The 55,756-nt window shown below is 62.0% G+C and carries 55 protein-coding genes, 1 tRNA gene and 1 other RNA gene (2 of these 57 only partly in view); 30 read left to right on the top strand and 27 right to left on the bottom strand.

The window, feature by feature from the left end; translation table 11 throughout:
• Positions 1-644: the beginning of a transketolase gene (gene tkt / locus CO670_RS12640; RefSeq protein WP_097590549.1), read on the bottom strand. 1,330 nt of this gene lie to the left of the window's left edge; the window shows 644 of its 1,974 coding nt (coding positions 1-644); the start codon lies at positions 642-644; its stop codon lies off the left edge, out of view.
• Between the two features lie 331 nt (positions 645-975).
• Between tkt and CO670_RS12635 the strand changes: the two genes are divergently transcribed.
• The 3 genes from CO670_RS12635 to ssrS all read left to right on the top strand — a co-directional run bounded on the left by CO670_RS12635 (position 976) and on the right by ssrS (position 1,980).
• Complete coding sequence (locus CO670_RS12635) at positions 976-1,251, top strand: DUF4164 domain-containing protein (RefSeq protein WP_088677944.1); 276 nt, start codon at positions 976-978, stop codon at positions 1,249-1,251.
• Positions 1,252-1,379: 128 nt separating this feature from the next.
• On the top strand, positions 1,380-1,757 hold the full coding sequence (locus CO670_RS12630; RefSeq protein WP_088686446.1) for a cell division protein ZapA: 378 nt from the start codon (positions 1,380-1,382) through the stop codon (positions 1,755-1,757).
• 64 nt (positions 1,758-1,821) lie between these two features.
• Positions 1,822-1,980: non-coding RNA, 6S RNA (gene ssrS, locus CO670_RS12625), on the top strand.
• Between the two features lie 81 nt (positions 1,981-2,061).
• On the opposite strand, the gene CO670_RS12620 is transcribed toward ssrS, so the two are convergent.
• From CO670_RS12620 to CO670_RS12610, 3 genes are all read right to left on the bottom strand, one after another.
• On the bottom strand, positions 2,062-3,045 hold the full coding sequence (locus CO670_RS12620) for an NAD(P)-dependent oxidoreductase (RefSeq protein WP_097590548.1): 984 nt from the start codon (positions 3,043-3,045) through the stop codon (positions 2,062-2,064).
• A 98-nt stretch (positions 3,046-3,143) separates the two neighbouring features.
• Positions 3,144-3,680: a helix-turn-helix transcriptional regulator gene (locus CO670_RS12615; protein WP_097590547.1), complete on the bottom strand. Its 537-nt coding sequence runs from the start codon at positions 3,678-3,680 to the stop codon at positions 3,144-3,146.
• Positions 3,681-3,740: 60 nt separating this feature from the next.
• Entirely contained in the window at positions 3,741-4,073 is a 333-nt protein-coding gene (locus CO670_RS12610) for a metalloregulator ArsR/SmtB family transcription factor (RefSeq protein ID WP_097590546.1), read from the bottom strand.
• Between the two features lie 55 nt (positions 4,074-4,128).
• Between CO670_RS12610 and CO670_RS12605 the strand changes: the two genes are divergently transcribed.
• The 3 genes from CO670_RS12605 to CO670_RS12595 all read left to right on the top strand — a co-directional run bounded on the left by CO670_RS12605 (position 4,129) and on the right by CO670_RS12595 (position 8,068).
• A complete protein-coding gene (locus CO670_RS12605) occupies positions 4,129-4,611 on the top strand; it encodes an SRPBCC domain-containing protein (RefSeq protein ID WP_097590545.1) in 483 nt (160 codons plus the stop codon).
• 104 nt (positions 4,612-4,715) lie between these two features.
• Complete coding sequence (gnd, locus tag CO670_RS12600; protein ID WP_088677950.1) at positions 4,716-5,747, top strand: phosphogluconate dehydrogenase (NAD(+)-dependent, decarboxylating); 1,032 nt, start codon at positions 4,716-4,718, stop codon at positions 5,745-5,747.
• 209 nt (positions 5,748-5,956) lie between these two features.
• A complete protein-coding gene (locus CO670_RS12595) occupies positions 5,957-8,068 on the top strand; it encodes a mechanosensitive ion channel family protein (protein WP_097590544.1) in 2,112 nt (703 codons plus the stop codon).
• Positions 8,069-8,073: 5 nt separating this feature from the next.
• Here CO670_RS12595 and CO670_RS12590 read toward each other — a convergent pair whose 3' ends face one another.
• Positions 8,074-8,451 (bottom strand): DoxX family protein, encoded by a 378-nt coding sequence (locus CO670_RS12590; RefSeq protein ID WP_097590543.1) that lies wholly within the window; start codon positions 8,449-8,451, stop codon positions 8,074-8,076.
• A 238-nt stretch (positions 8,452-8,689) separates the two neighbouring features.
• Between CO670_RS12590 and mprF the strand changes: the two genes are divergently transcribed.
• Both mprF and CO670_RS12580 read left to right on the top strand, forming a co-directional pair.
• Positions 8,690-11,293, top strand: coding sequence for a bifunctional lysylphosphatidylglycerol flippase/synthetase MprF (gene mprF, locus CO670_RS12585; RefSeq protein ID WP_097590542.1), 2,604 nt, complete (start codon positions 8,690-8,692; stop codon positions 11,291-11,293).
• Entirely contained in the window at positions 11,290-12,672 is a 1,383-nt protein-coding gene (locus tag CO670_RS12580; RefSeq protein ID WP_097590541.1) for an AcvB/VirJ family lysyl-phosphatidylglycerol hydrolase, read from the top strand. Before mprF ends, CO670_RS12580 begins: the two co-directional genes overlap by 4 nt.
• A gap of 93 nt (positions 12,673-12,765) precedes the next feature.
• On the opposite strand, the gene CO670_RS12575 is transcribed toward CO670_RS12580, so the two are convergent.
• The 8 genes from CO670_RS12575 to ruvC form a co-directional block, all read right to left on the bottom strand.
• Positions 12,766-13,329 carry a DinB family protein gene (locus CO670_RS12575; RefSeq protein ID WP_097590540.1) on the bottom strand — a complete coding sequence of 188 codons (564 nt, stop codon included), beginning with the start codon at positions 13,327-13,329 and terminating at the stop codon, positions 12,766-12,768.
• Between the two features lie 39 nt (positions 13,330-13,368).
• Positions 13,369-13,875, bottom strand: coding sequence for an NUDIX hydrolase (locus CO670_RS12570; protein WP_097590539.1), 507 nt, complete (start codon positions 13,873-13,875; stop codon positions 13,369-13,371).
• Positions 13,876-13,881: 6 nt separating this feature from the next.
• The gene (locus tag CO670_RS12565; RefSeq protein ID WP_097590538.1) at positions 13,882-14,784 is read right to left on the bottom strand and encodes a metallophosphoesterase; all 903 of its coding nucleotides are present in this window, start codon (positions 14,782-14,784) and stop codon (positions 13,882-13,884) included.
• A complete protein-coding gene (gene ruvB, locus CO670_RS12560; protein WP_064708805.1) occupies positions 14,785-15,825 on the bottom strand; it encodes a Holliday junction branch migration DNA helicase RuvB in 1,041 nt (346 codons plus the stop codon).
• 82 nt (positions 15,826-15,907) lie between these two features.
• A complete protein-coding gene (gene ruvA, locus CO670_RS12555) occupies positions 15,908-16,522 on the bottom strand; it encodes a Holliday junction branch migration protein RuvA (RefSeq protein ID WP_088677958.1) in 615 nt (204 codons plus the stop codon).
• Between the two features lie 12 nt (positions 16,523-16,534).
• Complete coding sequence (locus CO670_RS12550) at positions 16,535-16,951, bottom strand: type II toxin-antitoxin system VapC family toxin (protein WP_097590537.1); 417 nt, start codon at positions 16,949-16,951, stop codon at positions 16,535-16,537.
• Entirely contained in the window at positions 16,932-17,195 is a 264-nt protein-coding gene (locus CO670_RS12545; RefSeq protein WP_088686462.1) for an AbrB/MazE/SpoVT family DNA-binding domain-containing protein, read from the bottom strand. Before CO670_RS12545 ends, CO670_RS12550 begins: the two co-directional genes overlap by 20 nt.
• Positions 17,196-17,249: 54 nt before the next feature.
• Entirely contained in the window at positions 17,250-17,759 is a 510-nt protein-coding gene (gene ruvC / locus CO670_RS12540; RefSeq protein WP_097590536.1) for a crossover junction endodeoxyribonuclease RuvC, read from the bottom strand.
• Between the two features lie 243 nt (positions 17,760-18,002).
• Here ruvC and CO670_RS12535 point away from each other — a divergent pair, with 243 nt between their 5' ends.
• Positions 18,003-20,318: a methyl-accepting chemotaxis protein gene (locus CO670_RS12535; RefSeq protein WP_097590535.1), complete on the top strand. Its 2,316-nt coding sequence runs from the start codon at positions 18,003-18,005 to the stop codon at positions 20,316-20,318.
• 125 nt (positions 20,319-20,443) lie between these two features.
• Entirely contained in the window at positions 20,444-21,445 is a 1,002-nt protein-coding gene (locus CO670_RS12530; RefSeq protein ID WP_097590534.1) for an LLM class flavin-dependent oxidoreductase, read from the top strand.
• A 66-nt stretch (positions 21,446-21,511) separates the two neighbouring features.
• On the opposite strand, the gene CO670_RS12525 is transcribed toward CO670_RS12530, so the two are convergent.
• Positions 21,512-22,258: a YebC/PmpR family DNA-binding transcriptional regulator gene (locus tag CO670_RS12525; protein WP_097590533.1), complete on the bottom strand. Its 747-nt coding sequence runs from the start codon at positions 22,256-22,258 to the stop codon at positions 21,512-21,514.
• 141 nt (positions 22,259-22,399) lie between these two features.
• Between CO670_RS12525 and CO670_RS12520 the strand changes: the two genes are divergently transcribed.
• Positions 22,400-22,903 (top strand): pyridoxamine 5'-phosphate oxidase family protein, encoded by a 504-nt coding sequence (locus CO670_RS12520; protein ID WP_097590532.1) that lies wholly within the window; start codon positions 22,400-22,402, stop codon positions 22,901-22,903.
• A 28-nt stretch (positions 22,904-22,931) separates the two neighbouring features.
• Here CO670_RS12520 and CO670_RS12515 read toward each other — a convergent pair whose 3' ends face one another.
• The 7 genes from CO670_RS12515 to CO670_RS12480 all read right to left on the bottom strand — a co-directional run bounded on the left by CO670_RS12515 (position 22,932) and on the right by CO670_RS12480 (position 29,425).
• Entirely contained in the window at positions 22,932-23,777 is an 846-nt protein-coding gene (locus CO670_RS12515; protein ID WP_097590531.1) for an MBL fold metallo-hydrolase, read from the bottom strand.
• Between the two features lie 230 nt (positions 23,778-24,007).
• Positions 24,008-24,832, bottom strand: coding sequence for a TIGR00282 family metallophosphoesterase (locus tag CO670_RS12510; protein ID WP_088677967.1), 825 nt, complete (start codon positions 24,830-24,832; stop codon positions 24,008-24,010).
• Positions 24,833-24,835: 3 nt separating this feature from the next.
• The gene (locus tag CO670_RS12505) at positions 24,836-25,423 is read right to left on the bottom strand and encodes a 5-formyltetrahydrofolate cyclo-ligase (protein ID WP_097590530.1); all 588 of its coding nucleotides are present in this window, start codon (positions 25,421-25,423) and stop codon (positions 24,836-24,838) included.
• 106 nt (positions 25,424-25,529) lie between these two features.
• The gene (locus tag CO670_RS12500) at positions 25,530-26,222 is read right to left on the bottom strand and encodes a hypothetical protein (RefSeq protein WP_097590529.1); all 693 of its coding nucleotides are present in this window, start codon (positions 26,220-26,222) and stop codon (positions 25,530-25,532) included.
• Positions 26,223-26,305: 83 nt separating this feature from the next.
• Positions 26,306-27,199 carry an NAD(P)-dependent oxidoreductase gene (locus CO670_RS12495; protein WP_097590528.1) on the bottom strand — a complete coding sequence of 298 codons (894 nt, stop codon included), beginning with the start codon at positions 27,197-27,199 and terminating at the stop codon, positions 26,306-26,308.
• Positions 27,196-28,020, bottom strand: a complete 825-nt coding sequence (locus CO670_RS12490; RefSeq protein ID WP_097590527.1) for a glycosyltransferase — start codon at positions 28,018-28,020, stop codon at positions 27,196-27,198. Before CO670_RS12490 ends, CO670_RS12495 begins: the two co-directional genes overlap by 4 nt.
• 184 nt (positions 28,021-28,204) lie before the next feature.
• Complete coding sequence (locus CO670_RS12480) at positions 28,205-29,425, bottom strand: NAD-dependent epimerase/dehydratase family protein (RefSeq protein WP_097590525.1); 1,221 nt, start codon at positions 29,423-29,425, stop codon at positions 28,205-28,207.
• 162 nt (positions 29,426-29,587) lie between these two features.
• Here CO670_RS12480 and ybgC point away from each other — a divergent pair, with 162 nt between their 5' ends.
• The 13 genes from ybgC (at position 29,588) to serA (ending at position 45,170) form a co-directional block, all read left to right on the top strand.
• Positions 29,588-30,043 (top strand): tol-pal system-associated acyl-CoA thioesterase, encoded by a 456-nt coding sequence (ybgC, locus tag CO670_RS12475; RefSeq protein WP_097590524.1) that lies wholly within the window; start codon positions 29,588-29,590, stop codon positions 30,041-30,043.
• 374 nt (positions 30,044-30,417) lie between these two features.
• Positions 30,418-31,137, top strand: coding sequence for a protein TolQ (tolQ, locus tag CO670_RS12470; protein ID WP_004671617.1), 720 nt, complete (start codon positions 30,418-30,420; stop codon positions 31,135-31,137).
• A gap of 18 nt (positions 31,138-31,155) precedes the next feature.
• On the top strand, positions 31,156-31,611 hold the full coding sequence (gene tolR, locus CO670_RS12465; RefSeq protein WP_003566333.1) for a protein TolR: 456 nt from the start codon (positions 31,156-31,158) through the stop codon (positions 31,609-31,611).
• A gap of 8 nt (positions 31,612-31,619) precedes the next feature.
• On the top strand, positions 31,620-32,756 hold the full coding sequence (locus tag CO670_RS12460) for a hypothetical protein (protein ID WP_097590523.1): 1,137 nt from the start codon (positions 31,620-31,622) through the stop codon (positions 32,754-32,756).
• A gap of 21 nt (positions 32,757-32,777) precedes the next feature.
• On the top strand, positions 32,778-34,088 hold the full coding sequence (tolB, locus tag CO670_RS12455) for a Tol-Pal system beta propeller repeat protein TolB (protein WP_097590591.1): 1,311 nt from the start codon (positions 32,778-32,780) through the stop codon (positions 34,086-34,088).
• 151 nt (positions 34,089-34,239) lie between these two features.
• Positions 34,240-34,776 carry a peptidoglycan-associated lipoprotein Pal gene (gene pal / locus CO670_RS12450; protein WP_088677978.1) on the top strand — a complete coding sequence of 179 codons (537 nt, stop codon included), beginning with the start codon at positions 34,240-34,242 and terminating at the stop codon, positions 34,774-34,776.
• A 159-nt stretch (positions 34,777-34,935) separates the two neighbouring features.
• The gene (gene ybgF, locus CO670_RS12445; RefSeq protein WP_097590522.1) at positions 34,936-35,925 is read left to right on the top strand and encodes a tol-pal system protein YbgF; all 990 of its coding nucleotides are present in this window, start codon (positions 34,936-34,938) and stop codon (positions 35,923-35,925) included.
• A gap of 11 nt (positions 35,926-35,936) precedes the next feature.
• A complete protein-coding gene (gene tilS / locus CO670_RS12440; RefSeq protein ID WP_097590521.1) occupies positions 35,937-37,400 on the top strand; it encodes a tRNA lysidine(34) synthetase TilS in 1,464 nt (487 codons plus the stop codon).
• Between the two features lie 97 nt (positions 37,401-37,497).
• Positions 37,498-39,429 carry an ATP-dependent zinc metalloprotease FtsH gene (gene ftsH, locus CO670_RS12435; RefSeq protein WP_097590520.1) on the top strand — a complete coding sequence of 644 codons (1,932 nt, stop codon included), beginning with the start codon at positions 37,498-37,500 and terminating at the stop codon, positions 39,427-39,429.
• A gap of 242 nt (positions 39,430-39,671) precedes the next feature.
• A complete protein-coding gene (gene glmM, locus CO670_RS12430) occupies positions 39,672-41,024 on the top strand; it encodes a phosphoglucosamine mutase (RefSeq protein ID WP_088678054.1) in 1,353 nt (450 codons plus the stop codon).
• Between the two features lie 268 nt (positions 41,025-41,292).
• A complete protein-coding gene (locus CO670_RS12425) occupies positions 41,293-42,129 on the top strand; it encodes an outer membrane protein (RefSeq protein ID WP_097590519.1) in 837 nt (278 codons plus the stop codon).
• A 183-nt stretch (positions 42,130-42,312) separates the two neighbouring features.
• Entirely contained in the window at positions 42,313-43,491 is a 1,179-nt protein-coding gene (locus tag CO670_RS12415; protein ID WP_097590517.1) for a phosphoserine transaminase, read from the top strand.
• Between the two features lie 83 nt (positions 43,492-43,574).
• Positions 43,575-45,170, top strand: a complete 1,596-nt coding sequence (gene serA / locus CO670_RS12410; protein ID WP_097590516.1) for a phosphoglycerate dehydrogenase — start codon at positions 43,575-43,577, stop codon at positions 45,168-45,170.
• Positions 45,171-45,248: 78 nt separating this feature from the next.
• Here serA and CO670_RS12405 read toward each other — a convergent pair whose 3' ends face one another.
• A complete protein-coding gene (locus CO670_RS12405; protein WP_088677985.1) occupies positions 45,249-45,515 on the bottom strand; it encodes a hypothetical protein in 267 nt (88 codons plus the stop codon).
• A gap of 146 nt (positions 45,516-45,661) precedes the next feature.
• Entirely contained in the window at positions 45,662-46,618 is a 957-nt protein-coding gene (locus tag CO670_RS12400; protein WP_097590515.1) for a DMT family transporter, read from the bottom strand.
• Between the two features lie 263 nt (positions 46,619-46,881).
• On the opposite strand from CO670_RS12400, the gene mnmA reads away from it, so the two are divergent.
• Both mnmA and CO670_RS12390 read left to right on the top strand, forming a co-directional pair.
• Entirely contained in the window at positions 46,882-48,081 is a 1,200-nt protein-coding gene (mnmA, locus tag CO670_RS12395; RefSeq protein ID WP_097590514.1) for a tRNA 2-thiouridine(34) synthase MnmA, read from the top strand.
• A 136-nt stretch (positions 48,082-48,217) separates the two neighbouring features.
• A tRNA-Met gene (locus CO670_RS12390) sits at positions 48,218-48,294 on the top strand.
• Positions 48,295-48,478: 184 nt separating this feature from the next.
• Here the strand turns inward: CO670_RS12390 and CO670_RS12385 are convergent.
• Both CO670_RS12385 and CO670_RS12380 read right to left on the bottom strand, forming a co-directional pair.
• Entirely contained in the window at positions 48,479-48,826 is a 348-nt protein-coding gene (locus tag CO670_RS12385; protein WP_097590513.1) for a hypothetical protein, read from the bottom strand.
• Between the two features lie 66 nt (positions 48,827-48,892).
• Positions 48,893-49,537, bottom strand: coding sequence for a helix-turn-helix domain-containing protein (locus tag CO670_RS12380; RefSeq protein ID WP_097590512.1), 645 nt, complete (start codon positions 49,535-49,537; stop codon positions 48,893-48,895).
• A 158-nt stretch (positions 49,538-49,695) separates the two neighbouring features.
• On the opposite strand from CO670_RS12380, the gene CO670_RS12375 reads away from it, so the two are divergent.
• A complete protein-coding gene (locus CO670_RS12375; RefSeq protein ID WP_097590511.1) occupies positions 49,696-50,655 on the top strand; it encodes a hypothetical protein in 960 nt (319 codons plus the stop codon).
• 6 nt (positions 50,656-50,661) lie between these two features.
• Here the strand turns inward: CO670_RS12375 and CO670_RS12370 are convergent, their stop codons facing one another.
• Both CO670_RS12370 and CO670_RS12365 read right to left on the bottom strand, forming a co-directional pair.
• Positions 50,662-51,294: a response regulator gene (locus CO670_RS12370; RefSeq protein WP_097590510.1), complete on the bottom strand. Its 633-nt coding sequence runs from the start codon at positions 51,292-51,294 to the stop codon at positions 50,662-50,664.
• Positions 51,260-52,507, bottom strand: a complete 1,248-nt coding sequence (locus tag CO670_RS12365; RefSeq protein ID WP_097590509.1) for an ATP-binding protein — start codon at positions 52,505-52,507, stop codon at positions 51,260-51,262. The genes CO670_RS12370 and CO670_RS12365 overlap by 35 nt, the downstream gene beginning before the upstream one ends.
• 646 nt (positions 52,508-53,153) lie before the next feature.
• Between CO670_RS12365 and arcA the strand changes: the two genes are divergently transcribed.
• The 3 genes in view from arcA to arcC are tightly spaced (at most 38 nt apart) and all read left to right on the top strand, a layout consistent with a single transcriptional unit that may run on beyond the window.
• On the top strand, positions 53,154-54,383 hold the full coding sequence (arcA, locus tag CO670_RS12355; RefSeq protein WP_097590508.1) for an arginine deiminase: 1,230 nt from the start codon (positions 53,154-53,156) through the stop codon (positions 54,381-54,383).
• 38 nt (positions 54,384-54,421) lie between these two features.
• Complete coding sequence (locus CO670_RS12350) at positions 54,422-55,426, top strand: ornithine carbamoyltransferase (protein ID WP_097590507.1); 1,005 nt, start codon at positions 54,422-54,424, stop codon at positions 55,424-55,426.
• A 1-nt stretch (position 55,427) separates the two neighbouring features.
• Positions 55,428-55,756 carry the 5' portion of a carbamate kinase gene (gene arcC, locus CO670_RS12345; protein WP_097590506.1) on the top strand. Its footprint extends 610 nt past the window's final position, so only the first 329 of its 939 coding nucleotides appear in the window; the start codon lies at positions 55,428-55,430; its stop codon lies beyond the right edge, outside the window.

Below are 55,756 nucleotides of genomic sequence, written 5' to 3'. Positions count from 1 at the left end.
TCGATCGTGTTCCAGTGGACAGCCTTGAAGCGGGCGATCTGGTCGGTCGAATCCGACAGCGAGACGGCGCCGTCGATGGTGATCGAGTTGTTGTCCCAGAAGAGGATCAGCTTGTTCAGCTTCAGGTGGCCGGCAAGCGCGATCGCCTCATGGCTGATGCCTTCCATCAGGCAGCCGTCGCCGTTGATGACGTAGGTATAGTGGTCCTGGAGGTCCGCGCCGAACTCCTCGCGCAGCTTGCGCTCGGCGATCGCCATGCCGACGGCATTGGCGATGCCCTGGCCGAGCGGGCCCGTCGTGGTTTCGATGCCTGTGGCATGGCCGTATTCCGGGTGGCCGGCGGTCTTGGAACCGATCTGGCGGAACTGCTTCAGATCCTCGACCGTCATGTCAGGATAGCCGGTCAAATAGAGCAGCGAATAGAGCAGCATCGAGCCGTGGCCGGCGGAGAGCACGAAGCGGTCACGGTTCGGCCAGTGCGGCTTCTTCGGATCGAACTTCAGATATTTGGTGAACAGGACCGTTGCCACATCGGCCATGCCCATCGGCATGCCCGGGTGGCCGGAATTCGCCTTTTCGACGGCGTCCATGGCGAGAAAACGGATCGCATTCGCCATCCGGTCGTGTTGTTCGGGAGAGGTCATGGCTTTTCCGCAAGCTCCGGGTGTCGGGGGATGGTCTCGAGCCTCCAAGACCATCGAGTGAAAGCGGGTGAGACATACCAGTTAAGACGGGCGAGTCAATAAATGGCGGGCCAAATCCAGGCAGGCTGCGGCATTTTTTGACATTTGATCGCGCCGTTGAACAAATGACAAATCTCCTATGGCGGCCATTGCGAAATCGCTCATCCACAAGTAGGCCGGCCGGCAGATGACGGGATTTATTGACGGGCCATCGGCTAGCTGCATATCCTCTTTGAAATCACAGGGTCGGCGCCGAGGGTCGATTCGCGGGTCCTGCACGGAAGCGGAAGGCATGACGCCCACAGGCAAAACCATGGAAGCAGCGCTCAACGAGCTGAAGCAGGCGATTTCCAGCCTCGAAAACGCCGTCGATATGCGCGTCGAGCGGGAGCGGGATCAGGGCGAGATCGAAGGCGAGGTTCGCCGCGTGCATGCCGACCGTTCCAGGCTGGCGCAGGAGCTCGACCAGGCCGAATTCCGCGCCAACCGGCTGGAAGAGGTCAATCGCGAGGTGTCGCGGCGGCTGGTGACGGCCATGGAAACGATCCGCGCGGTTCTGGATCGCTAGAACAGGATGATCTTAGGCCAAGTTGGCCTAAGATCTGAATCCTGTTCTAAATTGAAGAGTTAGAGCATGATGTCGTCCGAAAACCGCTCACACTTTTCGGCATCATGCTCTGATAGAAAGAATTTAGCATGGCGCAGGTGACGGTAACGATCGACGGCAAGGCCTATCGCATGGCCTGCGAGGAAGGGCAGGAAGACCACCTGACCGATCTCGCTACCCGCTTCGACAGCTATGTCGGCCATCTCAAGGGCCAGTTCGGCGAAATCGGCGATCTCAGGATCACCGTCATGGCCGGCATCATGATCATGGACGAGATCTCCGAGCTGACGCGGCGCATCGCCGGGCTGGAATCCGAGCTGGAGTCACTGCGCAGCAACCGCGACACCGTGCTTGCCGCGACCGCCCGCACCGAGGAAAACCTCGCGGCGGCGCTGAGCGAAGTTTCGAGCCGCATCCGCGGCATCACCGACAAGCTGAACGGCCGCCCGGCGCCGGAACTCAATTGAATTAAATAAAAACGGCCCGCCGTCGCCACTGGCGCGCCGTCGCAAACGACCTTATATATCGCAGTGCGGTCTGCGCCTCTCGACAGGAACCACAATCCCTGGGGCCATACTCGATCCAAAGGGAGCTGTCCCTGTCCGGGCTCGTGGGCCTGGACACACGGTGCCCACCTACGTTTGTAGGCGCCCAGGATCGTAAACATCCATCGGTCGTCGTGGATCGCACTTTCCCTTTCATGTTGGCGAAGAGACGCGGCGATCCGCTTTCGGCAGGATCGTCACGATGCGCTGAAGCCGAAATCCAATGCTAATTCACCGGGTAAGGCCCTTCCGCGAAGACCTCGTTGTGGTAGCCCTTGGAGCCGACATCGCGCGCCAAGGGGCTGCGCCATTCCCTGCCGTCGCGCAGGCAATCGAGCACGAAGGGAAAATCATATCGCGGCTGCCAGCCGAGTTCGCGCCTTGCCCGTTCGTTGACATAGACGCGGTCGAGCGCCGGGAACATCTTCCAGCCGCGTTCGGCATAAAGGGCGCCCGCACCGGGAAAGAGCCGCTCGACGACGGCAGGCGCGTCTTTCCTGAGTTCGGCGAGGTCGCCGTATGAAAACGGTGTCGTGGCGGAGATGATGTAGCGGCCGAAGCCGATTGCCGGCGCCTTCTCGAGCGCCAGCAGATGGGCGCCGACCACGTCGCTGATATCGACGCGGCGATGAAGCAGTTCGTTGGCCTGGGCATTTTCCGCCGAATATCGGTTGCGAATATCGGGATCGTCGTCGTTTTCGGGGAAGAAGCGCGAGGTCCTGAGGATGACGACAGGCAGGCGGGACTTACGGGCGAAGAGCTCCGAGAGGCCTTCGGCGGCGAGCTTCGTCACGCCGTAGATGTTCCTTGCAACGGGAAGCACATCCTCAGTCACCCATGCCGCAGGTTCGCCGGCTGCCGGCGTCAATGCGGCGCCGAAGGCGCTGGTGGTGCTGGTGAAGACGAAGCTTGCAACACCCGCAGCGGCCGCCTCTTCGAGCAGGTTCAGCGTGCCGGCGACATTGGTGTCGAGGAAATCGTGGTTGCCGTGCGTCGCCACATGCGGCTTGTGCAGGGTTGCAGCGTGGATGACGTGGCTGACGCCAGACATGGCCTGCCTGACGAAAGCGCGGTCGCCGATCGAGCCGACCATATCGGTGAAAGCCGAGGGCTTGATGTCGATGCCGCGCGCCCACCGGCTTTGCGCCCTCAGGGTGCGCATCAGCGCCTCGCCTAGATGGCCGGCACTTCCCGTCACCAATATCGTCATCGCCTCGCCTCCTGACCGGTTTTACGGCGGACGCTATAAAGACCGGCGTTTTCGGACAACGCATAAATTATGCATGGGAGTACAGGAAAGCTGCAGGCTCAGCCGATGGCGGTCACGAGCCGGCCGGCGCTGCCGTCGGAAAGCATGATCCGCTCCCAGGTCACGCGGCCGGCGGCGATCGGCAGCAGCTCATTGTCGTTGGCGCCGGTTTCGAGCGTCAGCGACAGGAGCCTGCCGTCATGCCAGCCGCGCTCCTCCAGCGACTGCTCGGCGGCGGTGATTTCGGCAGAGGCGTAGGAGAAAAGCGAGCGGCCGAGAAAGGCGGCGAGCGGTGCGCGCCATTCGGCCTGGCGCGGACGGGAGGCCGACAGCAGCCGGTGGGTGACGTCGCAGATCAGATGCACGGGCCGGACGGAATCCTCGACTAGCCGCTTCAGCGCCGCATCGGCCGCGGCATGTCGCGGCGAGGCGAAAATCCGCTCCAGCTTGAGAGCCTGTTCGGGCGAGAGGGCGAGCTGATCGCGCTCCCAGCGTGAAACGGTCGCCTGGTTTACGCCGAGGAGTTCGCCGAGATGCTGCTGCTTCATGTTGCGCAGCAGCCGCATGCGGCGTATGCCTGTCCCCGATATCGTCATCCCACACTCCAGCTTTTTGCCAGCATAGGGTTGCAGCGGGCCGGGAGGCAAGCCGGTCCGTTACTCCGGCTGGCCTTCGAGGTTGCCTTTCAGCCGGTCGAGAATCGACAGCGCATGGTCGGCATAGGCGCTGATCCAGCGGTCGTAGATGTGCTTGATCGGCAGGCTGTTCAGGTGGTTCCAGCGTTCGCGGCCTTCCTTCCTGGCGATGACCAGATCGGCTTCCTCCAGCACCTTCAAGTGCTGCATCACCGTGCAGCGGTCCATTCCGGGAAACATTTCGCAAAGCGCCCCTGTCGTGCGCGGGCCATCCTTGAGCAGGTCGAGGATCTCGCGGCGGCGATGATGCGCCAGCGCCTTGAAAACCGGGTCGTCGTTCGATTCGCTTGACATGTTATATTTTTATAACATAATGGCGCAAGGAGCAATGGAGAAGAGGAGAAGTACCATGTCTCTCGGAATCCGCGTTTCCGGCCGCATCGGCCGCCCCGTCGCCGACGTGTTCGACGCCGTCGTCAATCCGAAGAAGCTCAGCAGCTATTTCACGACCATCGGCGGGGCGAGCGCGCCGCTCGTCCAGGGCGCCACGGTGACCTGGTGGAAGGATGCGCCGGTGGAGGTCGTCGAGCTCGTGCCCGACAGCCGCATCGTGCTGCGCTGGGACGGCGGCACCGGCGAGGACAAGACGAGCTACAAGACCCTGGTGGAGATGAACTTCAAGCCGCTCGAGGATGGCGGCACGCTGGTGACGATCGCCGAGAACGGCTGGCGCGAGGACGAGGCCGGCCGGCGCGGCACCTATCTCAACTGCGAAGGCTGGACGCAGATGCTCTGCTGCATGAAGGCCTTCGTCGAATACGGCATCAATCTGCGCGAGGGCATGTTCCTCAGCGAGATGAAGGGCGAACCGGCCAGCGCGCCGGACGTCTGACGGACAGGCAGGCGTGGAGGGCGCGCCAGACTTCGCTTGCCTGTCACACTGCGGGTGCTAATTTCCGGAGTCGATACTTCATCTCGGTTTCCAGGAGATTCATTATGCAGCTTGGTATGGTTGGTTTGGGCCGCATGGGCAATTACATGGTCCAGCGGCTGATGCGGGGCGGTCACGAATGCGTCGTCTATGACGCCAGGCCCGAAAGCGTTGCCGAGCTTGCCGGCATGGGCGCGACCGGCAGCGCCTCGCTGGAGGAGTTCGTCTCGAAGCTGAGCCATCCGCGCGCCATCTGGCTGATGCTGCCGGCGGCGATCGTCGACAAGGTGCTGGCGAGCCTGGTGCCGCTGCTGCAGAACGGCGATATCGTCATCGATGGCGGCAACTCCTATTACCACGACGATATCCGCCGCGGCGCCGAGCTCATCACCAAGGGGATCCATTATGTCGACGTCGGCACCAGCGGCGGCGTCTTCGGCCTCGAACGCGGCTATTGCCTGATGATCGGCGGCGAGAAGGGCATCGTCCAGCACCTTTCGCCGATCTTCGCGACGCTCGCGCCCGGCGCCGGCAAGACGGAAGCCTCACCGAACCGCAGCGCCGAAGCGGCTGCGGCGAGCACCGCGGAGCAGGGCTACCTGCATTGCGGCCCGCACGGGGCCGGCCATTTCGTCAAGATGGTGCATAACGGCATCGAATACGGCCTGATGGCGGCCTATGCCGAAGGCCTCAATATCCTGAAACATGCCAATATCGGTGCTGCCTCGCATGAGGCCGATGCGGAAACTGCGCCGCTCGCGCACCCCGAACATTTCCAATACGACTTCAATCTGCAGGACGTTGCCGAAGTCTGGCGCCGCGGCAGCGTCATCACCTCCTGGCTGCTCGATCTCACCGCCGATGCGCTGCATGCCGATCCGGCGCTGGCGAAATACGCGGGCCGGGTCTCCGACAGCGGCGAAGGCCGCTGGACGATCATGGCGGCAATCGACGAAAGCGTGCCGACGCCGGTGCTGAGTGCCGCGCTCTACGGCCGCTTCTCCTCGCGCGACAACGACGAATTCGCCAACAAGGTGCTGTCGGCGATGCGTGCGGGCTTCGGCGGCCACGTGGAGAAGCCGGCTCCGAAATCCTGACTGCCCGGTTTTCACCGCCCGACGAAGCCGTCATCCTGAAACAGCGGGCGCACGCCTGGTTTCAGGGTGGCGGCGACATCGGCCTTTCCTAGCCATCGGTATGGTTTTCCTACCGCTTGCTGGCGGCCACGCCTGCGAGTATCCATTGCTGCAAGGAGAAATGTCGGAACTGCTTCATCCGGGCGGACGGCACTCCATTGAGGGCGGATATGGAACGTGACAGGGCAGGGGTCTTGAAGGCCGCCATATCGGGCGTGCTGGCATTCATGGTGCTTTTGGGTGTGGTTTCATCGGGCTTCGCCCAGACGGCGCAAACGCCGGCCGCATCCGCCCCGCCGCCGGCTCAAGTGCGTGAGATGATGCAGCTCATGCAGACGCCCGAGGTCAAGCAGTGGATGTCGACGCAGATGGCGGCAACGCCTGCGGCCGACACAACGGCCGAGAACCAGATGTCGGTTCTATCCGGCTTGCTGCAGCATTCCCGCCGGCATGTCTCGATGGTCTCCGATGCCGCAATGACGCTGCCCTCGCAGATCGGCAATGCGTCCTCCCTGCTTTTCGGCGAAATCGCCGCCGCCGGCCGAGCGCGCATGACGGCGCAATTCCTGGCGATCTTCCTGCTCGGCGCGATCGTCGAGAGCATCGCCCGCTATGTCTTCCGACGCCGCCGTCGCCGGCTGGCCGCGATGGCGGGCATGCATCTGGCGCCGCGCGTCATCCCGGCGCTGATCTTCGCGGGCGCAACGGTGCTCACGCTTCTCAGCCTCAATTGGCCGCCGCTCAGCCAGAGTATCGCGATCGTCTGCGTCGTCGCGCTCATCGTCCAGCGTTTCACCATCTGCCTCGGCGGCGTGCTGGTCGATCTCATCGGGCTGGCGCGGGCCGATGAAGAGCGGCAGGGCATCGCTGCGCCGACCATGCCGGGGCGGGCCGTCGCACTCTTCTGGTATCGCCGCTGTGCGACCTTCGTCATCTATTTCGCTTTCGGCTGGGCCGTGATCCAGTCGATGATGCCGCTCGGCTATACGCCGAGCGCCCGGCTCGTCGTCGGCTACATCCTCGGCATCGGGTTGCTGTTGATCGCGATCGAGGCGGTCTGGTCACGACCGGACAAGGACGAGAAGCGCGGCCAGGGAATCTCCTGGGCGCTCACCGTCTATTTCCTGCTGCTCTGGGGACTCTGGGTCGCAGGTTTCAACGGGCTGCTCTGGCTCGGCATCTATGTGCTGCTGCTGCCGCGCGTGCTCGCCGTCTCGACGCTTGCGGTGAAATCGCTGCAGCAGACCGAAGCGAGCTTCCTGGCCACGCGCCGCATTGCGACCGTGCTGCTCGACCGCGGCGTGCGTGCGCTGATCATCGCACTGGCGGCCATCTGGCTCGGGCGGATGCTCGGCGTCGGGGCCGACACGATGGCCGCCGGCGACAGGATGCTGGACAAGATCGCGCGTGGGCTCATCGGCGGCATCGTCATCCTGCTGGCGGCCGATCTGCTCTGGCACGTCGTCAAAGCCTATATCGACGGCAAGCTGCTCGATTCACCGCTGGACGGCAGCGAGACGGACGAGGAGAAGGCCAAGCGCGCGCGGATACAGACGCTGCTGCCGATCTTCCGCAATATCCTTGCCGTCGTGATCGCCGTCATCGCCGTGCTGATGGTTCTGTCGGGCCTCGGCATCGAAATCGGGCCGCTGATCGCCGGCGCCGGTGTCGTCGGCGTCGCGGTCGGTTTCGGCGCGCAGACGATCGTCAAGGACGTCATCAGCGGCATGTTCTATCTCTGGGACGATGCCTTCCGCGTCGGCGAATATATCGAAAGCGGCAGCCACAGGGGCGTGGTCGAGGCTTTCAGCCTGCGCTCGGTGAAGCTCAGGCATCATCGCGGACCGCTGACGACCGTGCCCTTCGGCGAACTCGGTGCGGTGAAGAACCTCAACCGCGACTGGACGATCGACAAGATCAGCCTCAACGTCAAATACGACACCGATCTCGTCAAGGCGAAGAAGGTGATCAAGCAGATCGGCCAGACGCTGCTCGAAAATCCGGAATACGGCCCGCATATCATCGAGACGCTGAAGATGAAGGGCGTCGAGCAATTCGGCGAATTCGCGATCGAGATCCGGCTGTCGATGATGACGAAACCCGGCGAGCAATTCGTCATCCGCCGCAACGCGCTGGCGATGATCCGCAATGCCTTCAGGGAAAACGGCATCGAATTCGCGGTGCCGACGGTGCAGGTGGCCGGCGACCGCGACGCGGAGGTGGATGCTGCCGTAGCGCGTTATGCCGCGCAGGCGCGGGCAGGCGGCGAGCCTGCCGCATAAATCGCTCACATTGCGCTGGCGGCTGCGACCAGCAGGCCGCCGATGATCGCCATGTTGCTTTTCCAGCTGTTGATGGCGCTGTCACGCGCCGTTTCCTGCATGTCCCAGAAATTCAGCAGCATCACGGAAGCGGCAAGCGTGAAGATGATGAGGCCGAAGGCGGCCGGGACGACGCAGAGGCCGAGCATCAGCAGCAGACCGGCGGCGATCTGAAAGAGGCTGCCAGCTATCAGCACCCATTTCGCAAAAGGGACGCCGCGGGCTTCGATGGCGTCGGTTATCGGCACGATGACGAAAAAATGATGAATGCCGCCTGCGACGAAAAGACCGCCGAGCAGCAGTCTGCCGACGACGAGCATCGTGAAGGCCAGCCCATCTTGCATGTCTAATCCTTCTCTCGCTTCTCAAACCCGCATCATCGTTCGCAACGCTCTGCGCAAGCTTACGAAAATGCAATGTGCCCGCCAGGCTCGCCTGCGCAAATTCGCCCCAATTGAGGATGATGGAGGCGCTGGCGGCGGGGCCGGGTAGCGACGGCATTTGCTTCATGCAGCTTATATGCCTCCCATGCTACGTCTTTGAAAATGATTCCCGCAGGGCTGGAAATTGCGCAGGTAAGAGATGTCGGGGCACGGCAATTTGGAAGAGATGGAAGAGGCGGAGGGGTTTTCCTTTCGCGGGCTTTTCAGGCGTTACAGGACGCCGCTGACGGCAGCCGCGACACTCGTGGTCTTCTGCCTGGTCGGTTACGCGATCATGCAGCTCACCAACGAGGTGCGCTATGACGACGTCGTCGCCGCGCTGGCGGCGACCAGGCCGAGCGCGATCCTGCTGGCGCTGTTCTTCACGGCACTTAGTTTCCTCGCACTGATCTTCTACGACCTCAACGCCATCGATTACATCGGCAAGAGGCTGCCCTTCCCGCATGTGGCGCTGACGGCGTTCAGTGCCTATGCGGTCGGCAACACCGCCGGCTTCGGCGCGCTTTCGGGCGGCGCAATCCGCTATCGCGCCTATACCCGCCTCGGGCTCTCGCCGGAGGATATCGGCCGGATCATCGCCTTCGTCACGCTCTCCTTCGGCCTGGGGCTTGCCGGCGTCGCGGCAATCGCCCTCATCATCATCGCCGATCAGATCGGGCCGCTGATCGGTGTCAGCGCCTTCCTTCTCCGGCTGATCGCCGGTTCGATCATCGCCATTCTCGGAGTGGTGATGATCGTCGGCCGGGACGGCCGCGTGCTCGATCTCGGCGCGGTCACGATCCGCCTGCCGGATTCGCGCACCTGGTCGCGCCAGTTCCTCGTCACCGCTTTCGATATCGCCGCCTCGGCCTCGGTTCTCTACGTGCTCCTGCCGCAGACCGCGATCGGCTGGCCGGTCTTCCTCGCCGTCTACGCGATTGCCGTCGGTCTCGGCGTGCTCAGCCACGTTCCGGCCGGGCTCGGCGTGTTCGAGACGGTGATCATCGCCTCGCTCGGCAGCGCGGTGAACATCGATGCCGTGCTCGGATCGCTGGTGCTTTACCGGCTGATCTACCACGTGCTGCCGCTGTTGATCGCCGTGCTCGCCGTCTCGGCGGCGGAACTTCGCCGCTTCGTCGATCACCCGGCCGCCTCCAGCGTGCGGCGCATCGGCGGGCGGCTGATGCCGCAGCTGCTTTCGGCCTTAGCGCTGCTGCTCGGCGTCATGCTGGTGTTTTCGAGCGTCACGCCGACGCCGGACCAGAACCTCGAATTCCTCTCCAACTACCTGCCGCTGCCGATGGTCGAAGGGGCGCACTTCCTCTCCAGCCTGCTCGGGCTCGCGCTCGTCGTCGCCGCGCGCGGCCTCGGCCAGCGCCTCGACGGCGCCTGGTGGGTGGCCGTGTTCTCGGCCGTCGCCGCGCTGACCTTGTCGCTCCTGAAGGCAATCGCGCTTGTTGAAGCGGCCTTTCTCGCCTTCCTCGTCTTCGGGCTCTTCGTCAGCCGCCGGCTCTTCACCCGCCACGCTTCGCTGCTCAATCAGGCGATGACGGCGTCCTGGCTGATGGCGATCGCCGTCATCATCGTCGGCGCCGTCGTCATCCTGCTTTTCGTCTATCGCGACGTCGAATACAGCAACCAGCTGTGGTGGCAGTTCGAATTCACCGCTGAAGCGCCGCGCGGTTTGCGCGCCTTGCTCGGCATCACCATCATCTCCTCGGCGATCGCCATATTCAGCCTGCTCCGGCCGGCGGCCTTCCGGCCGGAACCGGCGACGGAAGAGGCGCTGGCGCGTGCCGTGGAGATCGTCGGCAAGCAGGGCAATGCCGACGCCAATCTGGTGCGCATGGGCGACAAGAGCATCATGTTCTCGGAAAAGGGCGATGCCTTCATCATGTACGGCCGGCAGGGCCGCTCATGGATCGCGCTGTTCGATCCGATCGGCGATCATCGCGCCGTGCAGGAGCTCGTCTGGCGTTTCGTCGAAGCGGCGCGCGCCGCCGGCTGCCGCGCCGTCTTCTACCAGATCTCGCCGGGGCTGCTTTCCCATTGCGCCGATGCCGGCCTTCGCGCCTTCAAGCTCGGCGAACTGGCGGTGGCCGATCTCCGGGCGTTCGAAATGAAGGGCGGCAAATGGGCGAACCTTCGCCAGACGGCGAGCCGCGCCCAGCGCGACGGGCTGGAATTCGCAGTCGTCGAACCGCAGGATGTGCCCGGCATCATCGATGATCTCGCCGCCGTTTCCACGGCCTGGCTCGAACATCACAACGCCAAGGAAAAGGGCTTCTCGCTCGGTTCCTTCGATCCCGATTACGTTGCCTCCCAGCCGGTCGGCATCCTGAAGAAGGACGGCAAGATCGTCGCCTTCGCCAATGTCCTCGTCACCGATTCCAGGGAGGAGGGCACGATCGATCTCATGCGCTTCTCGCCGGACGCGCCGAAAGGGTCGATGGACTTTCTCTTCGTGCAGATCATGGAATATCTGCGCAATCAGGGTTTTTCCCATTTCAATCTCGGCATGGCCCCTCTCTCCGGCATGTCGAAACGCGAGGCGGCGCCCGTCTGGGACCGCATCGGCAGCACCGTCTTCGAGCACGGCGAGCGCTTCTATAACTTCAAAGGCCTTCGGGCATTCAAATCCAAGTTTCATCCGCACTGGCAACCGCGCTATCTTGCAGTTTCCGGAGGAGGCAATCCGATGATCGCGTTGATGGACGCGACTTTTCTGATCGGGGGCGGATTGAAGGGGGTAGTGAGAAAATGATCAGGACAATCCTTCTTGCCACGGCATGCGCCTGCATGCTCGCGGCCGCACCGGCGAGCGCCGCCGAAGAGACCACGCAGAGCTTCGAAACCGGGCTCATCCCGTCGCCGCACATCTTCCTGCCGGAAGGCGAAGTGAAGGGCACGGTCATGCTGATCTCGGATGCCGCCGGCTGGGGCGACTATGAGAAGGGCGAGGCCGACAGGCTGGTTTCCGAAGGCGCCGTCGTCATCGGCGTCGATTTTCCCTCTTATATCCAGGCGCTCAGCCGTTACGACGTCAGCCTCAATGATGGCTGCATCTACATGGTCTCGGACATCGAATCGCTGAGCCAGCAGGTGCAGCGCGCGACCGGCAACAATGCCTATCACCTGCCGATCGTCGCCGGCATCGGCGAGGGCGGGGCCCTGGCGCTGGCCATTGCCGCGCAGACGCCGGATGCAACGATCGGCCAGACGCTCGCCGTCGATCCGAAGGCCGGCATCCCGCTTGCCCAGGAGCTTTGCACGCCGGCTTCCAAGCAGGTCGTCGGCCAGCGCACCATGTATGGCCTCAGCGACGGCGCCCTGCCGGATCCGATCGTCACCGTCTTCACGCCCAATGCCGACAAGGATGGCAGGGTGCATGCCGAAGCGCTGAAGAAAATCCATTCGGCGATGGAGATCCGCGACACCACCGACGATGCGCAGACGGTGTTTGCCGATACGCTTGACGATCTCGTCACCGCATCGGGCGCCTTCGGCAATCCGCTTGGCCTGCCGCTGGCGGTGCTCGAAGCCACGCCCGCCTTCGATACCATGGCGATAATCTATTCAGGCGATGGCGGCTGGCGCGACATCGACAAGGAGGTCGGCGGCACGCTGCAGAAGGAAGGCATTCCCGTCGTCGGCGTCGATTCGCTTCATTATTTCTGGTCGGAGCGCAAGCCGGAAGAAACCGCCAGCGATCTTTCGAAGATCATCGATTTCTATCGCAAGCAGTGGAAGGTGAAGCACGTGCTGCTCGTCGGCTACTCCTTCGGCGCCGATGTCGTGCCCGCGACCTATCAGCTTCTCAAGCCGGCCGAGAAGTCCTCGGTGGTGCAGCTGTCGCTGCTGTCGCTCTCGCACCAGGTCGATTACGTCATCTCCGTTCTCGGCTGGCTCGGCCAGAAGACGGAAGGGGCGGGAGGAGACCCGGTCGGCGACCTGAAGAACGTCGATCCGAAACTCGTACAGTGCATCTATGGCAAGGATGACGACGACGATGTCGCTTGTCCGGCGCTGAGGGATACCGGCGCCGAAGTGGTCGAACTGCCCGGCGACCACCATTTCGACGAGAATTACGATCTTCTCACCAAGTCGATCATCGACGGGCTGAAAAAGCGGCTGCAAAACTAAAGCACGTCGCGATCTCTCAGATTCGCTCGCCGCGTTTTAGGTCTTTGTTTTTACACGCGTCGTTATCGCAAAACCGCGCTTGCGCGACAGGCTTTAACGCATCAGCGTTTCCTCGTTCCAGCCGAGGTCGCCAAGCTCCCTGCCGCGAAACCGCGCGTCGTCGGCGACGATGAATTCGTCAAGCTGCGGCGGGGCGACGCTGGTGCCGGCAAGCATCGCATGGACCTGGCCGCGATGATGGGTCTGATGCTGGAACAGGTGGGCGAGCACATCGTCCATCCGCTCTTCCTGGATGCGGTCGCCACGACGGAGCCTGACGATCGAGATCAGCCTTTCCGGCGTCAGGGCTTCGCAAAGGTCGATCAGACGCTGATCGACCTTTGCCTGCGCTTGCGCCAGTGACTCCACATCATCGAAGGGTTCGTCGACCTCGAAGGCTTGAAACCCGAGCGTACCGCCTTCCATGCCGTCGACATAGAACCAGTCGACCGTGATGATGTGGTTCAGGGTTTCCTTGATCGAAGGAAAGAAGCTCGTGCGCGGCGCTTCGAATTCGCCGGGCTTCAATGCCGCGCAGGCGTGGAGCAGGCGGCGGTTGGCAAGGGCGTTGTTGTAGGCGAGTTTGCGAAATGACCTGACAGGATCGAAGGTCGGCATCGGCGCATCTCCTCTTCAAGCGCTTCCGGAACGTTTGCGTCAATCATCGAGATTGCCGTCGTGCCAGACGAGATGACGGGGTGCGGCGGGCAGGTTCTCGATTTCCTCGGCGATAAAATAGGGCGGAATGTCGAGCGCGGTCAGGGCCGTGCGCGTTGCCGATACCCATTTGAATTCGAGATGGTTGTCGCCGTCCTCGACGCGATGGATGATTTCGTGCGGCCGAAACGGAAATTCTTCTGGGATTTCCATCAGATAGTAGAAGCCGAGCTCGTGCCAGTCACGCTGTTCGTAATGGAAAAAGTTCTCGACGACCCAAAGCAGCCGGGAGATGGTGACGGCGACGCCGAGTTCCTCCATCATCTCCCGCTTCAGCGTTTCTTCCGAGGTTTCGCCGATTTCCGCCCTGCCGCCCGGAAAGGTCCAGAAGGGCTCGTGCACGGCGCGGTGAACGAGCACGTGTCCATCGCGAAAGCCGAGGCCGGCAATGCGGTGGTTGAAACGCGCTGCGCCCGCAGTCAGGCGGATGGGAGTGCGCTTGGTCATGTCAATTTATCCGAGATCGATGACGACGATTTCCGGCGGCACGCCGAAGCGGACCGGTGCAATGGAGCAGCCGAGGCCGCCGGAGACGATGATATTACGCCCCTCCTCGACGATGTGGCCATAGGCGTAGCGATTGCCGTAACGCGAGGGGACGACCGGTGAACGGCCGAGAAAGCGGATCTGTCCGCCATGCGTGTGGCCCGACAGCGTCAGCGAGACGCGCTCGGGCACGCGCGGAAAGATATCGGGCTCGTGGGCAAGCAGGATGACGGGTGCGTCGTCGGTGACCTGAGCCATGGTCCCATCGAGATCGTCGAGGCCGAGTATTTGCGTGCGGCCCCACTTCTTCCCCGGCAGCAGCGCCAGCTGATCTTCGAGCCCCGCAAGCCAGAAGCCGTGGCCATCCTTATCGAGCCGGACGGCGCGATTGGCGTAGACCGAAATCCCCACGCCGGCGAGCGCCCGGTGTCCGAAGGTTTCCATCCCGCCGTTCTTCTGGGCGGTCCTGTCTTCCCACCAATCGTGATTGCTCATGATCGCATGCACGCCGAGCGGGGCTTGCAGGGTGGCGAGCGCCTTGGACCACTGGCTCGAATGCACGTACTGCGTCACCATGTTCATGCCGGCGGCATAATCGCCGAGCAGAACGGTCACGTCGCCTTCGAGTTCGTTGGCCTTGCGGCAGATCGCGGCAATGCGGTCTGCCGACATCCAGGGTTCGCAGGCATGGATATCCGCGAGCGCGACGACACGGAGCTTGAGGCCGGGTGTCCATCCCGGCGGCGTCAGCCGGTAACGGGCAATGCCGAGTCGCGCCAGCGGTTCATAGGCGAAGGCGTAACCACCCAGCGACATGACACCTGTGATACCGCCGCCGACAAGCTTGAAAAATCCGCGGCGGGTGATCACTCAGTCGTCCTCCTGAAACAGCCGGAACTGCGCAGCCTCCATGTCCTTGGGCGGTTGCATTCCGAGATGTTTCCACGCGATTGCGGTCAGAACACGGCCGCGCGGCGTGCGCTGAATGAAACCCTGCTGGATCATATAGGGCTCGATGATGTCCTCGATCGCATCGCGCGGCTCGGAAAGGCCGGCGGCGATGGTTTCGATGCCGACCGGGCCGCCGCCGAAATTGACGGCGATCATGTTGAGGTAGCGCTTGTCGAGCTGGTCGAGGCCGACATTGTCGACCAGCAGCCGGGTCAGCGCCTCGTCGGCGATCTCGCGGGTGACGGCCTCGGCTCTTGCCACCTCGGCGAAATCACGCACGCGCCGCAGCAGCCGGCCGGCGATGCGCGGGGTGCCGCGGGCGCGCCTGGCGATCTCGCGGGCGCCTTCATCGGTCATCGGCAGGTTCATCAGCCGCGCGCCGCGGCGCACGATCAGCTCCAGCTCTTCGACGGTATAGAAGCTGAGCCGCACCGGGATGCCGAAGCGGTCGCGCAGCGGCGTGGTCAGCAGGCCGAGCCGGGTGGTGGCGGCCACCAGCGTGAATTTCGACAGGTCGATCTTCACCGAGCGGGCGGCAGGGCCTTCGCCGATGATGAGGTCGAGCTGGAAATCCTCCATGGCGGGATAGAGGATTTCTTCGACGGCCGGGTTGAGGCGATGGATCTCGTCGATGAAGAGCACGTCGCGCTCCTCGAGATTGGTGAGAAGGGCAGCGAGATCGCCGGCCTTGGCGATGACGGGACCCGACGTCGAGCGGAAATTGACGCCGAGTTCCTTCGCCATGATCTGCGCCAGCGTCGTCTTGCCGAGGCCGGGCGGGCCGACGAAGAGCACGTGGTCGAGCGCCTCGCCGCGGTTCTTCGCCGCCTCGATGAAGATCTTGAGATTGGCGCGGGCTTCCGCCTGGCCGGTGAATTCGTCCAGCGATTGCGGGCGCAGCGTGACATCAAGGTCTTCGCCCCGCTTTTCCGGCGATATCAGTCGGGCGGGTTCGCTCATGCTTTCATTCCGTTTTGAAACCTGTCACAGCAATACACCAAAAATCGTCTGCCTCGACATCCAATCATCGGGTTTCCGGCCTTCACCGCGCCAATTCCTTCAATCCCAGCCGGATCAGCTTGGCACTGTCGGCTCCTTCGCCGGCCGTCTTCATGGCCGCGGCAACGGCATTCGCCGCCTGGTCCCTGCTGTAGCCGAGGTTGGTCAATGCGGACACCGCATCGGCAACCGGTGCGGCGGCGACGCCTTCGCCGAGCTCCTGCTTGAGCGCGATATTGATCGCTTCCCCGGCATAGGCCGGCGCCCGGTTCTTCAGTTCGGTGACGAGGCGCATCGCCACTTTCGGGCCGACGCCTGGTGCGCGGGAGACAGCGGCGCGGTCCTGCAGGGCGATCGCATTGGCGAGTTCGCCCGGCGTCAGCGTCGAGAGCACGGCGAGCGCCACCTTGGCGCCGACGCCCTGGACGCTCTGCAGCAGGTTGAACCATTCCCGCTCGAGCGCGCTCATGAAGCCGAAGAGCTTCAGCTGATCCTCGCGCACATAGGTCTCGATGAAGAGCACGCAGGCTTCGCCGGCCGAGCCGAGCTTGGATAGGGTGCGGGCCGAGCAATAAGCGACGTAGCAGACGCCGTGCACATCGACGAGCACATAGTCTTCGCCGATCTCGTCTATGGTGCCTTTCAGCTTGCCGATCATGGTCGCGGTCTCTCAGGGGTGCGTTTGGGGAGAAATGATGTCCAAATCAGGGAAGTAGGAACGGTATCGCGCGCTATCGCGCGTCAGGAGCCGGTGCGATCGAACGAGGGCATGCGCTCCGATGAAGAAATCCGGTAGGGTGCGCTCGCGCAGGCCGCCGCTTCTTCGGTATTGCGCATGCGCCATGCCTGCTCGATAGGCGGCGGAGAACGGCAGGGCCTCACGGACCAGATTTAACCGCGACAGGAGAAAGACCAGAGTTTCCTCGCGCGGGCTCACGCTTGCCAATTCCGCCCACACGACCGGCGTCATGATGAATTGCGAATCCGGCCGCAACGCGCTCAAGGCCCGTGCGGACCATTCCCTGAAGGGATTATCCGGACCGAAGATATCGATGAAGACATTCGTATCAACGAGGACCGAGGTCATCGCGTGGTCCCCTCAACCATTCCATGAATTCATCGGTGGTCATGCCGCTGGTGTCGAGGGTCCCGCTCATGCTGCCGAGCCAGGATTCAAAATCGTCCTGCGACGGTTTCGTGCGGCTGGATAGAACGACGAGACGGGCACCTCTTTCGTCGGCAATGAAATCCACCTCGGATCCTGGCCCGATCTTCAAACGGTCCCTGATGTCCTTGGGAATGGTCACTTGGCCTTTTTCGGTCACACGCATGGTAATACCTCTCAGGTATTACTTATCATCGAATGGGAACAAGTCAAGAACAGATTAGCCGGCCAATGCCTGGCGCATCCTGGTGCCGCCGCGATTGTGGGCATGGCAAATGGCGATCGCCAAGGCGTCGGCGGCGTCATCGCCCTTGAATTCGACCTTCGGCATCAGGATCTTCAACATCATGTGAATCTGCTGTTTTTCGCCATGGCCGACGCCGATGACCGCTTTCTTCACCGCGTTCGGGGCATATTCGGAAACCGGCAATCCGGCGCGGGCCGGCACCAGCATGGCGATGCCGCGGGCCTGGCCGAGCTTCAGGGTCGCCACCGCGTCCTTGTTGACGAAGGTCTGTTCGACGGCGGCTTCATCCGGCTTGTAAGCGTGAACGATATCGGCAAGCCCGTCATGCAGCTGGCAGAGGCGGGAGGCGAGGTCCATCTCGCCGTCTGATGTCACCGTGCCTGACGCCACGAACTTCAGCGAATTGCCCAATGTATCTATGATTCCCCAGCCGGTGCGGCGAAGGCCGGGATCGATGCCGATGATGCGAATCGTATTTTGCATGGTTCAACCTATAGCGATTGCGAAATAAGTGCCATTGATAAGTGAACAAAACAAAAACACCTTTGGTTTTAGGATGCGCCATTTACCGCGAATTAAAACAGATGCTTGAATTCTAGTGTCGAATACGAAGGGGGTCTCGTGTCGCAATGAGATAAGCCCCCGATGTTCTGTTTAAAGATCAGTCGATCAGGCATGCGCTGCGTGTCCATGCCGGCAGGCATGTTCAGAAGGGGTTCGTCGTACATGGCTCAGAGATTTCAATCCCTGTCCTTCAAGGTCATTGCCACATTCATCCTGATGACCGTGCTGTCGATCGCGGTGATCGACGTGCTCGCCTATTTCGCCAGCAGCCGCATCTCAGACGAGCAGGCGCTGAAGGCCAAGGAGAGCGTGCTGATCTTCCGCGGCGACATGTTGCAGGACCAGCTGGCGCAGCTCGAGAACCAGGCCAATTCCATTGCTCGCATCGAGGCGCTGCAGATGTCGATCACCAGCCTGAAGAGCGGCTGGAAGACCATCGAGAAGACCTCGGGCAATGCCCGCGCCGAACTGAAGAAGGTCTTCATCACGAACAATCCCAACCCGGCCGACCAGCGCGAGAAGCTGATGAAGCCGGAGGGGCCGAGCGGCTTCTATTATTCAAACCATGAGAAGACGCAGAGCGAAGTCGCCCGCGACCTCGAGGATACCGCCTTCAGCGATCTCCTGATCGCCGATCTCGACGGTTCCGTCCTCTATTCCTACAAGAAGGAAGACGACTTCGCCGAAAACCTGAAATCGGACGCCTGGAAGACGACCGGCGCCGGCATCGCCTTCGCCAAAGCGATCGAGAATACCGCCAAGGCGACCGATGACGCTGCGCCAACGGGATTTTCCGGCCTGCGCGTCGATGCCGCCAGCGGTACATCGGCAATCTTCTATGCCGTGCCGATCGTTAAGCTCGGAGCGGCCAAGGGCATCATCCTGTTCAAGGTGCGCGAGGATATCGTCACCAGCATTCTTGCCAAGGGCATCATCCAGGGCAGCACGGCGCGGGCGGCGATCGTCTCCGCCGATGGATCCGCTGTCGGCCTCGATGCAAGCGGCAGGCTTGCGACGCTCGATGCGGCACCCTTCACCTTCATCAAGGATGCGCTTGCCAGTTCGGCGATGACGGTGGCAGATTTCGACCGGGCGGATGGCGCGGCCCGCGCCTATGTCCGCGGCATCGACTATCGCGGCGACCGCTTCCTCGTGGTCGAGAGCGTGCTCCTGAGCGAACTCAATGCCGGCTCGATCGAGATCGCCGCCCTGCTGACGATGATCGGCGTCGGCGTGCTCGTCGTCATGTCGGTTGCGACGGGGCTCGTCACTAATTTCCTGTTTTCGCCGCTCGCCCGGCTTGCCGGCGTCACCCGCGATGTCGCCGATGGCAAGCTCGACAGCGAGATCGGCAGCCTGAACCGCAAAGACGAGATCGGCACGATGGCGAAAGCCCTCGCCCGCTTCCGCCAGTCGCTGATCGAAGGCCGCGAACTCGAGGCCGCGAGCGAAGAGACGCGCCTGCAGGCCGAGCAGGACCGCCAGCAGAACCTTGCCGAACGCGAGGCCGAGGCGAAGTCGCTGCAGCAGGTGGTCGAGGCGCTCGACGAGGGCCTGCATCATCTGGCGAACGGCGATCTCGCCTATCAGATCGATACCCGCTTCCCGAACGAACTCGAAAGCCTGCGCGTCAATTTCAACGAGGCGCTCGCGACGCTCAGCGAGACCATGACGGCGATCGGCGGTAACTCGATGGCGGTGCGCGCCGGCTCCGAGGAGATGCGCACCGGCGCCGACGAGCTTGCCGGGCGCACTGAGCGCCAGGCCGGCTCGATCACCGAGACGGCGAATGCGATCAGCGCCATCACCCAGTCCGTCCGCCGGCAGATCGAACGGGCCGAACAGGCCGAGCGCATCGCCCGCGACGCCAAGAAGGAGACGACAGGCTCCGGCCAGATCATGCGCGAGACGATCGCGGCGATGGAGGCGATCCAGGCCTCGTCGCGCCAGATCAATACGATCATCTCCGTCATCGACGATATCGCCTTCCAGACCAATCGTCTGGCGCTGAACGCCGGCGTGGAAGCGGCGCGCGCCGGTGAATCCGGCAAGGGTTTCGCCGTCGTCGCCATGGAAGTGCGCGAACTCGCCCAGCGCTCATCGAGCGCGGCCAAGGAAATCTCCAGCCTGCTGCAGAAATCGACGCATGAAGTGGAAAGCGGCGTGTCGCTGGTGGAAAAGGCGGGTGCTGCGCTGACCGGCATCGGCGGCCATGTCGAGGCAATCAACGGGAAGATCAACGAGATCATGGAGTCGACCCGCGAGGAGGCCAATACGCTGCGCGAGATCAACAGCGCCGTTTCCGAGCTCGACGCGATGACTCAGCAGAACGCCTCGATGGTCGAGGAAACGACGGCGGCGATCCACCGGCTGGCGTCGGAGGCCCTCGAAATGGACCGGCAGCTCGGCAACTTCACGCTGCCGCCCGGCCACCACAAGCCGAGCGCCGAGGTGCATGTGCTGCGGCGCCACCGGTAAGTCGCCGTTCCGATATGCGACAAGGGCCGCCTTCGCGCGGCCCTTTTTGTTTGCCTGCACGGTTTGGAATGGCGGCGGCGCCAACCTACATAGACGGCACCCTTCAACTGCCCGGCAGGTTTCCCATGGTTCCCTTCTCCATACTCGACCTTTCCCCCGTTGCCGAAGGCAGCACCGTCAGCCAGTCTCTCGAGAGCTCGGCGCGGATGGCGCGCAAGGCCGAGGAATTCGGTTACAAACGCTTCTGGCTCGCCGAGCATCACGGCATGCCGGGCATCGCGAGCGCTGCGACCGCCGTCGTCATCGGCCATGTCGGGGCCGCGACCAAGCGCATCCGCATCGGTTCCGGCGGCATCATGCTGCCCAATCATTCACCGCTCGTCATTGCCGAGCAGTTCGGCACGCTGGAAGCGCTGTTCCCCGGCCGCATCGATCTCGGTCTCGGCCGCGCGCCGGGAACGGATATGCGCACAGCGCAGGCGCTGCGGCGCAATCTCGAGGCAGGCGCCAACAGTTTTCCGAACGACGTGGTGGAACTGCAGCAGCTGCTCGGCACGCCGGTCGAGAACCAGGCGATCCTGGCGGTTCCCGGCAACGGCTCGCATATCCCGATCTGGCTGCTCGGCTCCAGCCTCTACAGTGCCCAGCTTGCCGCCATGCTCGGGCTTCCCTATGCCTTCGCCTCGCATTTCGCGCCCGATATGCTGCTCGACGCCATCGCGATCTACCGCGACCGTTTCCAGCCTTCGGCAACGCAAGACAAGCCCTATGTGATGGTCGGCGTCATGGGGGCGGTGGCGGAAACGGACGAGGAGGCGCGGTATAATTTCACCTCCGCCCAGCAGCAGTTCGTCAATCTGCGCCGCAATGTCCGCGGTCCGTTCCCGCGTCCCGTTGCCGATATGGAGGGCTTCTGGTCGCCGATGGAGAAGATGAACGTCGAGCACACGCTGCGTTATGCCGTGGTGGGCGCGCCGAAGACGGCGGAGGCGAAGCTGACGGAGTTTCTGCGCGAAACCCAGGCTGACGAGGTGATCATCTCGATGCCGATCCATGACATCGAGGCGCGGCTGAGGTCGGTGGAGCTGTTCGCGGGGCTGGGCAACTTCCTGCGGGCCGCCGCTTAGAAGCATCCCAGAAACAGAAAACCCGGCGTCACGGCCGGGTTTTTCATTGACGGTCGTCCGAGAAACTCAGGCCGAAAGCTTGGCCAGAACCTCTTCCGAAACCTCGAAGTTGGAATAGACGTTCTGCACGTCGTCATCGTCTTCCAGGCTGTCGATGAGCTTCAACAGCGACTGGGCCTTTTCCTCGTCCACCGGCACGTTGTTCTGGGCGCGCCAGACGGCCTTGACGGTTTCGGCTTCGCCGAGGCTTGCTTCCAGGGCTTTCGACACTTCGCCGAGTGCTTCGAAAGCGCAGGTGATGTAGTGGCCTTCCTCGTCGGTTTCGACGTCGTCGGCGCCGGCTTCGATGGCGGCTTCCATCATCTTGTCGGCGTCGCCGGCGGAAAGCTTGTAGGTGATTTCGCCGACATGGTCGAAGGAGAAGGACACGGAACCGGTTTCGCCGAGGGCGCCGCCGGCCTTGGTGAAGATCGAGCGGACGTTGGAGGCGGTGCGGTTGCGGTTGTCGGTCAGGGCTTCGACGATGATCGCCGTGCCGCCCGGGCCGTAACCCTCGTAGCGGACTTCATCGTAGTTTTCGCCGTCGGCGCCGGCTGCCTTCTTGATGGCGCGGTCGATATTGTCCTTCGGCATCGACTGGGCCTTGGCGTTCTGGATCGCCAGGCGGAGACGGGCATTCATCGTCGGGTCGGGCAGGCCGGCCTTGGCGGCAACGGTGATTTCGCGCGCAAGCTTGGAGAACATTTTCGACCGCACGGCATCCTGACGGCCTTTGCGGTGCATGATGTTTTTAAACTGTGAATGGCCAGCCATGGCACCCCTGTTCACGTCTCATTGTTCGGAATGGGCCGCCTTATAAGAGCGAAACGGCAGCCGTTCAAGGAAAAAGCAGTTCGGAACAAAGGCCACGAGATGACGTTTCAACCGAACTTCATTCAATGGAAAGGAACGGTCATGGCAAATCTCAGCGAGGCGCGGGAACAACCGGCACGTCAGCTTTGGGATCAGGTCAACGGTGTCCATGCCGGCATGCTCGGCGTATCAGGGCTCGATATGCACATGCAGCCGATGGCGCCGCATGCCGATCCGACCACCAATACGATCTGGTTCTTCACCAAGACCGATGCCGACATCGTCCGCGCCATTAAGCCCGGCAGCCGCGCGCATTTCTGCGTCATCGGCAAGGATCACGATTATCACGCCTGCCTGGCCGGCATGATCGAAGTGCGTCCCGACCCTGCGAAAATCGAGGAATACTGGAGCTCGATCGTGGCAGCCTGGTATGACGGCGGCAAGAAGGACCCGAAGCTTACCATGCTTTCGCTGCATGTCGACGATGCCGAGATCTGGGTTTCCACAGGCAGCACGCTCAAATTCGGCTGGGAAATCGCCAAGGCCAATCTCGACGACGACAATGTGCCCGACGTCGGCGTCAAACGCCACCTGCAATTCGCCTGACACAAGGCCCGGCAAGCTGCCGGGCTTTTTACTGCACGCCCTTCATCACATAGATCAGCGGCTTCTTCGGCAGCGTGCGCATGGAAACGGTGATGCTGTCGTCAGGGGCATAGGCGATATCGAAATCCTTGCCGAACATGGAAACGAAGGCATTGACCGGCGGACCGCGGCGATGCATCGGCAGGATCAGTGACGAGCGCAGCCGCTTGATGACGCGGCTCATGCTGTCGGCCCCCATGGTGAGGCCGCCATCGACCGGCACCATGACGACATCGAGACGCCCGATTTCCGTATAATGCGTGTCCGTCAGCTCGTAATGCAGATGGCCGAGATGGCCGATGCAGAGACCGGCGACCTCGAATATGAAGATGGAATTGCCGTCCTGCTGCGAACCGCCGAGGCCGTAACTGAAGCGGATATCCGTCGTGACGTTGCGGATATAGGCGTCGCCTACGACGAGGCTGATATCAGCCTTCCCATCCGGAACGTCGCTCCAGCCATGCAGCAAATGCTTGATCCCGGGATCGGGCGTCAGAGTGAAGTGGGTCGTGTGGGCCTTGTTCATGGTCACGACATCGGGCGTCGTCACCGGCCGGTACCAGCCATTATAGTCTGTGGCGATGATGATGCCTGCGGGCGTCTCGATCTCGAAGGTGGAGTGGCCGAGAAAGGTGAGTTTGACGTCCTCGCCCTCGGAGACGGCCGATATGACCGGCGGGGCGGTGGAGAAGCTTGCGAAGGTCACCTTGGGAATGTTCTGCGCGATCGCCTGACAGTGGCTGACAGGTTTGCGCTGCTCCTGCGCCGCTGAAGGGCGTGAGGCGGCGAGGGCCGCGAGGCATGCGATAGCGAGGATAAGATATTGCGGCTTCATGCCACCCCCTCCGGCGCTTTCATCTAAAGCGCGTCGCGATCTTTCAGATTCGCTCCTTGCGCTTTAGGCCCTTTTCGTTACGCATGTCGTTGCGGCAAAAGCGCTTCGCGCTTTGCCCGGGAAAACCGCTGCACACTTTTGCGCGACATGCTTTAGCGGCCGGAGGATGCGGCATGAGGTCGCAGCGGTCCAGACTGGGGATGCTCACAATTGCGTGTTGGCGCGGGCGCCTACCGCCAGAATTCCGGCACCGTTTCGGCCAGACGCGGCCCGAGCCGGAGCGGCGCGATCTTTTCGGCCAATCCCGTCGCATCGGAAATCTCGACGCCGACGCCGCAGATCGTCGCCGGGCCGCTCGCCGCTTCCATGCGGCCTTTCGGCATCTTGGAGATGAAGCGGTTCAGCGGCTCCTCCTTGTCCATGCCGAGGGAGGAGTCGTAATCGCCGCACATGCCGGCATCCGACATATAGGCGGTGCCGCCGTTGAGGATCTGCGCATCGGCCGTCGGCACATGCGTATGGGTGCCGACGACGAAACTGGCGCGGCCGTCGACGAAATGGCCGAAGCACTGCTTTTCGCTGGTCGCTTCCGCGTGGAAATCGAAGATGATCGCATCGGCCTGCTCCTTCAGCGGGCAGGCGTCGAGGATCACCTCTGCCGACTTGAAGGGATCGTCGAGTTCCGGATGCATGAAGACCCGGCCCATGACATTGGCGACGAGCACGCGTGCGCCGTTCCTGGCATAGAACAGCCCGGAGCCACGCCCCGGCGTGCCTTGCGGATAATTGGCCGGGCGCAGAAACTGATCGTGCCGCCCGGCAAAGGCGACGGCTTCCTTCTGGTCCCAGACGTGATTGCCCGTGGTCACCACGTCGGCGCCGGCATTGATCGTTTCCAGAAAGATGTCCTCGGTGATGCCGAAGCCGCCGGCGGCGTTCTCGCCGTTGACGACGACGAAATCGAGCCTGAGGTCGGAGATCAGGCCGGGGAGGCGGTCCCAGACCGCCGTGCGTCCCGTCTTGCCGACCATGTCACCCAGAAAAAGCAGCCGCATTCCCTATCCAATCCAAGAGGCAAAAAAGCGAAGGCCGCTTTCTGTCAGGATGGCATCCAGGCTTATGTCATGCGGCTCATCCGGCACATGTGCCACTTCCTGGCAGTCAAATGCAATGCCGATCAGCTTCGGATGCAGGCCTTTCTCTCTCAGCCGGCTGATGGCGCGGTCGTAATAGCCGGCGCCATAGCCGATGCGATGGCCGCGTGTATCGAAGGCCGAAAGCGGCACCAGCATGATCTCCGGGTCGAGAACGGCGGCGTCGGCGGCGGGGCCGACCGTGCCGAAGCCGGTGGAGATAAGCGACACGCCTTCCGCCAATTCGCGAAAGGCGATGGTCTGCTTGTCGAGGATCGCCGGCACGCAGAGCCGCGCGCCGCGCGCCGCAAAGCGCGCCATCAGCGGCCTCAGATCGGCCTCCGACCGGATCGGCAGAAAGCCGGAGATAATCGTGCCCGGCGCGAAGGCAACCGCTTCGCCGGCGTGATCGGCCATGGCAAGGCTTTTGGAGGTGCGTTCCTCGGCGGAGAGGGCGTCGCGCGCGGCCAGCCTTTCGTTGCGCAATTGCGCTTTCAATTCTCTAGCGGTCATCGGATCTGCCGGATAGGGGAAAGTTCGCCGAGCATAAACGGCTGGGTGAGTGATGCAATGCCGGCTGCGACAGGAGCGCGCCGGTTTCACGTCTCGTCCGCTGCAGTCAGACGACGATGCTCGTCGGTATCGCCGCAGTGCCCGAGAAGAAGCCAGCCATATCGGCAGAGGCATGGGCGCCTGCCTGCCGGTCCTGCTGGCGCAGTTCGCGCATCGCCTTTTCGAGAAGCTGCTTGAGCTCGTGGACGATTTCCTTGAACTCTTCCATCGCCTCGCGATCGTCGGCCGAGATGCCTGAAAATTTCGGGCTATCCTCCACGGTGCTCTCATAGGCCTTGCGAGCCTCGGCGGCGTCGGTCGGTTCCGGTGCGGTGGTTTCCGCCGTGGTGTCCGTCAAGGTGGCGTCGGCGTCGCTTGCTGCCGCAGCAGCAGGATCCGTAGCTGCATCCGCCGGAACAGATGCCGCCGGGCTGCCGGTTGCGACCGCCGCCGCGAATTCGGAGGCGGCAGTGCCGACCTTGCGCGCCAGTTCGGCGGCGAGACGAGCGACGACCTCGGGAGGCATGTTGGAGCTCTTCAGCATCTCCAGCTGCTGTTTTGCCTCTTCGAGCTTGCGCTGCGCCTTCGCCTTGGCTTCGTCCTCCGAGTTCGCCAGGGTCTGGCGCATCTGCTGCAGCGCCTCAGTGGCGCGCTGCAGCTTCAGCACGCCCTGATCGGCATCGGTTTCAGTGGCGGACGTTCCCGCTGCCGAAGCCGTGCCGCGCAAGATGACGGAAGCTGATGTGGTTGCGACCTGCATGGACAATCCCCGAATGGCAGTTCGGGCCCCGATGACGATTCGGGCGCATTTTGCAGCGTCAGACTTGCGTGGACCTGTGTCCTTTAAAAGCGCTGCAGACCGGCGGCGAGCCGCTGCATCGTCTCCTCGAACAGAGCGGTTCCGCCGGGCGCCCAGCCGAGCGCGCGGATCTTTGCCGTGCTCATGGGGGTCAGCATAGTCCTGTCGGCAGGGGCGGGCAGGGCGTGCCGACAGCCCGTCTTGCGGCGGATGGGCGAAAGGATATCGTTGGTATCGACCGATATATCCGAGACGTTGAAGACCTCGCCGGAGATGCGGTTGCTTTCCATTTCCAGCATCAGCCGCACCGCGCGCCCGAGATCGCGGCCATGAACTTCGGTTCCGGCACGGGCGGCAACCGGCCGGCCAGCGAGGTAATCGGCGATGAGGTCGTCCCATTTGTTCGGAAAGAGATCGCCATAGACGCCGGTCGCTCTCAGGCTGACGCCGGCAAAGCCGGGGGCTGCGAGATGGGCGAGCGCCCGTTCGGCATCGAGCTTCACCCGGCCGTAGAGCGTCTCGGGCTCCGTCAGCATCGCTTCGGCAAGCTCGGTTCCCGGGGGATGGTCGCCATAGGCGGCGCGGCTGGAGAGGAAGACGCAGCGGCGCGTACCGGCGCGTTTGGCGGCTTCGAAAAGCCGGACGGTGCCGTCGAGGTTCAGTTTCTGAAAGCTTTTCGGATCGTCGCCCTCGCCGCCGCGATATTTGCCGGGAACATGGCTGAAGGCGGCGTGGACGAAGAAATAGGCGTCATCGAAAACGTCGATCTGATCCTTGTCGGGATCGAGGGAAAGCGCTGCGAATTCGACCGGGCGGGAGAAGAGGCGTGGATGCGGCGCGCGGCGCCCGCCGACGATCACCTGATATCCGGCGGCCAGCAGTTCCTCGACGACATAACGGCCGACGAGGCCCGTTCCGCCCGATACCAGTACCTTCATGCCGTCCCTTCCGGATTGGCCAGCGCCGCAATCTCAGGTACGTCGCCATTCTCATGGAAACGGTGCCACAAATCGATCAATGGTTGTAGTCGCGCTGCCTTGGGGTGATCCTTTTCCCACGGTTTTTCATACTGGTAATGCAAGATCGAAATGCTCTTCCAGTCCCAAAGGCCGGGCATGGTGAACCATACATATTGCAGCATGTTGAAATAGACCGGCAGGCCGTGCCAATCCGGGAAGAAAGTCTCCAGAAACGTCTGGTCCGTGCGGCGCCAGAAGGCATCCGGCCTGTCGAGCCTCTCGAGCATGTGCCGGAATGTGTCATGCGAGGGCTTGGCGACGAAGACGCCCGAGTTCATCCGGTGGAAGTCGGCGAGACTTTCGTAGACGTTGGGAGCGGCTGAGAATTCCGGATAGAGAAAGAGCCTGTCGACGTTCTTCAGCACGAGGGCGTCGGCATCGATGAAGACGCAGCGCTCGTATTCGACGAGCTGCCAGAGCCTGAGCTTGCAGAAATTGTCGAGCGGCGAATGGAAAGCCGGCTTGCGGCCCTTGGTGAACGGGGCCGCGGAATGAAGATTGCCGCGGGCGTGGCGCTCGTTGAAAGCGTCGGAGAGCGGCAGGTGCTCGACTTCGATGAGCCGGCAGCCGAGTGTCTCAATCGGCGCGAGGGCGGTCTGATCGACGCCGCCGGTGTGGAGGACGACGATGTGGGCGTCGGTGCCGGTGCGGCGCAAGGAACGGGCAAGCGCGGTCGCGCCCATGGCGTAGTCGGCATTGGTGACGAGGGTGACGTAGGCGAAGCTTGAGGTAAGGCTCATCGGCGCCGGCCGCTTCCTCGGCGGCCCTCATTCCTGTGCTTGTCACAGGAATCCAGCCACGGCGCGTCTGCGCCGTGAATGACTCTCCCGCGCCCAAGGACTTGGGCGCGCTGGATTCCTGTGACAAGCACAGGAATGAGGGAGAGATCGTTGGACTGTCGGGGTTTCACTCTCAAACCATCACTCATGACACCGATTTCAGCCGCTTGCCTTCCGGATCGTGGTCGATCGTCGCGGCGATATCCCTGGTCCAGGCGGAGACAGCGGGCACCCGCGCGCGGTCGACGCGATAGGCGAATTTCTTCGCGACGTCGACGATCTCTCCGAGCAGGCCGGTTTCCAGGGTGATCGGATCGAGGCCGAGGTCGAGGAACTTCTCGTTCCTGACGATCAGCTCGTTTTCCGGGGCTTCCTTGCGCGGATTGGGCAGCCAGGCGATCTTGGCGCCGGTCATCCTGGCGATCATCTCGGCGAGATCGCGCACCCGGTGGGTTTCCGTCATCTGGTTGAAGATTTCGACGCGGGCGCCGCGGGCGGGTGGGTTCTCGAGCGCCAGCTCGATGCAGCGCACCGAATCCTGGATGTGGATGAAGGCGCGGGTCTGGCCGCCGGTGCCGTGGACCGTCAGGGGATAGCCGATTGCAGCCTGGATAAGGAAGCGGTTCAGCACCGTGCCGTAATCGCCGTCATAATCGAAACGGTTGATCAACTGCGCATGGCGGCGCGTCTGCTCGGTATGCGTTCCCCAGACGATGCCCTGGTGCAGGTCGGTGATCCGCAGGCCGTCGTTCTTTGCGTAGAACTGAAAGAGAAGCTGATCCAGGCACTTGGTCATGTGGTAGATCGAGCCCGGATTGGAGGGATAGAGGATCTCCTGGCTGACGGTCTCGCCGGCCGCCGTTTCGATGCCGACCGGCAGATAACCCTCGGGAATCGCGGCGCCGACCGTCGAATAGCCGTAGACGCCCATGGTGCCGAGATGGATCAGGTGGGCGTCGAGGTTGAGTTCGGTCAGCGCGTTCAGCAGGTTGTGCGTGGCGCTGACATTGTTGTTGACCGTGTAGTTCTTGTGGCGGTCGCTCTTCATCGAATAGGGCGCGGCGCGCTGTTCGGCGAAATGGATGATGGCATCGGGCCGGTGCTCCGAAAGCCACTTCTTCAGCAGTTCATAATCCTTGGCGAGATCGATCAGGTTGAAATGGATGCGGCGTCCCGTTTCCGCATGCCAGATGCGGGTGCGCTCCTGGATCGAATCCATCGGCGTCAGCGATTGAACGCCGAGTTCGGTGTCGATCCAGCGGCGCGAGAGATTGTCGAGGATATGGATGTCGTGACCGGCATCCGAAAGGTGGAGAGAGGTGGGCCAGCCAATGAAACCGTCTCCGCCCATAACCGCAATCTTCATCGCATCGTCTCCTGATCGGTCGCTTGTTATCGGGAATAGTTAGGAATTATGACAATCATTCAATGCCTGCGGCGGCGCATTCAATGCCTGCAAGCCGGGCATTCAATGCTTGCCTGTCGGGAAGCGTTGCGCCAAAGAGGGCACCGGAGTTTGGAGAAAATTATGACGGAACGCCCTTTTTCCATTTCGGGAGAGCTGACGGAGGCCGGACACCGCCTCATCCAGCGGGTCTATTATGAAGATACGGATTTCTCCGGCCTGGTCTATCACGCCCGCTATCTGCATTTCCTCGAGCGCGGCCGCACTGACTATCTGCGCTGCCTCGGCGTCGAGCAGCGCGAGCTCGTCAGTGCCGACGAGGAAGGCCTCGTCTTCGTCGTGCACCGGATGGAGATCGACTTCAAGAGCCCGGCGCGCATGGATGATGTGCTGACGATCTTGACGCATACGGAAAAGGCCGGGGGCGCCAAGATGGTGCTCAACCAGCAAATTCGCTCGGGCGAAACGCTGCTGATATCAGCCAGGGTGATCATCGCGGTCATCAACGCCAAGGGGCGGCCGAGGCGGCTGCCGGAAACGCTGGCGGCAAAATTCCTGGAAGGCAGCCAGCCGCTATAGCCCGAATCGCTGGAAATGCGGGCTTGTCAAAACTTGAACTTTATGTGAAGGAATTCCCGCGCCGCAGGATGAGCGCTCTTTCGGCAGCCGGACTTGGTTCCGGTCAAGTAATCCATGGAACAAAATCTCCCGAAAATAGGCTTACTGTCATAGTCCCGCACTAACGATCTATTAACCATAATAGTGTCTTACTCGGAAAGTCGGAGTTTGGGCGGTAGACGCCTTCCTTTGACCAAATTTGACGGCAAGAAGGCGGAAGATGAGCTTGGAAGCTTGACCAGGGCTTTGGGCAGCGGCCGCCAGACACTTCTTGCGAGATCACTTTGTGCCGCCCGGTCCTGTGCCGGGCGTTTGGATTCGAGGATTTTGGATCAATGGAACAAGTAGGATTGGCAGCAGCCACGACGGACGTCAGCCTCTGGTCGCTTTTCATGCAGGCCGGCATCGTCGTCAAGCTCGTCATGCTCGGGCTCATCGCAGCCTCTGTGTGGACCTGGGCGATCGTCATCGACAAATACCTGGCCTATGGCCGCGCCCGGCGGCAGTTCGATAAGTTCGAGCAGGTTTTCTGGTCGGGCCAGTCGCTGGAAGAACTCTACCGCTCGCTGTCGGAGCGCAACAATACCGGCCTGGCGTCGATCTTCGTTGCGGCCATGCGCGAATGGAAGAAATCCTTCGAACGCGGCGCCCGCTCGCCGATCGGCCTGCAGATGCGTATCGACCGCGCGATGGACGTGACGCTCGCCCGCGAAACCGAATATCTCGGCGCCCGTCTCGGATCGCTTGCGACCATCGGCTCTGCTGGTCCGTTCATCGGCCTCTTCGGCACGGTCGTCGGTATCATGACCTCGTTCCAGGCGATCGCCGGCTCGAAGTCGACCAATCTTGCGGTCGTTGCGCCCGGTATTGCCGAAGCGCTGCTCGCCACCGCGATCGGCCTCGTCGCCGCTATCCCGGCGGTTATCGCCTACAACAAGTTCTCCGCCGACGCCGGCAAGCTCTCGGCGCGCATGGAAGGTTTCGCGGATGAATTCTCCGCCATACTTTCGCGCCAGATCGACGAGAAGCTGCAGCCGCGTGCTGCTGCGCAGTAACCAACGGAGTATTCTGACATGGGTATGGCTGTTGGAGGCAATGGCGGCGGGGGCGGCGGACGCCGCCGTCGCGGCGGTCGGAACAAGGCCGTGATCTCCGAAATCAACGTGACGCCGCTCGTCGACGTCATGCTGGTGCTTCTGATCATCTTCATGGTCGCAGCACCGATGATGACGGTCGGCGTGCCGATCGACCTGCCGGAAACGCAGGCCAAGGCGCTGAATTCCGAGACGCAGCCGATCACCATCTCCGTCAAGAACGACGGCGAGGTGTTCCTGCAGGAAACGCCGATCCCGGCGGCCGAGATCGCCGCCAAGCTCGAGGCGATCGCGACCACCGGCTATAACGAACGCATCTTCGTGCGCGGCGATGCAACGGCGCCCTACGGCGTCATCGCTGACGTCATGGCGCGCATCCAGGGGGCCGGTTTCAAGAATATCGGCCTCGTGACGCAGCAGAAGAAGGACCAGTAACGCTCAAAATGAAGGCCAGCGTCGTCACATCTGCTGTTCTGCATTGCCTGGTGCTTACCTGGGCGATGGTGTCGCTCGGCGCCCCGGAATCCTTCAAGGTGGAGGATTTCGAGGCGATGCCGGTCGACCTGGTGCCGGTGGAATCCATTACCCAGATGCAGCAGGGCGACAAGAAGGCTCCGAAGAAGGAGACCTCCGCGCCTGTGCCGACGACACGCCCGCCGATCGCGCAGCCGGCCGAGAACGCCGGCGACAACAATGTCGACCTGAAGACACCGCCGGTTCCGAACGCAAAGCCCAGCAATACGGAAGCTGCGGCAGCGAATTCGAGTGACAAGCCGCAGCCGAAGACCGATCCTGTCCCGAACGATGTCAAGGACATCGTCAAGGAGGAAACGGAAGTCGAGCAGCCGAAGGAAGTCGCCTCCATTCCGCCGCCTAAGCCTGTTGAGGTGACGCCACCGAAGCCGGAGGAAAAGCCGCCGGAAGAACAGGCCAAGCCAGAGGAACCGCCGAAGCCGGAAGCCGAGGCGTTGCCGGACAACGTGCCGACGCCTGTCGCCAAGCCGCAAGTGAAGCCGCCGGAGCCACAGAAGCCCGCCGAAAAGCCACCGGAAAAGGCTGCAGATGAGCCGAAGGCTGCTGAAAAACCGACGGACAAGAAAAAGGCGGACAAGAAGCAGGAAGTGGCGAAATCCGCTTCGTCGATGAAAAGCGATTTCAATGCCGATGAGATTTCGGCGATACTGAACAAGACCGATCCTTCTGCCGGCGGCGCCAAGCGCTCGACGCAGGAGGCATCGCTGGGTGCCAAGAAGAGCAATGGTGGTTCCAAGCTGTCCATGAGCGAGATGGACGCGCTGAAGAGCGCCATCGCCGGCAACTGGACGGTCATCCCCGGCATGGAAGGCATGGGCGACGTTCGCATCAGGGTCCATATGAATCTCGACCAGGACGGCAATATTGTCGGCGAGCCGGAGGTCGAGGCAGTCGGTGGCGACAACGAATCCACCCGCCGGGCCCTCGCCGGCGGCGCTTATCGCGCCATCATGAAATCGGCACCTTTCTCCTCCCTTCCAAAAGACAAATACGATGCCTGGAGCGAAGTCGTCGTCAACTTCGACCCGAGCGATCTGGGAATTTAAATGCTGAAAGGCTTTTACTCCATGAACAAGTGTTCCTTCTTCCGCGCGATTGCGGTCGCTGCCGGTCTCATGACTATTGCTGCGTTCGCGACACCGGCGAATGCGCTGGTCGAGATCAACATCAACAAGGGTAACGTCCAGCCATTGCCGATTGCTGTGACGGATTTCCTTCAGGGCAACATGGGCGCGCAGGTCTCGCAGGTGATCGCTGCCGATCTGCAGCGCTCCGGTCTGTTTGCACCGATCAATAAGACGGCCTTTATCGAGAAGATCTCCAATCCGGACGCGGCACCGCGCTTCGAAGACTGGAAGGTCATCAATGCTCAGGCATTGGTCACTGGCCGCGTCACGCAAGAAGCCGATGGCCGCCTTCGCGCCGAATTCCGTCTTTGGGATACGTTCGCCGGGCAGCAGATGACCGGTCAGCAGTTCTATACGCAGCCGGAGAACTGGCGCCGCGTAGCTCATATCATCGCCGACGCGATCTATAAGCAGATCACCGGCGAGGAAGGTTATTTCGATACCCGCGTCGTTTTCGTCTCCGAATCCGGCACCAAGCAGCAGCGCAAGCGGCAGCTCGCGATCATGGATCAGGACGGCTTCAACGTGCGCATGCTGACTGATGGCAGCGATCTCGTGCTGACGCCGCGCTTCTCGCCGAGCCGGCAGGAAGTAACCTACATGTCCTTCGCCAACCAGCAGCCGCGCGTCTATCTGCTGCAGCTCGAAACCGGGCAGCGCGAGGTCGTCGGCAACTTCCCGGGCATGACGTTCTCGCCGCGCTTTTCGCCGGATGGTCAGAAGGTGATCATGAGCCTGCAGCAGGAAGGCAATTCCAATATCTATACGATGGACCTGCGCTCGCGCACGACGACGCGTCTGACCTCGACGGCTGCGATCGATACCTCGCCCTCCTATTCGCCGGATGGCGCGCGCGTCAGCTTCGAGAGCGACCGTGGCGGCAAGCCGCAGATCTACGTGATGAACGCAGACGGCTCGGGCCAGACCCGTATTTCCTTCGGTGACGGCTCCTATTCGACGCCGGTCTGGTCGCCGCGCGGCGATCTCATCGCCTTCACCAAGCAGGCCGGGGGCAAGTTCTCGATCGGCGTGATGAAGCCGGACGGTTCGGGCGAACGCATCCTGACAACGGGCTTCCACAATGAGGGCCCGACCTGGGCGCCGAACGGCCGTGTGCTGATGTTCTTCCGCCAGGCGGCGGGTTCGGGCGGTCCGCAGCTCTATTCGATCGACCTGACCGGCTATAATGAACAACTCGTGAAGACGCCGACCTACGGTTCCGACCCGGCCTGGTCGCCGCTCCTGGAGTAAGAGGCGCGGCAATGCCTTTTTGTCGCCCTAGAATCATGGAAACCGGGCGACTACGGGACAAATCAGTAAATTGTTAACCATAATCTTTGAGGGGCGGTTAACCGAGTGCGGTTACTGTCCGGAAACCCTGAAATCGCAAGGAGACCCGGCCATGAGCCGAATTCACACCCCGGCAATGAGCCGCATGCAGAATTTCGCCCGCAACCCCGTCATGATCGCGCTTCTCGCCGGTCTCGCGCTTGCAAGCTGCGCCAACAAGAAGAATGGCGGCATGCCGAACAGTGCCGGCGATATGGGTCTCGGCGCCGGTGCAGCCACGCCGGGCTCGGCCCAGGACTTCACGGTCAATGTCGGCGACCGCATCTTCTTCGACACCGACTCCTCGTCGATCCGCGCCGATGCCTCGCAGACGCTCGACCGTCAGGCGCAGTGGCTCGGCCGTTACCCGAACTACCAGATCACCGTCGAAGGCCATGCCGACGAACGCGGCACGCGCGAATACAACCTCGCGCTCGGCGCTCGTCGTGCCGCAGCCGCCAAGGATTACCTCGCTTCGCGCGGCGTTCCGGCGCAGCGCATGAAGACGATCTCCTACGGCAAGGAACGTCCGGTTGCTGTCTGCGACGATATTTCCTGCTGGTCGCAGAACCGTCGCGCGGTTACCGTGCTCGGCGGCGCAGGCATGTAATCTTCGGATATAATTCGTTTTCGGAAAGGCGGTCCCGTCAGGGGCCGCCTTTTCTTTTTGACCACACTTTGGCCAGACTCCGTTGCTTTTTGACTGCAATTGGAAAAATCTCCTGTTCGCGCCTAAAGCGCGAAGAATCACTGGGACAGGACGATACATATGAAGAAACTTGTCGTGGCAGGCATGCTGTGCCTCGCGGCTATGACCGGGAGCGAGCGGGCAGCCTATTCGGCCTCGTTCTTCGGGCTGCATCTTGGCGGCCGGTCCGCGGAAAACCAGGCGGCGCCGCCTGTCGTCAAGGTGCAGAGCGGCGATGCCGAGGTTCGCGTGCAGCAGCTCGAAGAGCAGTTGCGGCAGCTGAATGGCCGGATCGAGGAGATGAGCTTCCAGCTGCTGCAGATGCAGGAGACGATCCGCAAGCAGCAGGAAGACAATGAATTCCGCTTCCAGCAGCTCGAAAAGACGGGTTCCGGCGGCGGTGGCGCCAAGGCTCCCGTCAAGAAGAGCGAGACCGATGCGGCTCCGGCAGCTTCCGGCGGGGATGATGTCGCCAGGGTGATCCAAGCACCGCAGGGAGCCGAAACGGCTCCCTCCACCGATGTTCCTGAGAATACCGGCCTCGGTCAGCCGCCGAAGCAGCTCGGCTCGATCGAGTTCGATCAGAACGGCAATCCGATTGGCGGAAGCGTCGACGAGAATGCGACGATCGGCTCCGGCCCGATTCCCGATGCCAATGGCGGAACGCCGCAGCAGACCGCCTCGCTCGGCAGCGAGGCCGACCAGTACAAGGCCGCCTATGGCCATGTCCTGTCAGGCGATTACGGCACCGCCGAGCAGGAATTCAACCAGTATATCGCCCGTTACCCGAGCAGCGCGCGCGCGGCGGACGCCAATTTCTGGCTCGGCGAAGCGCTTTACTCGCAGGGCAAGTATAATGAGGCGGCCAAGACCTTCCTCAACGCGCATCAGAAATACGGCAGCTCGGAAAAGGCGCCGGAGATGCTGCTGAAACTCGGCATGTCGCTTGCCGCCCTCGATAATAAGGAAACGGCCTGCGCGACGCTGCGCGAGGTCTCGAAGCGCTATCCGAAAGCCTCACGCGCCGTCATAGGTAAGGTTGCGAGCGAACAGAAGCGTCTCGCCTGCTAAGGCCTTCCGCCATGTCCGCGGAGGGCACCTCATCGCCTCGGCTGGCGATCCGCCAGTTTCTCCACTCGCTCCAAAGCCCCGCGCGCATTCTCGTCGCGATTTCGGGCGGCAGCGATTCCACCGGCCTGCTTCTCCTCCTCGATGAAGCCGTGAAGGCCGAGCCTGACCTCAAAATTTCGCTTTGCGCCGCGACCGTCGATCATGCGTTGCGCGCCGGCTCCGCGGAGGAGGCCCGAGAGGTTGCTGCCCTTTGCGCATCGCTCGGCATCTCCCACACCATTGCGATCTGGCAGGGCGAAAAGCCGAAAGCCGGTATCATGGCCGCGGCCCGCGAGGCCCGCTACGGCCTTCTCGCAGAAGCAGCCGATGCTTTCGACGCCGATTTGATCGTCACCGGCCATACACTCGACGACCAGCGCGAAACCTTGCGGATGCGTGGTATGCGGACGGAGCAGATTTCATCAGGCATTGCCGATGCGGTGCTCTTTGACCGTCGCTTCTGGATTTTCCGGCCGCTTCTCTTTTCCACCCGGGCAGATATCCGCGCCTTTCTCAAAGAGCAGGGTGTGGCGTGGATCGACGATCCCAGCAACGAGGATGCGAAATATGAGCGCGTGCGCGTGCGCCGGCAGCTGGCTGCCGATCCTGCGACGGAGACGGATATTCGTGCGGCCTGGGCAGAGCGGCTGGCTTTGTCGTCTCAGGCAGCCGAATGGCTGGATCGCCACTTCAGGCTTCATGGCGGGCTGCTTGGCCAGGTATCGGTCGATGGTTTGCGGCAGGATCGCGCAGTTCTGGACTATGCGCTCGGCCGTCTGACGGCCGTCTTCGGTGGGCAGCCCTTCGTGCCGGGCAGGGCGCAGATGGAGCGCCTTCTCTCATTTGCCACCGGCGGGGAACCGGGGCGGATGACCGTCGGCCGGGTGGCTTTCGATCTGAGGCGTGACGGGCTTTATTTCACGCGTGAGAGTCGGGGGATATTGCCGCTGGTGTTGCGACCGGGAGAGGCGGGGGTGTGGGATGGAAGGTTTCTTGTGTGCAATGGATCGGCAGTCAACGCTAGAATAGAAGCATCAGCCGGCTCCTCCTCCCTCATTCCTGTGCTTGTCACAGGAATCCAGCCACCGCGCGTCGGCGCGGTGAATGACTCTACAAAACAGGACGAGTCTTCCGCGCCCAATGACTTGGGCGCGCTGGATTCCTGTGACGAGCACAGGAATGAGGGAGGAGAGGGCACGGGCCTGCCCAAGGCGGCATGGAAACGTGCGGTCGCCTCAGCACCGGTTTTTTTTGTCGATGGACACCCTCTATCTCCGGAAACCGCCCGATCAATCCATCTCACGCCCTATTTCGCGCCCTTCGACCGCTTTTTGACACGATTTGATTTCATCTTTGCAGACAGGCTTTCGGCGGTTTTCGCGATGGTTCCCTATGCAGGGCTGCCTTTAAGAAGTATTGACGGAAAAACCATCTGACCTGGGGGATCGCCTTGGCAACGGCCTGGCGCAACCCTATGTTAGAAACGAATAAGACTGTCGCCATGAGGCGGCCGTTCCAGTGCTGGGGAGTTCGATGAACCCTAACTTACGTAATTTTGCCTTGTGGGCGATCATAGCGCTTCTGCTGATCGCTCTTTTCAGTATGTTTCAAACGGCGCCGGCACAGACGGGCTCCCGCGAAATCCCTTATTCGCAGTTTCTGCGTGAGGTCGATGCGGGCCGCGTGAAGGAAGTCGTGGTCACGGGCAACCGTGTTTCCGGAAGCTATGTTGAAAATGGCACCACCTTCCAGACCTATTCGCCTGTCATCGACGACAGCCTGCTCGATCGCCTGCAGCAGAAGAATGTCCTGGTTTCCGCACGCCCTGAAACGGACGGTTCTTCGGGTTTTTTGAGCTATCTCGGCACGCTGCTGCCGATGCTTCTGATTCTCGGCGTCTGGCTGTTCTTCATGCGGCAGATGCAAGGCGGCTCGCGCGGGGCGATGGGCTTCGGAAAATCCAAGGCCAAGCTTCTGACCGAAGCGCATGGCCGCGTGACCTTTGAAGACGTCGCCGGCGTCGACGAGGCCAAGCAGGATCTCGAGGAGATCGTCGAATTCCTGCGCGACCCGCAGAAGTTCCAGCGCCTCGGCGGCAAGATCCCGCGCGGCGTGCTGCTCGTCGGCCCTCCGGGCACCGGCAAGACGCTGCTCGCCCGTTCGGTCGCCGGCGAAGCCAACGTGCCGTTCTTCACGATCTCGGGTTCCGACTTCGTCGAAATGTTCGTCGGCGTCGGCGCAAGCCGCGTGCGCGACATGTTCGAGCAGGCGAAGAAGAATGCGCCCTGCATCATCTTCATCGACGAAATCGATGCCGTCGGCCGCCATCGCGGCGCCGGTCTCGGCGGCGGCAACGACGAACGCGAGCAGACGCTGAACCAGTTGCTGGTCGAAATGGACGGCTTCGAGGCGAATGAAGGTGTGATCCTGATCGCTGCCACCAACCGCCCCGACGTTCTCGATCCGGCCCTGCTGCGTCCCGGCCGTTTCGACCGTCAGGTCGTGGTGCCGAACCCGGATATCGTCGGCCGCGAGCGTATTCTGAAGGTGCATGCCCGCAACGTTCCGCTGGCCCCGAATGTCGATCTCAAGGTTCTCGCCCGCGGCACGCCCGGTTTCTCCGGCGCCGACCTGATGAACCTTGTCAACGAAGCCGCCCTGATGGCCGCCCGCCGCAACAAGCGCGTCGTCACCATGCAGGAATTCGAGGACGCCAAGGACAAGATCATGATGGGCGCGGAGCGCCGTTCCTCGGCGATGACCGAGGCGGAAAAGAAGCTCACCGCCTATCACGAAGCCGGTCACGCCATTACCGCGCTCAACGTCGCCGTCGCCGATCCGCTGCACAAGGCGACGATCATTCCGCGCGGCCGTGCACTCGGCATGGTCATGCAGCTTCCCGAGGGCGATCGCTACTCGATGAGCTACAAGTGGATGGTGTCGCGCCTCTGCATCATGATGGGCGGCCGCGTTGCCGAAGAACTGACCTTCGGCAAGGAAAACATCACTTCGGGCGCATCCTCGGATATCGAGCAGGCCACCAAGCTTGCCCGCGCCATGGTCACGCAGTGGGGCTTCTCCGATCAGCTTGGTCAGGTCGCTTACGGCGAGAACCAGCAGGAAGTCTTCCTCGGTCACTCGGTTTCGCAGTCGAAGAACGTTTCGGAAGCCACCGCGCAGAAGATCGACAACGAAGTGCGCCGCCTGATCGACGAAGCCTATACGCAGGCCCGCACGATCCTCACGGAAAAGCACGACGAATTCGTCGCTCTGGCCGAAGGCCTGCTCGAATACGAAACGCTGACCGGTGATGAGATCAAGGCGCTGATCCGCGGCGAGAAGCCTTCGCGCGATCTCGGTGACGACTCCCCGCCGAGCCGCGGCTCGGCCGTTCCGAAGGCCGGCGCGCGGCCTGCCACCAAGGGCGACGAGCCTGAAGGCGGCCTCGAACCGCAGCCGCATTGAGCGGCGGCACTTCTCCAGACAAGGCCGGATTTCCCACGAGGGAAAGCCGGCCTTTTCCATTGGTAACGGGATATAATCAATTTTCTCGGTAATTTACGTGCCGATGCCCATGTTTTGTGGCATCCCGATGAATTGAGGCAGGTCTGATTCACGGGTCCCGGACTGACGACAGACCCTTGAAGCCAGATTCGCTTGGAACGTTGCGCAGCCTTGAATGGCGCGCGGAAAGCGCAGGAGTGCAGATGAAAAGACGCTATTTCGGGACCGACGGCATTCGCGGCCAATCCAATGTCTTCCCGATGACGCCGGATCTCGCGATGCGGGTCGGTATCGCCGCCGGCACGATCTTCCGCCGCGGCAACCATCGCCATCGCGTCGTCATCGGCAAGGATACGCGTCTTTCCGGCTATATGCTCGAAAATGCCATGGTCGCGGGTTTTACCGCTGCCGGCCTCGATGCCTTCATTCTCGGCCCGATCCCGACGCCTGCCGTCGCCATGCTGACGCGCTCCCTGCGCTGCGATATCGGCGTGATGATCTCCGCTTCGCACAATCCTTACGAGGACAACGGCATCAAGCTTTTTGGCCCGGATGGCTACAAGCTTTCCGACGACATCGAAGCAGAGATCGAGGATCTGCTCGAAAAGGACCTGAACGCGCAGCTCGCCAAATCCGACGATATCGGCCGCGCCAAGCGCGTCGACGGCGTGCATGACCGTTATATCGAACATGCCAAGCGCACCTTGCCGCGCGACGTGACCCTGCAGGGCCTGCGGATCGCCATCGACTGCGCCAATGGCGCTGCCTATAAGGTGGCGCCGGCCGTGCTCTGGGAGCTCGGCGCCGATGTCGTGACCATCGGCAACGAGCCGAACGGTACGAATATCAATCTCAATTGCGGCTCGACCAGCCCGGTTGCGCTGCAGAAGAAGGTCGACGAAGTGCGCGCCGATATCGGCATCGCTCTCGACGGCGATGCGGACCGCGTCATCATCATCGACGAGAACGGCTCGATCGTCGACGGCGACCAGCTGATGGCCGTCATCGCCGAGAGCTGGGCCGAGAACCAGCAGCTGCGCGGCAACGGCATCGTCGCCACTGTCATGTCCAATCTCGGCCTCGAGCGCTTCCTCGACGAGCGTGGCATGGCCCTTGCCCGCACGAAGGTCGGCGACCGCTATGTCGTCGAGCATATGCGCCAGCACAACTACAATGTCGGCGGCGAGCAGTCCGGCCATATCGTGCTCTCGGATTACGGCACGACAGGCGACGGCCTGGTTGCCGCGCTGCAGATCCTTGCCGCCGTCAAACGCACCGGCCGGACGGTCAGCGAGGTCTGCCGCCGCTTCGAACCGGTGCCGCAACTGCTGCGCAACGTCCGCATCAGCGGCGGCAAGCCGCTGGAGGATATCCAGGTGCAGAAGGCGATCGCCGATGCCGAAGCCGAACTCGCCAAGAACGGCCGCCTCGTCATCCGCCCCTCCGGCACAGAGCCGCTGATCCGCGTCATGGCCGAGGGCGACGACCGCGCCCAGATCGAGCGCATCGTCAACGAACTGATCGGAACGATCTCGAACGTCCGGACGGCGGCTTAATTCTTCGAATATAGATTACGCGAAGAGCCGGTGCGCATGCGCCGGCTTTTTTGTTAAATCCATATGCCAGCCAAATCGCATCGTCAGATCGCAGTTTCAAAGACTTTTACCGCGGCAATCCAAGTTTCCTCTACCGGAAGCTTCAAGATCTTCAGTAAATAATCGTGGTTAAGCAGCTTTTAACGTTTCCAATTCATTATCCATGCGAAGCGTATCAGATTGGCAGCGACTGAGCCTGCCGGCGCAACGGGATTTTGGAGTGAGATCCATGAAGAGAAGCTTGTCCGGCGTCCTCGCCGCATTATTGATCGCGACAAACGCCTATTCCGCGGACTTGGCTCCTGCCGAGCCCATCCCGGAGCAGCCGCCAGAGGTGACGGTCACCGAGGCCACCGGCTGGTATCTGCGCGGCGATGTCGGCTATGCCTTCACCGATCTGCGCGGTGCGCGCTATTTCCAGGGCAGCAACGCCACGGAAGTCGATTTCGACGACGCGGATCTCGATGACGCATGGACCATCGGTGGCGGTGTCGGTTATCAGATCAACAGCTATCTGCGCACCGATCTGACCTTCGATTATCTGACGGAAGCTGATTTCCGCGGCTCGACGGTCGGCCAGTGCGGCTTCCCGCTGGTGGATTGCACCTCGACTGACCGCTCTTCGCTCACCGCCTATACGCTGCTTGCCAACGCCTATGTCGATCTCGGCACCTACGGCTACGTCACGCCTTATGTCGGCGCCGGTATCGGCGGTTCCTACGTGAAGTGGAAGAACCTGCGCAACGTCGCCTGCGCCGATGACGGCAGCTTCTGCGACGACGAGGTTACTCACGGCGGCAAGGGCAACTGGCGCTTCACCTACGCCCTCATGGCCGGCGCCTCGGTCGACGTGACCTGCAACTTCAAGGCCGATGTCGGCTACCGCTACCTGCATATCGATGGCGGCAACATGTTCGGTTATGCCGAAAATGGCGGTCCAGGCCGCGACAAGGGCCTCAGCGCCCATGAAGTCCGCGTCGGTGGCCGCTACCTCTTCGGCGGATGCGCCCAGGCGAGCTACGAACCGCCGCCGGAAATCCCGCTGCAGCAGCCGGTCTATAAATAGGCCGCTCTTCATCCTCAGAAGGCCGCCCGACCCGGGCGGCTTTTTTGTTGCGTCAAGCGCGCCTGCGTCAAAATATCTTCCCTCTGCGACACTTCGGTCTTGACTACGACGCCGCCGATCCATAGACACGGCGGCGGGACACCCTTCCCCAACGAAGGGCTTTCTATCTGAGAGGATAGCATCATGGCGAAGACCGCAAAGCCGGACATCCGTCCGAACAATACCCATTTTTCTTCTGGCCCCTGCTCGAAGCGCCCCGGTTGGTCGCTCGAAGCGCTTTCCGACGCGGCTCTCGGCCGTTCGCACCGCGCGAAGGTCGGCAAGGCCAAGCTGAAGCAGGCCATCGACCTTACCCGTGAAATTCTCGAAGTGCCGGCGGATTACCGCATCGGCATCGTTCCGGCCTCCGACACCGGCGCCGTCGAAATGGCGCTCTGGTCGCTGCTCGGCGAACGCGGCGTCGACATGCTCGCCTGGGAAAGCTTCGGCGCCGGCTGGGTCACCGATGTCGTCAAGCAGCTGAAGCTCAAGGATGTGCGCAGGCTCGAAGCCGGTTACGGCGAGCTTCCCGATCTCTCGGCCGTCGATTTCGACCGCGACGTCGTCTTCACCTGGAACGGCACGACTTCGGGCGTGCGCGTGCGGAACGGCGATTTCATTCCCGCCGACCGCAAGGGCCTGACGATCTGCGACGCCACCTCGGCGGCTTTCGCCCAGGAACTCGATTTCGCCAAGCTCGATGTCGTCACCTTCTCCTGGCAGAAGGTTCTGGGCGGCGAGGGCGCGCATGGCGTCATCATTCTTTCGCCGCGCGCCGTCGAGCGCCTCACCACGTATACGCCGGCCTGGCCGCTGCCGAAGATCTTCCGCATGACCTCGGGCGGCAAGCTAACGGAAGGCATCTTCCAGGGAGAGACGATCAACACGCCGTCCATGCTCTGCGTCGAGGACTATATCGATGCGCTGCTCTGGGCCAAGGAGCTCGGCGGCCTGAAGGCGCTGATCGCGCGTGCCGATGCCAATGCCAAGGTCATCCACGATTTCGTCGCGGCAAACGACTGGATCGCCAATCTCGCCGTCAAGGCGGAAACGGCCTCCAACACCTCCGTCTGCCTGAAGATCGTCGACAAGGACATCGCGGCTCTTGACGACGATGGCCAGGCGAATTTCGCCAAGGGTCTGGTCGGCCTCCTGGAAAAGGAAGGTGTCGCCTATGACATCGGCCACTATCGCGACGCGCCGTCCGGCCTGCGCATCTGGGCCGGCGCTACGATCGAGGCGTCCGACATGCAGAAGCTGATGCCCTGGCTTTCCTGGGCCTTCGAGACGCAGAAGGCGCAGCTCTCTCAGGCGGCTGCCTGACGTGATCGCATCCGGCTCCGCCACAGGGCGGAGCCCAGTATCCCGATTTCATCCATCGCTGAACATTTTTGAAGGAGTCCCTCATGGCACCTCGCGTTCTCGTATCCGACGAATTGTCGGAAACCGCCGTCGAGATCTTCCGCGACCGCGGCGTCGAAGTCGATTTCGAACCGCAGCTCGGCAAGGACAAGGACCGTCTGCTCGAAGTCATCGGCAAGTATGATGGCCTGGCCATCCGTTCCGCCACCAAGGTGACGGAAAAGATCATCGAAGGGGCGAAGAACCTCAAGGTCGTCGGCCGCGCCGGCATCGGTGTCGACAATGTCGATATTCCCGCCGCCTCGCGCCGCGGCATCATCGTCATGAACACGCCTTTCGGCAACTCGATCACGACGGCCGAACACGCGATCGCGCTGATGTTCGCCGTCGCCCGCCAGCTTCCGGCAGCCGATACCTCGACGCAGGCCGGCAAGTGGGAAAAGTCGAAGTTCATGGGTGTCGAGATCACCGGCAAGACGCTCGGCGTCATCGGCGCCGGCAATATCGGCTCGATCGTCTGCGCCCGCGCCATCGGCCTCAAGATGCATGTCGTCGCCTATGACCCGTTCCTCTCCAAGGAGCGCGCCGAGGAGATGGGCGTCACCAAGGTCGAGCTGGACGAGCTTTTCGCCCGCGCCGATTTCATCACGCTGCACGTGCCGATGACCGACAAGACGCGCGGCATCCTCAACAAGGAAGCCCTGGCGAAGACCAAGCCGGGCGTGCGCATCATCAACTGCGCCCGCGGCGGCCTGGTCGATGAAGCGGCGCTTGCCGAAGCCATCAAGTCGGGTCACGTTGCCGGTGCCGCCTTCGATGTGTTCGAGGTCGAGCCCGCCAAGGAAAGCCCGCTCTTCGGCCTGCCGAATGTCGTCTGCACACCGCATCTCGGCGCTTCGACGACCGAGGCGCAGGAGAACGTCGCCCTGCAGGTGGCCGAGCAGATGTCGGACTACCTCGTCAAGGGCGCGGTCTCCAACGCCATCAACATGCCGTCGATCACCGCGGAAGAAGCGCCGATCCTGAAGCCCTTCATCCGTCTTGCCGACGTTCTCGGCGCCTTCGTCGGTCAGGTCACCGAAGAGCCGATCAAGGAGATCGAGATTCTCTATGACGGCGTGACCGCCAACATGAACACGCGGGCGCTGACGAGCGCGGTTCTCGCTGGCCTCATCCGCCCGCAGGTCGCCGACGTCAACATGGTTTCGGCGCCGATCATGATCAAGGAAAAGGGCATCGTGCTCTCCGAGGTGAAGCGCGATAAAACGGGCGTCTTCGACGGCTATATCAAGCTGACGGTGACGACCGAAAGCATGACGCGCTCGGTCGCCGGCACGGTGTTCTCGGACGGCAAGCCGCGCTTCATCCAGATCAAGGGCATCAACCTCGATGCCGATGTCGGTTCGCATATGATCTACATCACCAATACCGACGTCCCTGGAATGATCGGCTTCATCGGCACCACGCTCGGTGGCGCCAACGTCAACATCGCCAACTTCCAGCTCGGCCGCGACAAGCAGGGCGGCGACGCCATCGCGCTGCTCTATGTCGATGGCGAGGTGGAGGACACCGTGCTCGCACAGCTGACGGCCCACCAGGCGATCCGCCAGGCAAAGCTGCTAACCTTCAACATCGACTGAGTTTCTTCCTCCCAAGGAAATATGGAAAACCCGGCGCTGGAAACGGCGCCGGGTTTTCTGCGTCAGGAATGCGTAATTTCAGTGAGGCAAACGCTTGCGGCGGACCATCTTGCCGAAACGGGCTCTGTCGTCCTCGGCCTTGGTGCGATGAAGGAACGCGCGCCTGCTGCCATCGAGCCCTCGGAAGAATTCGTCCCAGGAAATATCTTCCTGCGTTTCCGAGGAAAAATCGACACGGACGGTTTCGCTGTCGGTCGCGTTCTTGATACGGGCGGGATGGCCGCCACGCTCTTCGATCCAGTGTCTGATCCTGTCGTAATCCGTCGTCGTGCCGAACCTGCCCATGAAACCCTCCTCAGCAATTCGATTGCGACATGAGCCTGCAACGCGCGACATGGGGAATCGTTCCACGGAAAGAGTATTATTTTAGTAGGTTCGGATTAATCCCAAATTGGGACGCTGGTGGCCGGCTGATTGCCGGATTGCGCGTCCTACCGCCCAGGCGCCGGCGCATCGCCTTCGGCCGGCGTCGTGGCCAGCGGCGATTGCGCGTCGCCGGAGGCGACGGCTGCGGGCAGAGGCACGTGGCGCTTGCGCTCGCGGATCAGCGTCAGCAGGCCGGAGCAGATGATGAGCACGATGCCGAAGGCCATCGGCAGGTCGACGTGATCGTTGAAGAAGAGATAGCCGAAGGCGATCGCCCAGATCATCTGGCTGTATTGCGGGGTTGCGACCAGAGTCGCCGGGGCGAGGCGCGCGGCTGTCATCAGCATCACGTTGCCGGCGGCACCCAGCAATCCGTAACCTGTGAGAAAGACCCATTGCTGCGGCGTAGGCACGACGATCTCCGAGAGCATCAGAACGCCGCTGACGATGAGCGTGCCGAGGAGGGAAGCGCCATAGAGCGACAGCCGTTTCTCGGCCGGGCCGAGCGCGCGCAGGATGACGATGGCGACGCCGGCGGCGACGGCGCCGATGGTTGCGGCCAGATGCCCGACGGACAATTCGCGGAAGCCGGGCCGCAGAACGACCAGCACACCGAGGAAGCCGACGATGACGGCCGCCCAGCGTTGCCAGCGCACATCCTCCTTGAGAAAAATCACCGAAAGGATGGTGACGACGGAGGGCAACAGGAACAGCAGACAGAAGGCCTCGGCCATCGGCAGCTTGGTGAAGGCGATGATGGAGGCGATCGAGCCGGCTGCGCCGGCGGCAAAGCGCGCCATCCACAGCGGCCGGTTGGTCGTCGCGAAGATGTCGAGCCATGAATCGCCCGGCCCCTTGATGAAGGGAAGGGCGGACATGCTGAGCACCGCGCCGATGAAGGCGACCTGGAAGGCAGGAATCGTGCCGTGCAAGGCTTTGATGGATGCATCGCTGAAAGCAAAGACGGCATAGCCGGCGAATGCGACAAGGACGCCGCGAAGCGTGGTTGAGGCGGCTGTCATATATCCGAATCTTCTAAGGTGCGTCATTTTCCTCTACGCCATGAAACGCGGGCGGGCAAAGGTCGATTGCGAATAGCTGCAATGCGCATGCGCATATGGCCGCCGCAAAGCCGGCCGAAAAGCCGGTACTTGCGCGCGGGCGCAATAGTTTCTATATCCGTCGCCCATGAAAGCTGGCGGCCGATCCCGCCGGAAATGCAGGAAATCCGCCACATTCCGAAGTCAGAACGGCGGATCGAAACAGCGCAGAATTGGCACCATCGTTGAACACACTGGATTTTGACAAGAAGCCGGAAGAGACCCGTGTCGTCGTTGCCATGTCGGGCGGCGTCGATTCCTCTGTCGTGGCCGGCCTTCTCAAACAGCAGGGTTACGATGTGCTCGGCATCACGCTGCAGCTTTACGACCATGGGGCGGCCGTTCACCGCGCCGGATCCTGCTGCGCCGGCCAGGATATCGACGATGCGCGCCGCGTCTGCGAAACGCTCGGCATCCCGCACTATGTGCTCGATTACGAAAAGCGCTTTCGCGAGACGGTGATCAATCCCTTCGCCGAAAGCTATGTGGCCGGCGAAACACCGATCCCCTGCGTTTCCTGCAACCAGACGGTCAAATTCGCGGATCTCTTGGCGACTGCCAAGGAACTCGGCGCCGATGCGCTGGCGACCGGCCATTATATCCGCTCGCGGCCGAAACCTTCGCCTGATAATCCCGGCCGCCGCGCGCTGTTCCGGCCGGCCGATGCCGACCGCGACCAAAGCTATTTCCTCTTCGCTACGACCCAGGAGCAGATCGATTATCTGCGCTTTCCCTTGGGCGGCCTGCCGAAGGCCGAAACCCGCCGGCTCGCCGAAGAGATGGGTCTCGTCGTCGCCAAGAAGGCCGACAGCCAGGACATCTGCTTCGTACCGCAGGGCAAATATTCCGACATCATCACCAAGCTGAAGCCGAATGCGGCGCTTGCCGGCGAGATCGTCCATCTCGACGGCCGCATCCTGGGAACGCATGAAGGCATCCTGCACTTCACCATCGGCCAGCGCCGCGGCATCGGCATCGCCACCGGCGAGCCGCTCTACGTCGTCTATCTCGATGCCCGCTCGCGCCGCGTCATCGTCGGACCGAAGGAGGCGCTGGAGACGCATCGCGTCTATCTGCGCGACGTCAACTGGCTGGGCGACGAAACGCTTGCGGAAGCGGCGTCCGGCGAAGGCTTCGCCTGCTACGCCAAGGTCCGCTCGACCAGGGCGCCGGCGCCCGCCGTGCTGCACATCGATGCCACCGGCACCTATGTCGACCTCACGGTCGGCGAGGCCGGTATCGCGCCCGGCCAGGCCTGTGCGCTCTATTCCGCACCCGGCGACGACGCCCGCGTGTTCGGCGGCGGTTTCATCGAACGCTCCGAGCGCGAACCCTCGGCCGAGGCTTCGCTCAAGGCGCTGCTCGCCAGTCCTGTTGCCGCCTGAAACCGATAGGAGAGGGCGTGCAGCAAAGCCTGCCGTTTTTCTCCATCATGCGCTTGACACAAAGCCGAAGCGCACCTTATAAGCCGCTCATCCCACGAGCCCGCAGCGCTTCGCGAGCAGGGTTCGTTTGACCAGTGGCGGAGTAGCTCAGTAGGTCAGAGCAGAGGAATCATAATCCTTGTGTCGGGGGTTCAAATCCCTCCTCCGCTACCATATTTTCCTAAGCCAGCCTCAATAGTGTGGTCTCGAAATAGCAAGGCTATTTCAGCGGCTTCGGCGGCATCTTTGTTCGTTCGGCCGGCTATTCTTTCGCGGTCGACCTCTGAACGTAAAAAAAGCCCTACGCTCCCATGGCAAAGCTCGGCCTGTGTCGACTGGATGCGATGCGGCAGCAACCCTAACGCTTGATATCGAAAGCCTGACCGGAAGCGCGGAGCTCCGTCAGCGTTTTGCCGACGCAGCTGCCGCCGCCTTCGCCACCGATTGCCTTCGCCTTGCCGTCGAGCGTGATCGTGCCGGCAATCCGCTCTGACGCCACATAGGTCGCGATCCCGTCCTGCGAGACGCGCGATAAGTAAAAGGCGTGATAGGTTTCGTTGTATTTGCACTGGATGATCACAGGAAATTGGTCGAACGGATTGTCCTGCGCCCGGGCGCCGGCAAGCGGAAAGGCGGTAAGCGGCAGCAGACCTGCAAGGAGCGCTCCAGCCAATGTTTTCGATCCTCTGCGGGATGCGTGCTTCATGTTCAATCCCCTTCTGCGGCAGGAGCGGTCTTCCGAAAACCGCTGAACACTTTTGCGCGACATGCTCTAGCTCGTCAGTGCAATGAGCGCATCGCGATCGAGCAGGCGGACGATGCGCTGCAGCTTGCCGTTCAGGCAAATGATGCGTTTTTCGCGGAGCTTCGTGAAACAGCGGGCGACGGTCTCCACGGTCAGGCCGAGATAGTCGGCAATATCGGTGCGAGACATCATCATATCGAATTCGCAATCTTCCGGCTGGCGATCGGCCATTTCAAATACGAAGGCCGCCACCCGCTTCAATGCGCTCTGCTCGGTAATGACGAGCTGTTTGTGCTGCGCCTTCGCAAGGTTCGTCAGGGCGATGTGAAGCAGATCTATCGGGACGATCGCGTCCCGGTTGGCGCGAAACGGCCTGATGCAGGTTTCGCAAACAGCTTCCGCAAAGTCGGTTCGCACATTGCCGGTTTCCAGCCCGAACCATTCGCCCTTGCCGCAGAAGGACAGGATATAACGCTGCCCGCTTGCCGTCAGGCGGTAGATCCGCACCGCGCCCGCTTCGACCTGATAGATCGCCCGCGCGTGTTCGCCTTCGCTATAGATCGTCTCGTCCGCCTTGAGCCTGATCGAGTGATCCCTGGCCGTCGCGGACGCCGCCCCATAGCGATGGCCCGTACCTGCTGTGTGCTGTCGGATTGCATGGTCTTGAAGCATGTGCGTCGCCCCCGTCCGCATTGCAGCATAAGCAATTTCAGCCTGCCCCGTTATTCGAGATATCCCTTAAGTATTGCTACGGAAGCCTCGGTCCGCCGCCGGGTGTATAAAGTTACGCCCCTTGTTGAGACGATACGAAGGTATCGCGGGAGGTCGCGATGGCATCGGAAGAGAAGGGGGATAGCCGCGCATTTCAAAACCCTGCGGACGTGCGCGCGCAGCTTGACCGCATACTCGCCAGCGTAGAGTTCCATGCTCCCGAACGCGGGCGGCACTTTCTGCAATATATCGTCGAAGAGACGCTGGAAGGGCGCCAGGAGCAACTCAAGGCCTACACGATCGCGCAGGCAGTTTTCGGAAGGGATGCTTCCTTCGATGCGCAGAATGATCCGGTCGTCCGCATCGAGGCAGGGCGCATCCGTCGCGCGCTGGAGCGTTACTACCTCGTCTGCGGACGCGACGACCCGATCCGGATTACCATTCCCAAAGGCGGATATTCGCCAAATTTTTCGACCGATGAAGGCGGCTCGGATGCCGACGAAAAGCCCGCGGTACAAAGCCCCGGAAACAGACGGAACAACCCCGGCCAACCGCTGGCGTATCGCGATCTTCTGCTGCCGATCGGGGTGCCCGCGCTCTTCGGCGTAATGGCGATCCTGGCGCTCATTCGTCCTCTCGAAGCCTATCTTTCGCCGCGCGAACCGTCACCGGCCGCTGTCCCGTCGACACCGGAAGGCAAGACCGGGATTATGCTGGAACCCTTTGCGGCCCTCGGCGACAACACACAGGGAGCGGATTTCGCCAGCGGACTGGCCGATCAACTCATTGCGAAGCTCATGAAGATCGATGACCTCGTCGTGTTTGCCCCGGGCCGGTCCGTCGCGGGGGCGAGTGGCTCGCTGCTGAACCTGCAGGGGAGCGCGCTGGTCGAGGGCACGGTCCTTCATCTGCATGTGCGCCTGATCAACGGCGCTGACGGTACGGTCATCTGGGCAAACCAGTACGAGCGCGACCTGCGCAATCAGGCTATTCTCGACGTGGAGGACGAGATTGCCACGCAAATCGTCAAGGAAATCGGGAATGGCCGCAAGCTGGCCGGCCCAGCTTCCGTTCCATAGCCGCTGTCACACCTGTGTTTCGAGGGATTGCGCTGGGGTATCGACGGTAATGGCCATTCGCATGAGTTCCGCCAGATTGCGCGCCCCCATCTTAGCCATCACATTGGCACGATGGACTTCCACCGTGCGCACGCTGATGCCGAGATGATAGGCGATCATCTTGTTCTGTAAGCCATCGAGCACGCCGGCCAGAACCTGATGTTCGCGTTCGGTGAGCTGGCGAAGCCGGGTGGCAATGCTTTCGGAGCCGGCGATGGCCCTGCCGGTCCGCCTCTGCCCCACCGCGCCGTTGATGGCGGCAATCAGCGCCTCTTCCCTCAGAGGCTTTTCCAGAAAATCGAATGCCCCGGCCTTCATTGCCTGCACGGCCGCGGCGACATCGCCCTGGCCGGTGATGACGATCGCAGGGACATCCATGTTGAACCGGTGCATCTGCTGGAGCAATTCGATGCCATTGACATCGGGCATCCGCAGGTCCGTCACGAGGCAGTTCCGTCCCGAAAGGGGCAGAAGTTCCAGAAACGCTTTTGCGCAGCTGTGCGCACGAACGGCAAAGCCTGCCGACACCAGCAGAAACGTCAGGGATCGCCTGAGCGATTCTTCGTCATCGACGAGATGGATCATAAGGTCGTTCGTCATTGGCTGTGGTCTCCACCAGCGGAAGAGAAAATGTGAGGATCGAACCGTCCTGCGGTCCCCTGCGTGCAGCTATCCGGCCTCCATGCGCTTCGACGATGCGCTTGGACAATGCCAGCCCCATGCCGAGGCCGTGGGGTTTCGTCGTGACGAAGGGACGAAACAGCGCCTCTTCGATCTCCGCGGCAATCCCGCAGCCGTTGTCGGACACGTCGACGACAAGATGGGAGAGGTCGTCGATTCTGGTGCGGATCGAAATATGGGGGGATTTCGTGCCGTCGGTTGCTTCAACCGCATTGCGAAGAAGATTTGTCAGCACCTGGAGGATCTGGATACGGTCGACCAACACGATGTCACGCTCCGCGTCGAACTGGAAATCGGTATGAAGCCCTTGGCCTCGAGAGCCCGCAAGGGCGAGGGGCGTCGCCTCATGGATCAGCGCATGCATCGCTTCCGGCCTTTTTTCGTCGGCGCCGCGCTTTGCGAATTCGCGGATATTCTGGACGATCGCTCCCGCCCACAAGGCGTGCTGCGCAATTTTCGACAGGGCTTCGCGAAGCTCCGCGTGACACCCGTTGCGATCGTTCTCCATAAGACGCCCGCAGCCCTCCGCATACGCGCCGATCGAGGTCAGCGGCTGGGAAAGCTCGTGCGCCAGCGTCGAAGTCATTTCCCCAAGCGCGGCTATCCGCGCAAGCCGGGCCAGCTCGCTGCGAAGCTCCTGCACCTGCTGCAATGTTTCGCGCTCGGTCCGGAAGTCCTCAAAGACCGCTGCGGTGAAGGTTTCTTTCTCGCCTTGTTCCCGGATGATGGTCAGGGCAACCGGAAAGCGGGCGCCGCTCTTGGTCAGCGCGATACCGGCACGCAACACACCCTGGTCTGCCCAGCGTCCCTTGAGCTGAACATCCGGCGTCGAAGACCAGACGAAGTCGATCTTGCGGCCGAGTAATTCGCCTTCTTCATAACCGAACAAGGCCACCGCAGCCCTGTTGCAGGCCGAAACCCTGTTGTCGGCACCCATGAAGAACACTGCGTCCGGCAGGTGTTCATAGAGTTGCCGGATCGAGTTCATCCTTGGCACGTTCTCTCCCTCGGGTAAAACGCGCCCGGCTTTGCGGCGCACTATTTGCGCTCCGATGAACGGGGTTCGCCCGGTCAAGCTTGAGGCAACGGAACGATATTCGGCAATATGCGGCGCCTCCATCTTGATGGACATGATGGTCTCCTCCGCCCCATTGAGACGTATTCAGTGCCTCGACTGCCTTCCTTCACAACAACAGCATGAGTTTACCATCTTTGAACGGGTGACGAGTGTAGTATCGCGTAGACTCTATTGCACTCACCCATGCCCCGGCCAGCCGAGGTCCGTTGCGCCGGCGTTTCAGCCGGATCTACTCTCCATTGATCCGGCTCAATGCCGTTCGTCCATGGTTCCGCTACTCTGGAACGGAACACCGGCCGACGCCCATGCATCGCCGAGGAGGGGTTCGGTGATTTGGCGATTGGTCGTTGAGGCTCCGTTTGAACAGGACATCGAGCTCGCCGTCATCGACGACGAAGGTATTCATACCTTGGTTTTTCCCTGCCAACGCGTCCCTGGCGGATGGGTCAATGCGCTGACCCGCGAGATAGTCGACGTTCATCCCTCACATTGGCGTGCATGGCGGAGACAGGAACGCGGTGCATCCGATTGTCTTTGACGGACCTATTTCCCACTCCCGACATCATGAGAACCATAAATGCTGCGCTGCACCTTGTCTGCAATCAATGACACCGGCGGGCCGGCCCCAATAGGCTGATGCAGGAGAGCCGGCGGCGCGGGCGTTATCCGGTTGCCGACCTGTTTGCTGGAGGAGGACCGCATGCGTGGTTTCGGTGTTCATTCCGAAGTTGGAAAGCTGAGAACCGTCATGGTTTGCCGGCCGTCCCTGGCTCATCAGCGCCTGACGCCTGCCAACTGCCATGATCTGCTTTTTGACGATGTCCTATGGGTTCACGAGGCGCAGAAAGATCATTTTGACTTTGTGTTGAAGATGCAGGAACGGGGTGTTGAAGTTCTCGAGCTGCACGACCTTCTTGGCCAGACGCTTGCCAACAGCCAGGCGCGCGATTTCGTGTTGGATAGGCGCATCACGGCGAATGTGCTCGGCTCGCAGATCGCGGAAGCGATACGGCCCTGGCTTGACGAAATGCCGCCGGCGCAGCTCGCCGCATTCATGATCGGCGGCATCGCGATCTCCGATCTGCCCGAGGTCAAGGCGAAGTCGCTGATGCTCAGCGCCTTGCCGGAGACGGATTTCGTCATTCCGCCGATCCCGAACACGCTGTTCCAGCGCGATCCCTCCTGCTGGATTTACGGCGGCGTGACGTGCAACCCGATGTTCTGGCCGGCAAGGCGCGCGGAGACGCTGATCCAGCGTGCGGTCTACAAGTTTCATCCGATCTTCCTCGGCGGCAATTTCCAGATCTGGTGGGGCGATTCGGACCATCCGTTCGCCAATGCCTCGATGGAGGGCGGCGACGTCATGCCGATCGGCAACGGCACCGTCCTCATCGGCATGGGCGAGCGCACCACCTACCAGGCAGTCGGCCAGGTGGCGCAGGCGCTGTTCAGAGGCAAGGCCGCAAAGAGGGTGATCGGCTGCCTGATGCCGAAGAGCCGTGCGGCCATGCACCTCGACACTGTCTTCAGTTTCTGCGATCGCGACGTCGTCACGTTGTTTGCCGAGGTGGTCGACCAGGTCCGCTGCTACAGCATGTATCCGAAAGACGACGACGGCACCTTCGAGATTCATCCGGAAGCCCGGCCGATGCTCGATGTCGTCAGCGAGGCGCTCGAGCTGCCGCAATTGCGCACCGTCGAGACCGGCGGCAATGCCTACCAGGCCGAGCGCGAACAATGGGACGATGGCAATAATGTCGTGGCACTCGAGCCCGGCGTCGTCGTCGCCTACGACCGCAACACCTACACGAATACGCTTCTGCGCAAGGCGGGGATCGAGGTCATCACCATTCGCGGCTCCGAACTCGGCCGCGGCCGCGGTGGCGGGCACTGCATGACATGCCCCATCTGGCGCGAGCCCGCCTACTGACGTTTCACACTCACGAACCGGACCGACGGAGCAAGACCATGAGTTTCAATCTGCGCAATCGCTCGCTTCTGACCGTGCAGGACTATACCCCGCGGGAATTCCGCTATCTCCTCGATCTCGCCCGCGATCTGAAGCGGGCGAAATATGCCCGCACCGAGCAGGAGCATCTGAAAGGCAAGGAAATCTGCCTGATCTTCGAAAAGACCTCGACGCGGACGCGGTGCGCCTTCGAAGTCGCCTGCTCGGACCAGGGCGCCAATGTGACCTATCTCGATCCGTCCGGCTCGCAGATCGGGCACAAGGAATCCTTCAAGGACACGGCGCGGGTGCTGGGGCGCATGTATGACGCGATCGAATATCGCGGCTCCGCGCAGAAAGGCGTGGAGACGCTGGCAAAATATGCCGGGGTGCCCGTCTATAACGGTCTGACCGACGAATATCATCCGACGCAGATGATCGCCGACGTCATGACGATGCGCGAACATAGCGACAAGCCGATCGCTGAGATCAAATATGCCTATGTCGGCGACACCCGGTCCAACATGGGGCATTCGCTGCTGATCGTCGGCTGCCTGCTCGGCATGGATGTGCGTATCTGCGGGCCGAGATCGCTGTGGCCTTCGGAAGAATACATGAAGATCGCCAAGGATTTGCAGCAGGCCTCGGGCGCGCGACTGCTGGTGACCGAAGATCCCAGAGAGGCGGTCAAGGACGTCGATTTCATCCACACCGACGTCTGGGTTTCGATGGGCGAGCCGAAAGATGTCTGGCGCGAGCGCATCAAATTGCTCACTCCCTATCAAGTCAACGAGGACCTGATGAGGGCGACTGGCAACCGGCAGACCAAGTTCATGCATTGCCTGCCGGCGTTCCACGACACCGAAACCACGCTCGGCAAACAGATCGCCGAAGATTACGGCATGGAGAACGGGCTCGAAGTGACCAACGACGTTTTCGAATCCGAGGCCAATGTCGCCTTCGAGCAGGCGGAAAATCGTCTGCACACGATCAAGGCCCTGCTTGTCGCGACGCTGGGAGATTGACATGCGTGTGGTTATTGCGCTCGGCGGAAATGCGCTTCTCCGGCGCGGGGAAGCCATGACGGCCGACACCCAGAGGCGGAATGCGCGCATCGCCGCTCAGGCGATCGCGCCCCTGGCCGCCGAACATGAGATCGTCGTCACGCACGGCAACGGGCCGCAGGTCGGACTGCTTGCCCTTCAGGGCGCAGCCTACAAACCCGAGGAAGCCTATCCGCTCGACGTTCTCGGCGCCGAGACCGAAGGCATGATCGGCTATATGCTGGAACAGGAGCTCGGCAATCTCCTGCCGTTCGAGCAGCCTTTGGCGACGCTGCTGACTATGGTCGAAGT

The sequence above is a fragment of the Rhizobium sp. J15 genome, from assembly GCF_002531825.1.
In the GTDB taxonomy this organism is placed as follows: Bacteria; Pseudomonadota; Alphaproteobacteria; order Rhizobiales; family Rhizobiaceae; genus Rhizobium.
Note: the sequence above shows the minus strand (reverse complement) of the source record. Positions and strands in the feature narration are given on the sequence as shown.

Excerpts from the sequence above, each read along its gene's own strand:
- CO670_RS12635 (WP_088677944.1), top strand. The coding sequence starts at position 976 with ATGACGCCCACAGGCAAAACCATGGAAGCAGCGCTCAACGAGCTGAAG.
- CO670_RS12630 (WP_088686446.1), top strand. The coding sequence starts at position 1,380 with ATGGCGCAGGTGACGGTAACGATCGACGGCAAGGCCTATCGCATGGCC.
- CO670_RS12620 (WP_097590548.1), bottom strand. The coding sequence starts at position 3,045 with ATGACGATATTGGTGACGGGAAGTGCCGGCCATCTAGGCGAGGCGCTG.
- CO670_RS12615 (WP_097590547.1), bottom strand. The coding sequence starts at position 3,680 with ATGACGATATCGGGGACAGGCATACGCCGCATGCGGCTGCTGCGCAAC.
- CO670_RS12610 (WP_097590546.1), bottom strand. The coding sequence starts at position 4,073 with ATGTCAAGCGAATCGAACGACGACCCGGTTTTCAAGGCGCTGGCGCAT.
- CO670_RS12605 (WP_097590545.1), top strand. The coding sequence starts at position 4,129 with ATGTCTCTCGGAATCCGCGTTTCCGGCCGCATCGGCCGCCCCGTCGCC.
- gnd (WP_088677950.1), top strand. The coding sequence starts at position 4,716 with ATGCAGCTTGGTATGGTTGGTTTGGGCCGCATGGGCAATTACATGGTC.
- CO670_RS12595 (WP_097590544.1), top strand. The coding sequence starts at position 5,957 with ATGGAACGTGACAGGGCAGGGGTCTTGAAGGCCGCCATATCGGGCGTG.
- CO670_RS12590 (WP_097590543.1), bottom strand. The coding sequence starts at position 8,451 with ATGCAAGATGGGCTGGCCTTCACGATGCTCGTCGTCGGCAGACTGCTG.
- mprF (WP_097590542.1), top strand. The coding sequence starts at position 8,690 with ATGTCGGGGCACGGCAATTTGGAAGAGATGGAAGAGGCGGAGGGGTTT.
- CO670_RS12580 (WP_097590541.1), top strand. The coding sequence starts at position 11,290 with ATGATCAGGACAATCCTTCTTGCCACGGCATGCGCCTGCATGCTCGCG.
- CO670_RS12575 (WP_097590540.1), bottom strand. The coding sequence starts at position 13,329 with ATGCCGACCTTCGATCCTGTCAGGTCATTTCGCAAACTCGCCTACAAC.
- CO670_RS12570 (WP_097590539.1), bottom strand. The coding sequence starts at position 13,875 with ATGACCAAGCGCACTCCCATCCGCCTGACTGCGGGCGCAGCGCGTTTC.
- ruvB (WP_064708805.1), bottom strand. The coding sequence starts at position 15,825 with ATGAGCGAACCCGCCCGACTGATATCGCCGGAAAAGCGGGGCGAAGAC.
- ruvA (WP_088677958.1), bottom strand. The coding sequence starts at position 16,522 with ATGATCGGCAAGCTGAAAGGCACCATAGACGAGATCGGCGAAGACTAT.
- CO670_RS12550 (WP_097590537.1), bottom strand. The coding sequence starts at position 16,951 with ATGACCTCGGTCCTCGTTGATACGAATGTCTTCATCGATATCTTCGGT.
- CO670_RS12545 (WP_088686462.1), bottom strand. The coding sequence starts at position 17,195 with ATGCGTGTGACCGAAAAAGGCCAAGTGACCATTCCCAAGGACATCAGG.
- ruvC (WP_097590536.1), bottom strand. The coding sequence starts at position 17,759 with ATGCAAAATACGATTCGCATCATCGGCATCGATCCCGGCCTTCGCCGC.
- CO670_RS12535 (WP_097590535.1), top strand. The coding sequence starts at position 18,003 with ATGGCTCAGAGATTTCAATCCCTGTCCTTCAAGGTCATTGCCACATTC.
- CO670_RS12530 (WP_097590534.1), top strand. The coding sequence starts at position 20,444 with ATGGTTCCCTTCTCCATACTCGACCTTTCCCCCGTTGCCGAAGGCAGC.
- CO670_RS12525 (WP_097590533.1), bottom strand. The coding sequence starts at position 22,258 with ATGGCTGGCCATTCACAGTTTAAAAACATCATGCACCGCAAAGGCCGT.
- CO670_RS12520 (WP_097590532.1), top strand. The coding sequence starts at position 22,400 with ATGGCAAATCTCAGCGAGGCGCGGGAACAACCGGCACGTCAGCTTTGG.
- CO670_RS12515 (WP_097590531.1), bottom strand. The coding sequence starts at position 23,777 with ATGAAGCCGCAATATCTTATCCTCGCTATCGCATGCCTCGCGGCCCTC.
- CO670_RS12510 (WP_088677967.1), bottom strand. The coding sequence starts at position 24,832 with ATGCGGCTGCTTTTTCTGGGTGACATGGTCGGCAAGACGGGACGCACG.
- CO670_RS12505 (WP_097590530.1), bottom strand. The coding sequence starts at position 25,423 with ATGACCGCTAGAGAATTGAAAGCGCAATTGCGCAACGAAAGGCTGGCC.
- CO670_RS12500 (WP_097590529.1), bottom strand. The coding sequence starts at position 26,222 with ATGCAGGTCGCAACCACATCAGCTTCCGTCATCTTGCGCGGCACGGCT.
- CO670_RS12495 (WP_097590528.1), bottom strand. The coding sequence starts at position 27,199 with ATGAAGGTACTGGTATCGGGCGGAACGGGCCTCGTCGGCCGTTATGTC.
- CO670_RS12490 (WP_097590527.1), bottom strand. The coding sequence starts at position 28,020 with ATGAGCCTTACCTCAAGCTTCGCCTACGTCACCCTCGTCACCAATGCC.
- CO670_RS12480 (WP_097590525.1), bottom strand. The coding sequence starts at position 29,425 with ATGAAGATTGCGGTTATGGGCGGAGACGGTTTCATTGGCTGGCCCACC.
- ybgC (WP_097590524.1), top strand. The coding sequence starts at position 29,588 with ATGACGGAACGCCCTTTTTCCATTTCGGGAGAGCTGACGGAGGCCGGA.
- tolQ (WP_004671617.1), top strand. The coding sequence starts at position 30,418 with ATGGAACAAGTAGGATTGGCAGCAGCCACGACGGACGTCAGCCTCTGG.
- tolR (WP_003566333.1), top strand. The coding sequence starts at position 31,156 with ATGGGTATGGCTGTTGGAGGCAATGGCGGCGGGGGCGGCGGACGCCGC.
- CO670_RS12460 (WP_097590523.1), top strand. The coding sequence starts at position 31,620 with ATGAAGGCCAGCGTCGTCACATCTGCTGTTCTGCATTGCCTGGTGCTT.
- tolB (WP_097590591.1), top strand. The coding sequence starts at position 32,778 with ATGAACAAGTGTTCCTTCTTCCGCGCGATTGCGGTCGCTGCCGGTCTC.
- pal (WP_088677978.1), top strand. The coding sequence starts at position 34,240 with ATGAGCCGAATTCACACCCCGGCAATGAGCCGCATGCAGAATTTCGCC.
- ybgF (WP_097590522.1), top strand. The coding sequence starts at position 34,936 with ATGAAGAAACTTGTCGTGGCAGGCATGCTGTGCCTCGCGGCTATGACC.
- tilS (WP_097590521.1), top strand. The coding sequence starts at position 35,937 with ATGTCCGCGGAGGGCACCTCATCGCCTCGGCTGGCGATCCGCCAGTTT.
- ftsH (WP_097590520.1), top strand. The coding sequence starts at position 37,498 with ATGAACCCTAACTTACGTAATTTTGCCTTGTGGGCGATCATAGCGCTT.
- glmM (WP_088678054.1), top strand. The coding sequence starts at position 39,672 with ATGAAAAGACGCTATTTCGGGACCGACGGCATTCGCGGCCAATCCAAT.
- CO670_RS12425 (WP_097590519.1), top strand. The coding sequence starts at position 41,293 with ATGAAGAGAAGCTTGTCCGGCGTCCTCGCCGCATTATTGATCGCGACA.
- CO670_RS12415 (WP_097590517.1), top strand. The coding sequence starts at position 42,313 with ATGGCGAAGACCGCAAAGCCGGACATCCGTCCGAACAATACCCATTTT.
- serA (WP_097590516.1), top strand. The coding sequence starts at position 43,575 with ATGGCACCTCGCGTTCTCGTATCCGACGAATTGTCGGAAACCGCCGTC.
- CO670_RS12405 (WP_088677985.1), bottom strand. The coding sequence starts at position 45,515 with ATGGGCAGGTTCGGCACGACGACGGATTACGACAGGATCAGACACTGG.
- CO670_RS12400 (WP_097590515.1), bottom strand. The coding sequence starts at position 46,618 with ATGACAGCCGCCTCAACCACGCTTCGCGGCGTCCTTGTCGCATTCGCC.
- CO670_RS12385 (WP_097590513.1), bottom strand. The coding sequence starts at position 48,826 with ATGAAGCACGCATCCCGCAGAGGATCGAAAACATTGGCTGGAGCGCTC.
- CO670_RS12380 (WP_097590512.1), bottom strand. The coding sequence starts at position 49,537 with ATGCTTCAAGACCATGCAATCCGACAGCACACAGCAGGTACGGGCCAT.
- CO670_RS12375 (WP_097590511.1), top strand. The coding sequence starts at position 49,696 with ATGGCATCGGAAGAGAAGGGGGATAGCCGCGCATTTCAAAACCCTGCG.
- CO670_RS12370 (WP_097590510.1), bottom strand. The coding sequence starts at position 51,294 with ATGACGAACGACCTTATGATCCATCTCGTCGATGACGAAGAATCGCTC.
- CO670_RS12365 (WP_097590509.1), bottom strand. The coding sequence starts at position 52,507 with ATGTCCATCAAGATGGAGGCGCCGCATATTGCCGAATATCGTTCCGTT.
- arcA (WP_097590508.1), top strand. The coding sequence starts at position 53,154 with ATGCGTGGTTTCGGTGTTCATTCCGAAGTTGGAAAGCTGAGAACCGTC.
- CO670_RS12350 (WP_097590507.1), top strand. The coding sequence starts at position 54,422 with ATGAGTTTCAATCTGCGCAATCGCTCGCTTCTGACCGTGCAGGACTAT.